The organism is Microcystis aeruginosa NIES-843 (assembly GCF_000010625.1).
In the GTDB taxonomy this organism is placed as follows: Bacteria; Cyanobacteriota; Cyanobacteriia; order Cyanobacteriales; family Microcystaceae; genus Microcystis; species Microcystis aeruginosa.
This window is the reverse complement of record NC_010296.1, coordinates 4,808,850-4,865,165: the sequence shown is the minus strand read 5'-3', so window position 1 is coordinate 4,865,165 and position 56,316 is coordinate 4,808,850. Positions and strand designations below refer to the sequence as shown.

At 43.2% G+C, this 56,316-nt stretch carries 63 protein-coding genes, 1 tRNA gene and 1 pseudogene (2 of these 65 running past the window's edge); 27 read left to right on the top strand and 38 right to left on the bottom strand.

From position 1 onward, the window contains the following. The 5 genes from MAE_RS23080 to MAE_RS36220 all read right to left on the bottom strand — a co-directional run. Positions 1-241 carry the 5' portion of a DUF3782 domain-containing protein gene (locus MAE_RS23080; protein WP_012267663.1) on the bottom strand. Its footprint begins 410 nt before the window's first position, so 241 of the gene's 651 nt are visible here — the first part of the coding sequence; it begins with the start codon at positions 239-241; the stop codon falls past the left edge of the window. Positions 242-354: 113 nt separating this feature from the next. Next, positions 355-984 (bottom strand): DUF3782 domain-containing protein, encoded by a 630-nt coding sequence (locus MAE_RS23075; protein ID WP_012267662.1) that lies wholly within the window; start codon positions 982-984, stop codon positions 355-357. A gap of 113 nt (positions 985-1,097) precedes the next feature. After that, a complete protein-coding gene (gene purU / locus MAE_RS23070; protein ID WP_002759669.1) occupies positions 1,098-1,952 on the bottom strand; it encodes a formyltetrahydrofolate deformylase in 855 nt (284 codons plus the stop codon). 121 nt (positions 1,953-2,073) lie between these two features. After that, entirely contained in the window at positions 2,074-2,649 is a 576-nt protein-coding gene (locus MAE_RS23065) for a (2Fe-2S) ferredoxin domain-containing protein (protein ID WP_002796080.1), read from the bottom strand. 68 nt (positions 2,650-2,717) lie between these two features. Further along, complete coding sequence (locus MAE_RS36220) at positions 2,718-2,936, bottom strand: Asr1405/Asl0597 family protein (protein WP_012267660.1); 219 nt, start codon at positions 2,934-2,936, stop codon at positions 2,718-2,720. Positions 2,937-3,167: 231 nt separating this feature from the next. Between MAE_RS36220 and MAE_RS23060 the strand changes: the two genes are divergently transcribed. After that, positions 3,168-4,007, top strand: coding sequence for an ACT domain-containing protein (locus MAE_RS23060; RefSeq protein ID WP_012267659.1), 840 nt, complete (start codon positions 3,168-3,170; stop codon positions 4,005-4,007). 259 nt (positions 4,008-4,266) lie between these two features. Here the strand turns inward: MAE_RS23060 and MAE_RS23055 are convergent, their stop codons facing one another. The 4 genes from MAE_RS23055 to hisF all read right to left on the bottom strand — a co-directional run bounded on the left by MAE_RS23055 (position 4,267) and on the right by hisF (position 7,144). Next, positions 4,267-5,364, bottom strand: a complete 1,098-nt coding sequence (locus MAE_RS23055) for an AI-2E family transporter (RefSeq protein WP_012267658.1) — start codon at positions 5,362-5,364, stop codon at positions 4,267-4,269. A 308-nt stretch (positions 5,365-5,672) separates the two neighbouring features. Then, positions 5,673-5,745: transfer RNA gene (locus tag MAE_RS23050), tRNA-Ala, on the bottom strand. Between the two features lie 119 nt (positions 5,746-5,864). Then, positions 5,865-6,065: a hypothetical protein gene (locus tag MAE_RS23045; RefSeq protein ID WP_002796074.1), complete on the bottom strand. Its 201-nt coding sequence runs from the start codon at positions 6,063-6,065 to the stop codon at positions 5,865-5,867. A gap of 314 nt (positions 6,066-6,379) precedes the next feature. Beyond that, entirely contained in the window at positions 6,380-7,144 is a 765-nt protein-coding gene (gene hisF / locus MAE_RS23040) for an imidazole glycerol phosphate synthase subunit HisF (protein WP_012267656.1), read from the bottom strand. Positions 7,145-7,167: 23 nt separating this feature from the next. On the opposite strand from hisF, the gene ruvB reads away from it, so the two are divergent. Next, positions 7,168-8,244, top strand: a complete 1,077-nt coding sequence (ruvB, locus tag MAE_RS23035) for a Holliday junction branch migration DNA helicase RuvB (protein WP_012267655.1) — start codon at positions 7,168-7,170, stop codon at positions 8,242-8,244. A gap of 348 nt (positions 8,245-8,592) precedes the next feature. Then, positions 8,593-9,369 carry an RNA polymerase sigma factor SigF gene (locus tag MAE_RS23030; protein ID WP_012267654.1) on the top strand — a complete coding sequence of 259 codons (777 nt, stop codon included), beginning with the start codon at positions 8,593-8,595 and terminating at the stop codon, positions 9,367-9,369. A 257-nt stretch (positions 9,370-9,626) separates the two neighbouring features. On the opposite strand, the gene MAE_RS23025 is transcribed toward MAE_RS23030, so the two are convergent. The 3 genes from MAE_RS23025 to MAE_RS23020 all read right to left on the bottom strand — a co-directional run bounded on the left by MAE_RS23025 (position 9,627) and on the right by MAE_RS23020 (position 12,397). Further along, on the bottom strand, positions 9,627-10,787 hold the full coding sequence (locus tag MAE_RS23025) for an aminotransferase class V-fold PLP-dependent enzyme (RefSeq protein ID WP_012267653.1): 1,161 nt from the start codon (positions 10,785-10,787) through the stop codon (positions 9,627-9,629). A gap of 234 nt (positions 10,788-11,021) precedes the next feature. After that, entirely contained in the window at positions 11,022-11,147 is a 126-nt protein-coding gene (locus MAE_RS35910) for a hypothetical protein (protein WP_002759678.1), read from the bottom strand. Positions 11,148-11,263: 116 nt separating this feature from the next. Then, positions 11,264-12,397: an RNA polymerase sigma factor, RpoD/SigA family gene (locus MAE_RS23020; RefSeq protein WP_012267652.1), complete on the bottom strand. Its 1,134-nt coding sequence runs from the start codon at positions 12,395-12,397 to the stop codon at positions 11,264-11,266. Positions 12,398-12,749: 352 nt separating this feature from the next. Between MAE_RS23020 and MAE_RS35905 the strand changes: the two genes are divergently transcribed. Further along, on the top strand, positions 12,750-12,884 hold the full coding sequence (locus MAE_RS35905; protein WP_269453944.1) for a hypothetical protein: 135 nt from the start codon (positions 12,750-12,752) through the stop codon (positions 12,882-12,884). Between the two features lie 303 nt (positions 12,885-13,187). Further along, the gene (priA, locus tag MAE_RS23015) at positions 13,188-15,677 is read left to right on the top strand and encodes a primosomal protein N' (protein WP_012267651.1); all 2,490 of its coding nucleotides are present in this window, start codon (positions 13,188-13,190) and stop codon (positions 15,675-15,677) included. 53 nt (positions 15,678-15,730) lie between these two features. Here priA and MAE_RS35410 read toward each other — a convergent pair whose 3' ends face one another. Beyond that, on the bottom strand, positions 15,731-16,225 hold the full coding sequence (locus MAE_RS35410; RefSeq protein ID WP_231859666.1) for a DUF4351 domain-containing protein: 495 nt from the start codon (positions 16,223-16,225) through the stop codon (positions 15,731-15,733). 57 nt (positions 16,226-16,282) lie between these two features. Between MAE_RS35410 and pgeF the strand changes: the two genes are divergently transcribed. Together pgeF and fmt are read left to right on the top strand one after the other, a co-directional pair. Further along, entirely contained in the window at positions 16,283-17,077 is a 795-nt protein-coding gene (gene pgeF, locus MAE_RS23005; protein ID WP_041804315.1) for a peptidoglycan editing factor PgeF, read from the top strand. 60 nt (positions 17,078-17,137) lie between these two features. Beyond that, positions 17,138-18,115, top strand: coding sequence for a methionyl-tRNA formyltransferase (gene fmt, locus MAE_RS23000; protein WP_012267648.1), 978 nt, complete (start codon positions 17,138-17,140; stop codon positions 18,113-18,115). 29 nt (positions 18,116-18,144) lie between these two features. Here the strand turns inward: fmt and MAE_RS22995 are convergent, their stop codons facing one another. The 3 genes and pseudogenes from MAE_RS22995 to MAE_RS22985 all read right to left on the bottom strand — a co-directional run bounded on the left by MAE_RS22995 (position 18,145) and on the right by MAE_RS22985 (position 19,689). After that, a complete protein-coding gene (locus tag MAE_RS22995) occupies positions 18,145-18,525 on the bottom strand; it encodes a cyclic nucleotide-binding domain-containing protein (protein ID WP_002759683.1) in 381 nt (126 codons plus the stop codon). A 75-nt stretch (positions 18,526-18,600) separates the two neighbouring features. Continuing rightward, positions 18,601-18,700: pseudogene (locus tag MAE_RS36560) on the bottom strand (type II restriction endonuclease); the annotation flags it as partial. 182 nt (positions 18,701-18,882) lie between these two features. After that, entirely contained in the window at positions 18,883-19,689 is an 807-nt protein-coding gene (locus tag MAE_RS22985) for a TlyA family RNA methyltransferase (RefSeq protein WP_041804311.1), read from the bottom strand. Positions 19,690-19,828: 139 nt separating this feature from the next. Here MAE_RS22985 and MAE_RS22980 point away from each other — a divergent pair, with 139 nt between their 5' ends. Beyond that, positions 19,829-20,050: a hypothetical protein gene (locus MAE_RS22980; protein WP_002796056.1), complete on the top strand. Its 222-nt coding sequence runs from the start codon at positions 19,829-19,831 to the stop codon at positions 20,048-20,050. A gap of 117 nt (positions 20,051-20,167) precedes the next feature. Here the strand turns inward: MAE_RS22980 and MAE_RS22975 are convergent, their stop codons facing one another. The 13 genes from MAE_RS22975 to MAE_RS22915 all read right to left on the bottom strand — a co-directional run bounded on the left by MAE_RS22975 (position 20,168) and on the right by MAE_RS22915 (position 33,714). Next, on the bottom strand, positions 20,168-20,998 hold the full coding sequence (locus MAE_RS22975; RefSeq protein ID WP_012267645.1) for a metal ABC transporter permease: 831 nt from the start codon (positions 20,996-20,998) through the stop codon (positions 20,168-20,170). Between the two features lie 102 nt (positions 20,999-21,100). Further along, entirely contained in the window at positions 21,101-22,459 is a 1,359-nt protein-coding gene (gene trxB, locus MAE_RS22970) for a thioredoxin-disulfide reductase (RefSeq protein ID WP_002759688.1), read from the bottom strand. Between the two features lie 438 nt (positions 22,460-22,897). Further along, on the bottom strand, positions 22,898-23,293 hold the full coding sequence (locus MAE_RS22965) for a hypothetical protein (RefSeq protein WP_041804309.1): 396 nt from the start codon (positions 23,291-23,293) through the stop codon (positions 22,898-22,900). Further along, positions 23,265-23,852: a Panacea domain-containing protein gene (locus tag MAE_RS22960; protein WP_002759690.1), complete on the bottom strand. Its 588-nt coding sequence runs from the start codon at positions 23,850-23,852 to the stop codon at positions 23,265-23,267. Before MAE_RS22960 ends, MAE_RS22965 begins: the two co-directional genes overlap by 29 nt. 125 nt (positions 23,853-23,977) lie before the next feature. Next, positions 23,978-24,757: an HAD family hydrolase gene (locus MAE_RS22955; RefSeq protein WP_012267643.1), complete on the bottom strand. Its 780-nt coding sequence runs from the start codon at positions 24,755-24,757 to the stop codon at positions 23,978-23,980. A 42-nt stretch (positions 24,758-24,799) separates the two neighbouring features. Then, positions 24,800-25,993 (bottom strand): hypothetical protein, encoded by a 1,194-nt coding sequence (locus tag MAE_RS22950; protein WP_002759692.1) that lies wholly within the window; start codon positions 25,991-25,993, stop codon positions 24,800-24,802. Between the two features lie 351 nt (positions 25,994-26,344). Then, positions 26,345-26,638, bottom strand: a complete 294-nt coding sequence (locus MAE_RS22945) for a hypothetical protein (protein ID WP_002759693.1) — start codon at positions 26,636-26,638, stop codon at positions 26,345-26,347. A 61-nt stretch (positions 26,639-26,699) separates the two neighbouring features. Continuing rightward, the gene (locus MAE_RS22940; RefSeq protein ID WP_041804308.1) at positions 26,700-27,068 is read right to left on the bottom strand and encodes an STAS/SEC14 domain-containing protein; all 369 of its coding nucleotides are present in this window, start codon (positions 27,066-27,068) and stop codon (positions 26,700-26,702) included. Positions 27,069-27,317: 249 nt separating this feature from the next. Next, on the bottom strand, positions 27,318-28,316 hold the full coding sequence (locus MAE_RS22935; RefSeq protein WP_002759695.1) for a type II restriction endonuclease: 999 nt from the start codon (positions 28,314-28,316) through the stop codon (positions 27,318-27,320). Beyond that, positions 28,289-29,701, bottom strand: a complete 1,413-nt coding sequence (locus MAE_RS22930; protein WP_002759697.1) for a DNA methyltransferase — start codon at positions 29,699-29,701, stop codon at positions 28,289-28,291. Before MAE_RS22930 ends, MAE_RS22935 begins: the two co-directional genes overlap by 28 nt. A gap of 130 nt (positions 29,702-29,831) precedes the next feature. Continuing rightward, positions 29,832-30,914: an ATP-dependent 6-phosphofructokinase gene (locus MAE_RS22925; RefSeq protein ID WP_012267640.1), complete on the bottom strand. Its 1,083-nt coding sequence runs from the start codon at positions 30,912-30,914 to the stop codon at positions 29,832-29,834. 678 nt (positions 30,915-31,592) lie between these two features. Then, positions 31,593-33,035 (bottom strand): glutamate--tRNA ligase, encoded by a 1,443-nt coding sequence (gene gltX, locus MAE_RS22920; protein WP_012267638.1) that lies wholly within the window; start codon positions 33,033-33,035, stop codon positions 31,593-31,595. 202 nt (positions 33,036-33,237) lie between these two features. Continuing rightward, positions 33,238-33,714 carry an NAD(P)H-quinone oxidoreductase subunit N gene (locus MAE_RS22915; RefSeq protein ID WP_002747620.1) on the bottom strand — a complete coding sequence of 159 codons (477 nt, stop codon included), beginning with the start codon at positions 33,712-33,714 and terminating at the stop codon, positions 33,238-33,240. A gap of 314 nt (positions 33,715-34,028) precedes the next feature. On the opposite strand from MAE_RS22915, the gene MAE_RS22905 reads away from it, so the two are divergent. After that, positions 34,029-34,898: an ABC transporter permease gene (locus MAE_RS22905; protein ID WP_012267637.1), complete on the top strand. Its 870-nt coding sequence runs from the start codon at positions 34,029-34,031 to the stop codon at positions 34,896-34,898. Positions 34,899-34,946: 48 nt separating this feature from the next. Here the strand turns inward: MAE_RS22905 and phoU are convergent, their stop codons facing one another. From phoU to MAE_RS22890, 3 genes are all read right to left on the bottom strand, one after another. Continuing rightward, positions 34,947-35,615: a phosphate signaling complex protein PhoU gene (phoU, locus tag MAE_RS22900; RefSeq protein WP_012267636.1), complete on the bottom strand. Its 669-nt coding sequence runs from the start codon at positions 35,613-35,615 to the stop codon at positions 34,947-34,949. Positions 35,616-35,734: 119 nt separating this feature from the next. After that, positions 35,735-37,036, bottom strand: coding sequence for a sensor histidine kinase (locus tag MAE_RS22895; RefSeq protein ID WP_012267635.1), 1,302 nt, complete (start codon positions 37,034-37,036; stop codon positions 35,735-35,737). A 47-nt stretch (positions 37,037-37,083) separates the two neighbouring features. Beyond that, on the bottom strand, positions 37,084-37,836 hold the full coding sequence (locus MAE_RS22890; RefSeq protein ID WP_012267634.1) for a response regulator transcription factor: 753 nt from the start codon (positions 37,834-37,836) through the stop codon (positions 37,084-37,086). A gap of 74 nt (positions 37,837-37,910) precedes the next feature. Between MAE_RS22890 and MAE_RS22885 the strand changes: the two genes are divergently transcribed. From MAE_RS22885 to MAE_RS22875, 3 genes are all read left to right on the top strand, one after another. Next, the gene (locus tag MAE_RS22885) at positions 37,911-38,678 is read left to right on the top strand and encodes a creatininase family protein (RefSeq protein WP_002796024.1); all 768 of its coding nucleotides are present in this window, start codon (positions 37,911-37,913) and stop codon (positions 38,676-38,678) included. 217 nt (positions 38,679-38,895) lie between these two features. After that, complete coding sequence (locus tag MAE_RS22880) at positions 38,896-40,305, top strand: IS4 family transposase (RefSeq protein ID WP_012263965.1); 1,410 nt, start codon at positions 38,896-38,898, stop codon at positions 40,303-40,305. Between the two features lie 170 nt (positions 40,306-40,475). Beyond that, complete coding sequence (locus tag MAE_RS22875; RefSeq protein WP_012267633.1) at positions 40,476-41,240, top strand: hypothetical protein; 765 nt, start codon at positions 40,476-40,478, stop codon at positions 41,238-41,240. 29 nt (positions 41,241-41,269) lie between these two features. On the opposite strand, the gene glcD is transcribed toward MAE_RS22875, so the two are convergent. Both glcD and MAE_RS22865 read right to left on the bottom strand, forming a co-directional pair. Then, complete coding sequence (gene glcD, locus MAE_RS22870; protein WP_002796022.1) at positions 41,270-42,736, bottom strand: glycolate oxidase subunit GlcD; 1,467 nt, start codon at positions 42,734-42,736, stop codon at positions 41,270-41,272. A 146-nt stretch (positions 42,737-42,882) separates the two neighbouring features. Then, on the bottom strand, positions 42,883-43,434 hold the full coding sequence (locus MAE_RS22865) for a 2'-5' RNA ligase family protein (protein WP_002796021.1): 552 nt from the start codon (positions 43,432-43,434) through the stop codon (positions 42,883-42,885). Between the two features lie 159 nt (positions 43,435-43,593). Here MAE_RS22865 and MAE_RS22860 point away from each other — a divergent pair, with 159 nt between their 5' ends. The 12 genes from MAE_RS22860 to MAE_RS22810 all read left to right on the top strand — a co-directional run bounded on the left by MAE_RS22860 (position 43,594) and on the right by MAE_RS22810 (position 49,636). Continuing rightward, a complete protein-coding gene (locus MAE_RS22860) occupies positions 43,594-43,860 on the top strand; it encodes a YciI family protein (RefSeq protein ID WP_012267632.1) in 267 nt (88 codons plus the stop codon). Between the two features lie 441 nt (positions 43,861-44,301). Continuing rightward, positions 44,302-44,532: a translation initiation factor IF-1 gene (gene infA / locus MAE_RS22855; RefSeq protein ID WP_002737109.1), complete on the top strand. Its 231-nt coding sequence runs from the start codon at positions 44,302-44,304 to the stop codon at positions 44,530-44,532. Positions 44,533-44,659: 127 nt separating this feature from the next. Beyond that, positions 44,660-44,773, top strand: coding sequence for a 50S ribosomal protein L36 (gene rpmJ / locus MAE_RS30815; RefSeq protein WP_012593611.1), 114 nt, complete (start codon positions 44,660-44,662; stop codon positions 44,771-44,773). A 93-nt stretch (positions 44,774-44,866) separates the two neighbouring features. Next, a complete protein-coding gene (rpsM, locus tag MAE_RS22850) occupies positions 44,867-45,250 on the top strand; it encodes a 30S ribosomal protein S13 (RefSeq protein ID WP_002735415.1) in 384 nt (127 codons plus the stop codon). 39 nt (positions 45,251-45,289) lie between these two features. After that, positions 45,290-45,682: a 30S ribosomal protein S11 gene (gene rpsK / locus MAE_RS22845; protein ID WP_002735413.1), complete on the top strand. Its 393-nt coding sequence runs from the start codon at positions 45,290-45,292 to the stop codon at positions 45,680-45,682. Between the two features lie 193 nt (positions 45,683-45,875). After that, positions 45,876-46,817 carry a DNA-directed RNA polymerase subunit alpha gene (locus MAE_RS22840; RefSeq protein ID WP_002796019.1) on the top strand — a complete coding sequence of 314 codons (942 nt, stop codon included), beginning with the start codon at positions 45,876-45,878 and terminating at the stop codon, positions 46,815-46,817. Positions 46,818-46,838: 21 nt separating this feature from the next. After that, positions 46,839-47,189, top strand: coding sequence for a 50S ribosomal protein L17 (rplQ, locus tag MAE_RS22835; protein WP_002760055.1), 351 nt, complete (start codon positions 46,839-46,841; stop codon positions 47,187-47,189). Between the two features lie 2 nt (positions 47,190-47,191). Next, positions 47,192-48,022 (top strand): tRNA pseudouridine(38-40) synthase TruA, encoded by an 831-nt coding sequence (gene truA, locus MAE_RS22830; protein WP_012267630.1) that lies wholly within the window; start codon positions 47,192-47,194, stop codon positions 48,020-48,022. Positions 48,023-48,145: 123 nt separating this feature from the next. Beyond that, on the top strand, positions 48,146-48,601 hold the full coding sequence (gene rplM, locus MAE_RS22825) for a 50S ribosomal protein L13 (RefSeq protein ID WP_002735375.1): 456 nt from the start codon (positions 48,146-48,148) through the stop codon (positions 48,599-48,601). A gap of 4 nt (positions 48,602-48,605) precedes the next feature. Next, positions 48,606-49,019, top strand: coding sequence for a 30S ribosomal protein S9 (gene rpsI, locus MAE_RS22820; RefSeq protein WP_002760057.1), 414 nt, complete (start codon positions 48,606-48,608; stop codon positions 49,017-49,019). Positions 49,020-49,038: 19 nt separating this feature from the next. Then, on the top strand, positions 49,039-49,272 hold the full coding sequence (rpmE, locus tag MAE_RS22815; protein ID WP_002760058.1) for a 50S ribosomal protein L31: 234 nt from the start codon (positions 49,039-49,041) through the stop codon (positions 49,270-49,272). A 160-nt stretch (positions 49,273-49,432) separates the two neighbouring features. Next, positions 49,433-49,636: a hypothetical protein gene (locus tag MAE_RS22810; protein WP_012267629.1), complete on the top strand. Its 204-nt coding sequence runs from the start codon at positions 49,433-49,435 to the stop codon at positions 49,634-49,636. 87 nt (positions 49,637-49,723) lie between these two features. On the opposite strand, the gene MAE_RS22805 is transcribed toward MAE_RS22810, so the two are convergent. Both MAE_RS22805 and MAE_RS22800 read right to left on the bottom strand, forming a co-directional pair. Then, positions 49,724-51,877 carry a tetratricopeptide repeat protein gene (locus MAE_RS22805; RefSeq protein ID WP_050766317.1) on the bottom strand — a complete coding sequence of 718 codons (2,154 nt, stop codon included), beginning with the start codon at positions 51,875-51,877 and terminating at the stop codon, positions 49,724-49,726. A 23-nt stretch (positions 51,878-51,900) separates the two neighbouring features. Further along, positions 51,901-52,401: a hypothetical protein gene (locus tag MAE_RS22800; RefSeq protein WP_012267627.1), complete on the bottom strand. Its 501-nt coding sequence runs from the start codon at positions 52,399-52,401 to the stop codon at positions 51,901-51,903. Between the two features lie 200 nt (positions 52,402-52,601). Here MAE_RS22800 and clpS point away from each other — a divergent pair, with 200 nt between their 5' ends. The 3 genes from clpS to MAE_RS30810 are packed head-to-tail and all read left to right on the top strand — an operon-like array spanning position 52,602 to position 54,238. Next, positions 52,602-52,889, top strand: coding sequence for an ATP-dependent Clp protease adapter ClpS (gene clpS, locus MAE_RS22795; protein ID WP_002738526.1), 288 nt, complete (start codon positions 52,602-52,604; stop codon positions 52,887-52,889). After that, entirely contained in the window at positions 52,882-53,712 is an 831-nt protein-coding gene (locus MAE_RS22790) for a CPBP family intramembrane glutamic endopeptidase (protein ID WP_012267625.1), read from the top strand. The genes clpS and MAE_RS22790 overlap by 8 nt, the downstream gene beginning before the upstream one ends. Positions 53,713-53,764: 52 nt before the next feature. Then, positions 53,765-54,238 carry a hypothetical protein gene (locus tag MAE_RS30810; protein ID WP_080507048.1) on the top strand — a complete coding sequence of 158 codons (474 nt, stop codon included), beginning with the start codon at positions 53,765-53,767 and terminating at the stop codon, positions 54,236-54,238. On the opposite strand, the gene MAE_RS22780 is transcribed toward MAE_RS30810, so the two are convergent. Both MAE_RS22780 and MAE_RS22775 read right to left on the bottom strand, forming a co-directional pair. Further along, positions 54,169-55,290, bottom strand: a complete 1,122-nt coding sequence (locus MAE_RS22780; protein ID WP_012267623.1) for an AAA-like domain-containing protein — start codon at positions 55,288-55,290, stop codon at positions 54,169-54,171. The two genes, MAE_RS30810 and MAE_RS22780, sit on opposite strands and share 70 nt — an antisense overlap. A gap of 176 nt (positions 55,291-55,466) precedes the next feature. Beyond that, on the bottom strand, positions 55,467-56,316 hold the 3' portion of the coding sequence (locus MAE_RS22775; protein ID WP_012267622.1) for an AAA-like domain-containing protein. Its footprint extends 407 nt past the window's final position; the window shows 850 of its 1,257 coding nt (coding positions 408-1,257); its start codon lies beyond the right edge, outside the window; its stop codon occupies positions 55,467-55,469.

Sequence of the window (56,316 nt, the reverse complement as noted above, 5' to 3'; positions counted from 1 at the left end):
TGGCACCGAGTCCCCCAATTTGCTGTCCTAATTCTTTGAGTTGTTTGTCAGTTTTCTTCTGTTGTTGCGCGTTTTCCTTCTGTTGCTGACTAACTTCCTTCAATAGTAGGTCAGTCTCCTTCTGTTGTTGACTAACTTCCTTAAGTTGTCGGTCAGTTTCCTTGAGTTGTCGGTCAGTTTCTTTTTGAGCGGCAGTTAATTCGGCTAAGAGTCGCCATACGTCTTCGGATGTAGTTGCCATAGATGATTTTTTCTCTCTGATTTGGTCTATTACTATTTTACTAAATTTTGCCGATTCATGAAGAAGAGAGTGTTTCTGCCTTTGGGGAAGATATAGCGATCACATCGAAATTTTTAATAGGTTTGAGGTTGAAAATTATCGGGAATATCTAATTCAAATACTTGGTCATGAATCCGAGCCACATAAAGCCCTTCTTGCAAAATTTTTTCCCGTAATTCCGGGGATAAATCAACCGCCGCTAATATGCCATAGAGTTTTTTATCTTTGTGTTCAGGAAAAAAGCGGCGAAACCGTTGCAAAATACTTTTTAATTGAGTAATATCTTCCTGTCTAACATGACTTTTAACCTCAACGATATAGGCAATATTTAGCTCACCATTGGTATAGGCAAGAACATCAATTTCTAGGTGTTGTCCTTCTTTACTGACTCGCACACTGGGACTGATAACTTCCATACCAAAGCGTTGTCTGAGAATCGTTTCCATTGAGGGAAGGGCAAGTCCTTCGGTAAAGCTGCCGAATTTGGCACCAAGTCCCCCAATTTGTTTGCCCAGTTCTTTGAGTTGTTTGTCAGTTTTCTTCTGTTGTTGGGCGTTTTCCTTCTGTTGTTGACTAACTTCCTTCAATAGTAGTTCAGTCTCCTTCTGTTGTTGACTGACTTCCTTGAGTTGTTTGTCAGTTTCTTTTTGAGCGGCAGTTAATTCGGCTAAGAGTCGCCATACGTCTTCGGATGTGGTTGCCATAGATAATTTTTTCCTTCTGATCTGGTCTATTGCTATTTTAGTCAATCGCGCCGATACTTCCTAATTTTTAAGCTTCAATGCTCTCTTTTTTGTCAAGTACATCTTATCCCATTTTAAGCGAACACTACCGTGCGATTAGCGTAAACCAAAACGCGATTTTGCAAGTGTAAACGTACCGCTCGCGCTAACACCACCCTTTCTAAATCCTTACCTTGACGAATTAAATCTCCTACGGTATCGCGATGGCTAACTCTGACCACATCCTGCTCGATAATTGGCCCCTGATCGAGATCGGCAGTGATATAATGGGCGGTGGCTCCAATAATTTTTACCCCTCGATCGTAAGCCCGTTGATAGGGATTAGCTCCGGCAAAAGCCGGTAAAAAAGAATGATGAATATTGATAATATTGGGGAAAAAGTTAATAAAATCTGGAGTGAGAACCTGCATATATTTAGCTAAAATCACTAAATCTATCCGGTATTCCCGCAGTAACTCTAATTGTCTGGCTTCCTGTTCAATCTTGGTTTCGGCGGTAATGGGAATATGATGAAACTCAATACCGAATTGATTGGCAACTGAGTGTAATTCTGGATGATTGCTAATAATTAAAGGAATTTCTGCCCTAATTTCTCCCCCGTGTTGTCGCCATAATAAATCGAGGAGACAATGATCCTGTTTTGTCACCCAAATAGCTAGACGCGGGACAGTATCGGAAAAATGTAAGGACCAACTAGCCTGCAAAGGTTTGGCAATAGCGGCGAAAGCTGGTTCGATCATCCCACGGGGTAAATTAAACCCTTCTAATTGCCATTCTATCCGCATCAGGAACAATCCCGCCGAAAAATCCGTGTGTTGGTCGGCGTGGATAATATTGCCGCCATTAGCGTAGATAAAATTAGCGATTTTCGCCACCAGACCAATCTGGTCGGGACAAGAAATTAACAAGGTTGCAGTGGTACCAGTCATAAATTATCGGTGGCAAGAATTGACTTTTCTATCCCCTAATTGATTACAATTTCAGGCACTTCGTCCCTTTGATGCACAAAAAAGAGCATTTGTCAAGAGCGATCGCCGATTAAATTTCCGGTTAAACTGATACAGTATTCTCTTGCTCAGAAGTGGCAAAATGCCGCTCGATCAGGGAGGGGACATCTTGGGGAGCTACCTGATTATAATGCTTTTTATCGGGCATAACCACCAGATTCGGCCCTTTTTTGCACTGTTTTAAACAGCCAGTTAATTTAATATTCACCGCTTCTCCCAGTCCTTTTTCCTCTAAACCACTCTCTAACCTTTGGCAGACTCTCGCACCGCCATTTTTCCAACAATCGGACTTCTGACAGATTAAGACGGTGGCTTTTTTAGCTTTTGCCGGGGCGACTTCTGGGGTTTTTTCGCCAGATAAATGCTCAATCCCTAGTACCCTCAGTTTTAATTTTCCCTTTTTTGAACAAAGACTACTTTCTCCCGTCACTTTTAGCCATGAGTGGAGAGCAATATTGAGAGGTATGTGGTCTCGCAGTGTTTTTTCGGGCTTAAACCAATATTCTCGTTTATCAACACTAATTCTCAGGTATTTTACCTTATATCCGTCCTTGAGGACAAAACCGAGGAATTGACCGACCGCTTGAAAGGGAACCATGGTAGTTGTAGATTTTGACATACTTTCTCACTTTTTACTCTCAGATTGCTAATTTTTCTCAAGGATTATGCCTGCCAACAGGTTTCCAGTCAACGGATTAAACAGCCTCGGGAAGCCTCTACCTGTCGCAGGACAATCCACAGCTGTAAAAGTTGAGCGGGGCTATCGATGCGAACCGGCAAAAGCTGATGGAGCGAGCATTTATCTTCAATGTCCAGGGCCTGCAGCCGGTGGTAGAGCTGCCAGCGCTCCCAAGCACTAAGATTGAAGATTTTCTCACCTTTCGATGGCCATTTGTCTATACTCATGGGGCTTTTAATTGAGAACTATTAGCAATATAACTCTAGGCTGATGTTCTCAGTATAACCAACAACTGCAAATTATTATCAATAACTTGCAGAAAAAAAGTTATCCGGTAGCGGCGATCGGCTAAAATCTTGCTATTGTTGCCTTGTCCGCTTTGCCGATCCCAGAATCGCTACCGCCTAGAATTGTCAAAGAGATAAAAATGGAGATAACAAGATTTATTGACGAAAATTATGCATAAAAAAGCTCAAAAAACCGATAATTCAGCAATTCTCTATTTTGATGGTGGTTCTCGCGGCAATCCGGGGAGAGCAGCCGGTGCAGCGGTAATAGTTTTAGCCGAGGGTAATTCCTTGACCACGACTAGATATATGGAGAGAGCCACTAATAACGAGGCCGAATACACGGGATTGATTATTGGATTGGAAAAAGCCCAAGAATTAGGCTTAAAAAGCCTAGAAATTCGCGGAGACAGTCAATTAGTCATCAATCAAGTTAAGGGAGACTGGAAGGTAAAAAGCGATAGTTTACGTCCCTTTTATCAGCGTGCTTGTCAATTAGTTGCCCGATTCGATCGCATTAGCTGGCGCTGGATTGAACGATCTAAAAATAGTTTGGCTGACGCTGCTGCCAATCATTGTATGGATGCGGCGAAAAAATCGCCAGAAAAACCAAAGGAAGGCGAAACTAATCTCGATATTCTGCTCCAATCCCTGAAACCAGTCCTAAATCCCGAAGAATTCGTTTTTTCTTCCCTAACAGCAACAGGACTAGAACAGCTACAATTAACTCCTATCTGCCAATTTCAGGAAGAGGAAGGCATAACGGTGATTATTCCCCGTCAGCAAGCCGATCGCAAGAATTTACAGTACAAATATATTTATAGACAAATTACTCTTTCTGTGCATTCTAGTTTAGCGGCGGTGGGATTTTTAGCGGTAATTAGCGAGAAACTGGCCGAAGCAGCAATTAGCGTCAATGTCATTTCTGGTTATTATCACGATCATTTATTTATCCCTAGGGATAGGGTGACAGAAGCGATGGCTATTCTCGAAGAAATTAGCCGCTCATAACAGTTATCAGTTATCAGTTATCAGTTATCAGATGTGGCTCTCTTATTCTTTGTGTGATCAGTTTAACTTACTATAGAAGCGATCAATCTTTGTGTCCTCTGTGTCTGGAGTGGTTCCTTCCACTCCCTCGCCAGCAAGACTGTATCTTAGAATACATTTTACCCACCAAACCTAAGAGAACCCAGATGTGAGTTTTCAATTCACTGATTACTGATTACTGATTACTGTTCACTGTTCACTGAAAAAACAGGATTTATTATTATTTGCCCTCCTCTGAGGAATTTTTCACCGTTTCTTCTAGGAAAACTACTGGTTCTTTTTCCCGCTGCTGGGAGCGGATGATATCGATGGTACTTTTCAGCACACTAGCGATGGGAACTGCTATCAATAAACCGAGAATTCCTGCCACTTTACCCCCGATAAAAAGAGATAGGATAATCCAGACGGGATTAAGTCCGATCATGCCTCCCATTAACCGAGGGGCGATGACATTATCATTAATTTGACCGACAATAATGGTCAGGGTCAAAACTTTTAACCCTAACCAAAAATCTTGAAACATCAGTAGAGTACTAATCCCAATAATGGCAAAGGCACTGGCAAAAGGAATTAATGTAGTTAGACCGATCGCCACCCCGAATAATAGGGCATAATCAACCTTGAGAATCACAAAAACAAAAATTTGAGCAAGGCTGAGAATTCCCGCTAAAATGGTTTGACCGGCAAAATAGGTTTCAAAAGTTTGACGAATAATCGTTCTTAATTTGAGATTCCAGGGAGCAGGAATCCAGCTAAAAATTCCCTCCCAAATTTGTTCGCCATAGAGAACAAGAAAGACGGTTAGAACCAGAACAAATAGAATGTTTAGGATACTGTTGATAGTTCCCAGCACAAAGCTCAGTAATTGAGTGCTAAGAGTTTGTAAAACATTGGTTAGTCGTTCCGATAACTGGGTGATTGATTGCTCGATATAAATCGCATATTTCTGAGTTTTATCCCACTTTTCTAAATTTTGTATCTGTTCGGTTCCCGACTCGATCCACTGGGGCAAACTATTGATTAAACTGCTTAATTGTTCGACAATCTGGGGAATTAAAATTAAACCTAAAACAATCAAAATTAATAGGGCAATTAAAAAGACAATAGCGATCGAACCACTGCGATTAACCCCGCGTCTTTGCAGCAGTTTGATGGGAACATCTAAGACAAAAGCTAGTAAACTAGCAGTGACAAAAATACTGACTAAGGGTTCTAGATAGCTAAATAATTGGAATAATAACCAACCATTGAGAAATAAGAGCGGAAAAACTAGACTTAGCCGCAACCAACGAGGTAGTTGCTTAAAAAGCTCTATCATTAGACCTCTTGTAAAAATCAAAAATTGTTGTTAGGGTTAGGAGTCGGGAGTCAGGAGTCAGTAGTCAGGAGAATTAAGAATGAATAATAATCAATTAAACGGTCTATTTACAGATTTTATGTAATTTAATCCTTGTTTTTGCCTTTTTTGAACCCTCAAAAATTAATTATGCAAGAGGTTCATTAATTTTGTCCTGAGAGAGTATCGAGGTAAAAAGAGACTTTTCTAACCAGAAATCCTCTTTCAATCTAGCATCTCCTCGTTACTTTTCTGGTCCAAGCAACCCTGAAACTCTTATCCTAACTGTATGGAGCTAAGCGGATTCGAACCGCTGACCCCCTCAATGCCATTGAGGTGCTCTACCAACTGAGCTATAACCCCGCGAAGACCATTTTTGAATATAGCTTAAATAGAATTATTTTGTCAAGGGGTGACGAGAAAAAAATTTGTCACTGCCAAGGCGATCGCTGATAAGACAATGGTGAAACAATCGCCCCCATTTAGACAGGAGCCGGAATTTGGGTTAAATAGGTTAAACAGTGACCCATGAGGAAATAAACTACTAACATAGCTGCTGCCGCTGCTGCCACCAAGGTTCCCGCCAGCATCAAGGAAAACTCTTGCTTGTCGAACGCTTGCTGCATCAGATGCAATGACCAAGCCACAAGACCGAGGTCAAAGATGAGAATCGGAACTAACATATTTTAAATTTTGTTAACTTTCATCTATTCTAATACATAATTTTCCCCAGGGATAATCGGACTGAAGTTAAAAACAGGGATTTTTGCCGGTTTCTCGATCGGGGCATTCATCCGACATTTTAGGTAATAAACTGCCCGGGAATTTAAATTGCTTGTTGAGATTAGGCAAGAGGCAACAGTAAGGGGTTAAAATGTGTCTTAGCTTAGGTCTAAACCTTGCTCTTCTTGGGTTGCAGCCTGAAGAAATCCTTTTCCAGGAAAACCGACTCAATCACTAGATTAAGTTCTGCAAATCTTGCTCTCATTTTCCCTGGCTAACGCACGGGTACTTGTTGATTTTGCAGATAATTTTTGACCTCAGCGATGGTTAATTGACCATAATGGAGCAAAGAAGCCAATAAAGCCGCTTCCGCCCGCCCTTCCGTCAATGCTTCGTAGATATGCTGACAATTACCCGCTCCTCCCGAAGCAATCACAGGAATCTCCACCCTTTCAGCGATCGCTTTTGTCAAGGCCAGATCGTAACCCGCTTGCGTGCCGTCAGCATCCATACTGGTAACTAACAACTCACCCGCCCCGCGTTTTTCCACTTCTTGCGCCCATAATAAAGCATCAATACCCGTATTTTTGCGTCCACCCCGAACATAAACCTCCCAACCGGGGTTATGCTCATCCTTACGTCGTCTAGCATCGATCGCCACCACAATGCACTGTTTACCAAAGCGATCGCTGGCTCGATCGAGCAATTCCGGCTCGCGCACGGCAGCCGAGTTAATGCTGACTTTATCGGCCCCGGCTCTTAACAAATTTTTAATATTTTCTAAGGATTGGATACCGCCACCCACTGTCAGAGGAATAAAAACCTGTTCCGCCGTACGATAGACTACATCAATAATCGTGTCGCGATCTTCATGGGTAGCAGTAATATCGAGAAAAACCAACTCATCAGCCCCTGCCTGATTATACAAGCGGGCTAACTCCACGGGGTCGCCAGCATCCTGAAGATTGACAAAATTAACCCCCTTGACTACCCGACCTTTATTGACATCCAAACAAGGCAAAATCCGCTTCGCTAACATATCCTAGACTCTTGATTGTAACAATGGCCATCAAACGATCGCACAATTCCCCCCCGGCTACCGAGGAAAATCTGCTCACTCCCAATCCCACTATAGAAGAAACGGAAAAAGCAGCAGCGGAGATTCGTCCGCAATCCCTAGAGGATTATATCGGTCAACAGGACTTAAAGGCTAATCTAAAAGTCACCATCGCCGCGGCCAAAGCTAGACAAGAAGCGATCGATCATTTACTCTTCTACGGACCGCCGGGGTTAGGAAAAACCACCATGGCTTTAATTTTAGCGGCCGAGATGGGAGTAAATTGCCGCATTACCGCCGCCCCCGCTTTAGAGCGTCCCCGGGATATTACCGGCATCCTGATCAATCTTCAACCCCGGGATATTCTTTTTATCGACGAAATTCATCGACTGAATCGGGTGACGGAGGAGTTATTATACCCAGCGATGGAGGATTATCGCCTGGATGTGACGATTGGCAAGGGTCAAGCGGCGAAAATTCGCAGTATTTCTTTACCTCCCTTTACTTTAATCGGTGCTACTACCAAAGTTGGCTCTTTAACTTCCCCTTTACGCGATCGTTTTGGACTGATTCAACGTCTGCGTTTCTATGCAGTTGAGGAATTGACGGCAATTATTCTCAGAAGTGCTACTATTTTTAATATTCCCATTACTGAAGCGGGTGCGATCGAAATTGCCCGTCGCAGTCGGGGAACTCCACGCATTGCCAATCGTTTATTAAAACGAGTACGCGACTATGTGCAGGTGAAGGGAGAAACTATTATTAGCCCCCAGTTAGCCGCTGAGGGATTAAATCAATTAAATGTGGATTCTATGGGTTTAGATTGGACCGATCGATTAGTATTAAAGACGATGATCCAACAGTTTCAAGGTAAACCCGTGGGATTGGAAGCGGTAGCGGCAGCCACGGGAGAAGATGCCAAGACGATCGAGGAGGTGTATGAGCCTTATTTATTACAAATAGGTTATCTTAATCGTACTCCCCGGGGTCGCGTAGTAACGTCAGCCGCCTACGAACATTTAGGTTTACTGGCGAAATTGCCGAAAAATAAGGATCGGAGTTTACCTTTGTTTGAGTTCTAGTTTTCTAGATAGGGCTGGCTGAATAAATCTGAAAACCTTGTTGGATTAAGACTTTTTCCGGGGGAAAATTCACACCCCACACCCCACACCCCACACCCTGTCTCTAGAAACAACCTGTTCAGCCAACCCTAATTACCTGGGTTTCAGCTTATCTGTGTCTTTAAATACTTGGTCGACCGCGTCAAATCACACAAGTCCATATATAAAAGCTGTATCATCATAATCTGGGTAAATTACATTGTTGCCATTGCTTGCCGCTTCTCATCTAGACTATGTTGGGATTGGTCAAAGCTAATTGCACAATAGTGATTTTTTATAGTCAATATTTTTTAAGTCTGTTAGCGCCCTATGTCTGTCCTAAATAAAGAAAGTCTTAAACTGGAAACTCTCACCCTATTTCAAAAATACCAAAAAACAGCAGATAATAAGTTACGGGATCAAATTATGGAGTTAAACCTAGGATTAGTCAGAAGGGAAGCTCATCATTGGGTTAATCAATGTCATGAAAATTACGAAGATTTAGTGCAGGTTGGCTCTATGGGACTAATTCGGGCGATCGAGCGTTTTGATAGCAGCAAAGGTCATGCTTTTAGCTCCTTCGCTATTCCCTATATTCGCGGCGAAATTCAACACCATCTGCGCGATAAAAGTTATACAGTTCGTATTCCTCGTCGTTGGTTAGATTTAGGCAGACAAGCGACAAATGTGCGTCGGGATTTCCAGACTATCCACAATCGTCAACCCAATGATACGGAAATCTCCCGCGCTTTAAATATTTCGAGCGAAGAATGGCAAGAGGTAAAACTGGCTTTCCAAAACCGTGAACCCCTCAGTCTCGATGTGACGGTTAATAACGATGAAGATAATAATACTTGTTTAAAAGACCTCGTTCCCGATCCCCGTTATCGCAGCTTTCAACTTTGTCAAGAGGATCGCATTCGTTTACAACAGGCACTGGCTCAATTAGAAGAAAAAACCCGTCATATTATCGAATTTGTCTTCCTTAAGGATCTTACTCAACGGGAAACCGCCGAACAATTAGGCATTAGTGTCGTTACCGTCTCCCGTCGGGTGAAAAAGGGTTTAGAAATGATCAAGGAAACTATGGTCAAGGAAGCATTTTAGCAAAATTATCGGTTCTCATCAGTAGTCGTGGAAAATTAATTTCCTGGTTGAGACTCCGAGACTCCGAGACTCCGAGACAGCTATCAGGGATCGGATTTGAGTTTTCATGCCAAATCCGTTTTTAATAGCATCATTAACTCCCAATCGAACTTTAAAAACTCGGTTATGGATTGTTTCTCCCCGCTCCCCGCAACGCCGATAATACCATACCTCGACTCTAGCCAGAACTGTCCGTGCGGCTCTGAAATACTCCCAGCTTATCTTTGCTCCAATAGCAAGTAATTTAAAACCCCAGCTAAATATTCATACTGCTCGATCGAATTATAGTAGTGAGCAGAAATCCTCACAATTAATGATGCTTCTCCCCAAGGAATTATCGGCACTTCAATCTGATATTTTTCCCACAGTTGTCTAGATAAATCTTCTGCTGCCCAAGCATAACTAGGAATTAGAATTGAAGACATCGATCCGATCATTGATTCTGGACAGGGATAATTGACCTCTAAGGCATGACAAAGCAAATTTCTGGCTTTTAAAACCAAATTACGATTCCTCGCCATCAGACCCAGTAAACCATCAATAGAGAGAGAATTTAAAAACTCGATCGCTTTTGGCACTGATAAATAAGCGGTGGGATCATCGGTTCCCATCCAAGCAAATTCTAACTGAAAACGGGAGCGATCTTGTCGAGGGGAATTCGCTCCATGGCTAATAGTTAAAGGTCGAATTATTGCCTGTTTATCCCCGCGCACATAGAGAAAAGCAGCCCCCTTGGGACTACATAACCACTTATGACAATTAGCAGTATAATAGGTGGGATTAATTGCCCCGATATTAAGGGGTAAAAAACCTAAAGCATGAGCGCCATCGATGAGAGTATCAATGCCCCGATTATTTAATTCTCGCACAATTTCTGCGATTGGCCAAATTAAGGCCGTGGGACTGGTGACATGATCTAAAACTACTAATTTTGTCCGGGGAGAAACTGATGCTAAAATTGCTTGACTAATTTCTAAAGGGGACTGCACGGGAAAGGGAATTTTAGCGATAATTACCTTTAAACCCCATCTTTTAGCTATATGTTTAACTGCATTAGCACAAGCATTATAGGTCTGATCGGTGATCAGAATTTCCTCATTTTCCTGAAAAGTTAAGGAATTTAACACCGCATTCACTGCTGTGGTTGCATTGGGAACAAAGACTAAATCATCGCTATTTACTCCCACTAAATCCGCTAACTTTTGCCTAGCAATATCTAATAAACCCTCTAATTCTCTCCCCAAAAATGCTAAAGGTTGCCTTTCCATTCGTTGCCGCAATTGTTGCTGATAATCCAAGACTATTCTAGGGGTTGCACCATAGGAACCATGGTTGAGAAAATAGATATTATCGGGAATTAACCAAGAGTTTTTGGACATATTGAATTAATTTAAAATTATTCAGAACTAGAAAAAATAGCTGAAAAATTGCCTATTGTATTCAGCTTCTGACTAGCTAGTATATTTATTTATGATAAGCGGGTGGGTGGAATTAAATACAAGATGAACGTAGGTTGGGTTGAAGCATGAAACCCAACACCCGCTCATGTTACGCTACCGCTAACCCATCCTACCAATAATTGTGCCTCCCTACTTATAACGACCCATTTTATATTAATCTCCCATGGTTTGAAAACGATGGATAATTTCAGTGACAAAAGTTTCTCCATCTATGAGAGGATGATTTTCTGGAGATTGATATTTTCCCGTTTTCACTTTCCGTTGGAGATGTCGGTTCATAGGTATTATGACTATCTACTGAGAAAATCAGCTTGATCTTAATTTTAAGCTAAATATCGACAAAAAAAAGCTCTCCGGGAAAAAGGAGAGGGGAGAGAACGAGTTAGAAAAAGTTATTAATGTAACCATCCTTTCAGACGACGTGCGACTTGAGGACGACGTAATTTTCGCATCGCTTTAGTTTGAATTTGACGTACTCGTTCCCGAGATAAATTGAACATTCCCCCCACTTCCTCTAGGGTATAGGGTTGACTGGTAGCTAAACCATAACGGAGGGAGATAACATCTTTTTCCCGTTCCGTAAGAACATCACTTAAAACTGCGAAAATTTCTTGACGCATCATCATCTCATTCATTTTATCTTCGGGAAGTTGTAGATCATCATCTTCCAACAGATCCACTAATTCCGTATCTTCTCCTTTCCCTACACGATGATTTAAAGAGAGAGATTGACGACGCAATTGTAATAATTGCCGCAATTGTTCGGGAGTCATTTCCAACGCTTCTGCGAGTTCCCGTTCATTGGGATTGCGCTGTAAATCTTGCTTGAGAATGCGCTGCGCTTTTTTGAGTTTATTGAGTTTTTCGACAATGTGAATCGGTAAACGAATTGTCCGCGCATCGTTAGCAATGGTGCGGGTGATTGCTTGTCGAATCCACCAATAAGCATAGGTAGAGAATTTATAACCTTTATTGGGATCGAATTTTTCGGCCGCACGGTTGAGTCCGATCGCACCTTCTTGAATTAAATCTAAGAAAGGAACTCCGCGATTTAAATAGCGTTTAGCGATAGAAACCACCAAGCGCAAATTAGAACGAATCATTTTCCGTTTAGCTGTTCGTCCGCGATAAAGACGGTTTTCCAGTTGACGTTCATTATCTAATTGTAAAGCGCTTGCCCATTCCGTTTTCGTCGGGGGACGATGTAAATTTTCTTGTAGTTTTTGGCGCACTTCTTCCGCTTCCATCAGAAACTTAACCGAGTAGGCTAATTCAATTTCTTCTTCCGCACTAAGTAGAGGATAACGAGCCATTTCTTTAAAAAATGCGCCAACAGTATCTTCATTGCTGCCTTTATCATATCCCGTTCCACTACTCCCACGGGTGTTTTTTAGGGTTTCTGGTAAGTGTTCAGTCAGCTCTTCGTCAGTTCTTTCAGCAAAATCCACGCTGTCTAGTTCTAAAGGATTTGTCTCCAGGGCAATGATTTGATTAAAATTATCATCAGCGGCTAGTTTAGAGATTTTCATAAGCAGTTATGGATGGAGTGGGATTATAATAGCAGGGAGAAACTCAATTTCTCCCAATGGGCTGATTGTTACATTGAATTTTCGGGGAGCAGATTTTTTAAACGTTTTCTTAATTAATGGCGGCCATTTCTGGGATATAATTGCGCGATTCTGTGTCGATGGTTACAAATCGCCGAACCAGACAATAAGATTTTCTGGTAAATAGGGGAGACTTTCAGGGTTTCCACTTATACAATCTAACTAAGGTTTTTGGTATTTGACTAGGTAAAGATCACGCTTCTTAACAATCAAGATAGCAGTCAGCTTTTTATTACTATTCTTCGCTTTTTCTATTGAGAACCATTCTCACCTTTTGACTAACTACGGTTTGCGGCAAAAAGTTTTTCCTGGGGGTAGGGTGTGGGGTGTGGGGTGTGGGGTGTGGGGTGTGGGGTTTTACCCATTTTCAGGTGGTCAATTACCTAAGTTTCAGGGAAAAAGTGCCTAATTCTCCCCCCCGATCCCTCCAAAGGCTGCCACTTTTTGATTTCAAAAAAGCCTAAAGATATTATCCAACAAGGTTTTTAGATTTATTAATCAAACCCTAACTAGGGTGCGATTTAATAGCTAATAGACAATAATTATCATTTGGAAAGATTTCACGGGCTAAAAATCAAAATTTGCGGGCAAAAAAGCAATATTTAAAGTGTTTTTAGAGAAAATTAGCTATTTTTATTCCCCTCAAGCTTTAAACTATAATTTAAATACCCTATTCACCCCATCACCCCATCACCCCATCACCCCACTGACTATGCTCGATCGCTGTGCTACTCTAACTGTAGCGGAACCTCGCACACCTTACCAATTAACCACAACTGGACAATCGTGGTTAGAGGTTTTGGTCGATCGCCCTTATCCTAGAGATAGTCAAGAGGATCAGCAAATATTAACCTATAGTATCCCCCGGGATTTAACGGTAGAAATTGGCGATATTTTAAGCGTTCCTTTCGGTTCTCAGGTAATAGGGGGAATTGCTCTTAGATTTCTCGAAAATTTGCCCGCAGGACTAGAAGAAAATCAAATTCGTCCCGTGGAAGATGTGATTGCTAAGGGCTTTTTCCCCGATAATTATTGGCAGTTATTGACGAAAATCGCCCAATACTACGCGACGGATTTAATCACCGTTGTTCGCGTCGCTTTACCTAAGGGTTTACTGCGAAGTTCCCAACGTCGCATCAGATTAAAACCAGAAGCGATTCCCCCCGGTGGGGAAGTTTTTTGTACTCCCCTCTCCCGTCAGATTTTATCCCTGCTCAAAAATCAAAAAGAAGGCGATTATTCGGCGAAATACCTGCAAGAAAAAGTCAAAAATGCTAATTACGGTATTCGAGACTTAGTTAAGCGCGGTTGGGTGGAAAGTTATCTAGAAGCACCCAAAAGTCCTAATATTAAGCTAAAAAAAGCCATTACCCTGCTAATAACCGACTTTCCTGCTGATTTAACCGAAAATCAGCGCAAAATTGTCGAAATTCTCCGTCATCAGGGAGGAGAAATGTGGCTGCCAGAATTGGCACAACTCGCGGGGACAAAACATTTTAAACCACTAATTGACAAGGGTTATGTGGTGATTGAGGACCGGGAATTTCTGCGCTTATCCTCGGCGATTATGAGCAGGGATCAACCAAAAACACTCACTTCTAGTCAAAAACAAGCACTAGAAGCCATTCAAACCCTGAAAGGTGGTGAAAGCGTCCTCTTACACGGAGTGACGGGATCGGGTAAAACAGAAGTCTATCTACAGGCGATCGCACCTGTCTTAGCAGCGGGTAAATCTGCCTTGGTTTTAGTCCCCGAAATTGGATTAACACCGCAACTAACCGATCGCTTTGTGGCCCGTTTTGGCGATCGAGTCTATGTTTATCATAGCGCCCTCTCGGAAGGAGAAAGATACGATACCTGGCGACAGATGTTGACAGGAACCCCGCAAGTCATTATCGGGACGCGATCGGCGATTTTTGCCCCTTTACCCCATCTAGGCATGATTATCCTCGATGAAGAACACGATAGCAGCTTTAAACAAACCCAATTACTCCCCACCTATCACGCGCGTACCGTGGCTAAATGGCGCGCTCAATTAAACCATTGTCCCGTAATTTTAGGCTCGGCCACACCATCCCTAGAAACATGGCTAGAATCCCAAGTTAATCCCAGTCTTTACCTATCTTTGCCCGATCGCATCCAAAATCGCCCCTTACCGCAGGTGGAAATTGTCGATATGCGACGGGAATTGCAACGAGGCAATCGTTCTCTTTTCAGTCAATCCCTGCGTTCATCTCTGGACACTCTGCGCGACAAGGGAGAACAGGCAATTTTATTCGTCAGTCGCCGCGGACATAGTACCTTTGTATCTTGCCGAAGTTGCGGTTATGTGCTGGAGTGTCCCCACTGTGATGTCTCTCTCTCCTACCACCACACCGAACCGGGAGCGCAAGAATTACTACGCTGTCACTACTGCAACTATGGTCGCATCCATCCGAAACAATGTCCTGAATGTGGTTCTCCCTATCTAAAATTTTTCGGTACTGGCACTCAGCGCGTCACCCAAGAATTAACCAAAGAATTTCCTGATTTGCGCTGCTTGCGTTTTGATAGTGATACCACCCGCAACAAAAATGCTCCCCGGGAACTATTAAAACTATTTACTGATGGTGAATTCGATGTCTTAGTCGGAACCCAAATGCTCACCAAAGGATTAGATATCGATCGAGTTACCCTAGTGGGAATTATGGCTGCCGATGGTTTACTTTATCACTCCGATTATCGCGCCTCCGAACGCGCTTTTCAAACCCTAACTCAAGTAGCAGGGAGAGCAGGAAGGGGAGAAAGAGAAGGAAAGGTAATTATCCAAACCTATACCCCCGAACATCCCGTGATTAGAGCAGTGCAAACCCACGATTATGAGGGTTTTGTCGAGACGGAATTAATGCAGAGAGAGGGTTTAAATTATCCTCCCTACGGCAGTTTAGTCTTAATTCGCTTTAGTGGTTTAGATGGAGAAGCAGTTCAGAAAAGTGCCGAAAATGTCGCGGAGGAATGTGTTAATAATTTCGGTTCCGATTGGGATATTTTAGGACCTGCACCAGCAACAATTATGCGCGTGGCTAACCGTTATCGCTGGCAAATTCTGTTAAAATTATCGGAAGAAAAGGCTGATAGCGGTCGTCTTTTTATTCCTCTGAAAAGCTTAGTTTTGCCCAAGGTAAGTATGGCGATCGATGTGGACCCCTTAACTATAGAATAATCAAGGATGGATAATGCGCTCGCAACGCGCTCGCTACGCGAGATCGCCATTGTTCACGGATGCAACCAGTTATCTAAATCCGTCAAAGTGTTAAAGTCTAATAAAGCGAGTCCTAAGTCTTCTAACCGCTCCACAGGAAGGTTACGGATGTTTTCTTGTAGATTCTGGGGTATTTCTCCGAAACGTCGCTGAAGTTGACGGAGGAGTAAATACGCTTCTCCCTGTTGTCTTCCTTGTTGTACACCCTCTTGAATCGCTTGTTCCCTATCCTGTTGGTAAAGTGGAGCTAAACGCATAATAAACTCCCTATCCTCCTGTGTTTTTTTTGATAACGCTTCTAGATTTTTACTCAAATTAGACAATAAGTTTAAGGAAGCCGATTTTAGGGGATTATTCGGCAATAATCTGGCTAATTCATCGATGGCTCTCTCTTGTTCCTCCTCTACTATTTTTCTGATCGGAGAGTACTGGCTACTGACTCCTAACCCTAACAACAATTTTTGATTTTTACCGGAGATATAAATAATCTTCCGGTTGCCGTTTGCCAAGCTCAGAACTAGGATAGGAAAGAACGAGGTATTAATGCAGCAAGAGAGGTTTAGACTGTGACCAATGTAGCGATCGATGTCCGATTAACCGGGACTTCTCTGTGGCAATGGCAAATATGGCAAGGATTGCCCTATCTTACCTGTAATCTCCTAGAGGACTGGTCCCACGGCTTTTTTACCCGTCATTATTACCCCCAAACCCCGGAAGCTTTTACGGCTGCTCTGGGGGCAAATGTACCGGTTTATCGGGTCAAACAGGTACATGGCGATCGCCTATTAAATCCCCAAGGGATTACTAACCCAGAAATTGTCGAAGCGGATGGAATTATCACCGATGCTTCCGGTCAAGGGATTTGGGTGGCCAGTGCTGATTGTACTCCTGTACTAATAGGCGATCACTCTACTGGTGTTGGGGTGGCGATTCATTCTGGATGGAGAGGGACGGCCAAAAGGATAGTTCCCAAAGCAGTAAAGCAGTTATTAAACTCAGGTAGTTGTTTAGATAACTTAGTGCTGGCCCTGGGGCCGGCAATTGCCGGGGAAGTGTATCAAGTAGAGGCAGAAGTTGCCGTAGAAGTGGGTTTAAGTTTATTCCCCCAAGAAACCAATCCCGACCAAATTCTGGCGAATTTATTGAACCTGTCCCCCTCCCCCTTATTTGCTGACGAGGAAAAAGGGAAAGTGCGCTTAGACGTGCGACGGGTGATTTATCATCAACTACAACAGTTAGGAATTCGGGATGAACAAATTGCGATCGCTCCTTTTTGTACCTATCAACAAGAGGATCATTTTTTCTCCTATCGTCGGGAAAAAGCCAAAAAAATTCAATGGTCTGGCATAGTTAGCCGTTAATAACTCGGTGGACATTCACTGATTACTGCTCACTGATAACTGAAAAATCCCCTCTCTCCCATGCGTATTGTTTTTTTCGGAACCCCGACTTTTGCTGTTCCCACCCTAAAAAAATTATTAGCCAATCCCGATATAGAAATAATCACCGTCGTTACCCAACCGGACAAGCGCCGGGGAAGGGGCAATCAATTAATCCCCTCACCGGTGAAACAAATAGCCATAGAACAGCAAATACCGGTTTTGCAGCCCAAAAGTGTCAAAAAAAACGCTCGAACCTTAGATTTTCTCAGACAATCGCGAGCGGACGCTTTTGTAGTCGTTGCCTACGGACAAATTCTCTCCCCAGAAATCCTAGAGATGCCGAGATTAGGCTGTATTAACGTTCATGGCTCAATTTTGCCGAAATATCGGGGAGCAGCCCCCGTGCAGTGGTGCATCGCTAGGGGAGAAAAAGAAACCGGCATTACCACCATGTTAATGGATGCGGGCATGGACACCGGACCGATGCTACTGAAAGCCTACACCCCGATCGCTCTTTTTGACAATGCCGAACAGGTGGGAGCAACCCTAGGACAAATGGGGGCGGATTTGCTCCTAGAAACCCTCTCTAAGCTCGATCGAGCAGAAATTACCCCAATTCCTCAAAATAACGACGATGCCACCTATGCCCCTTTAATTCAAAAATCTGACTATCTAATCCACTGGCAAGATTCGGGCCGGAGAATTCACGATCGAGTCCGGGGTTTTTATCCTCATGCGCTGACCACTTTCCGGGGACAACCCCTAAAAGTGATGGCGACTATTCCCCTAGAGGATCTCGGTCAACTTCCTCCAGAATTACAGACAAAAGACCTTTCTCATCTAAGCGGAGAAGTGGGATCGATCGTGGCTCTCTGGAAAAATTTCGGGCCGGTAGTGCAGACGGGTGAGGGTTTATTATTATTAAAAGAAGTGCAATTATCGGGAAAATCACCGCGTTCTGGTGGGGATTTGGTCAATGGTTCCCGTTTAACTATCGGTGAGATTTTCGTTCAATAGTTTTCAGGGGATGGCTTTCCTTTGCTCCTCTATGCTTCACCGGTGAAGATTTTTTTCAACTTGCGAAAGCGATCGGAATAACTTCTTAACACTTCGATCGCAAACATGGGAGTTTCCTGCACGGCAAATAAAAACTGCGGTTGATTGAGATAGGCTAATTTACAATCAGTTTTGGCAATAGCTGTGGATTCTCGCAGTTTATCCCCATGCAGGAGCGCTCCTGCTCCGAATACATCCCCTTTTTCTAGAGTTTCTATCAATTGTCCCTTGATATACATCTCCACTTCTCCGCTAAGAATACCGTACATTAACTCGCCCTCCGTGCCATCGGCAAAAATAACTTCACCAGCTGGAAAAGTGCGATCGGGATGATTTTCGAGAATTTTAATCGTTTCTACGGGACTTAACATGATTTAACAATAATTTTTTTGGGTTATCTCTCCCATTTTCCAATACATTGAACTCCCCGATCATCGTTTTTGTATCTAAGAATACTTGAAACTTCTCTACCTGAAAAAGATTCGGTTTGACTTTCAGAAATGCTTTGTTTAATCCTTGTCGGGGAGAGAAAATTTTCGTCTTCATACCTTTATCCTCTTCCTACCCATCCCGATTTTTGAGGCTATTTTTTTCTCTCTTATCTTCCTTCAAAAACCTTATATATATTTGCGCACGGATTCCCATTATACATAAAGTCTAAAGCAAGTCTCGCCATTTGTCAAGGGTTTTTCTGAAAATCTCCCCACTTCCTTGACAAAACACCGGGGTTAAAACTGTTCGATCGCTTCTTGGGTGATTTCTGCGATCGCTGATAAACTGGGACTGACTTGGCCGATATCGGTGGATAACCAGAGAAGATACTCCACATTACCCGCAGGTCCGGTAATGGGAGACCAAGTTAAACCCCGATAGAACCATCCTAGGGCTTCGGCGGCCTGTAAAACCTGAAAAATCGCCCCCGCTTGGTCTTGGTGGTCGCGAACTACCCCTTTTTTGCCGACTTTTTCCCGTCCCACCTCGAATTGGGGTTTGACTAATAAAATCGCTTCTCGCGGTGGATTTAATAGCGTCCACAGGGTCGGTAAAACTTTGGTCAAAGAAATAAAGGACAGATCCATAACTGCTAAATCGGCGGGTTTTTCCTGTCCGTATAACTTTTCCGGGGTTAAATAGCGAAAATTAGTTCTTTCTAGTAAAATAACCCGTTCATCCTGCCGTAAACTCCACGCCACTTGTCCATAACCCACATCAACCCCATAAACCCGTTTTGCCCCTTTTTGCAAGAGACAATCGGTAAATCCCCCCGTGGAAATGCCTCCATCTAAACAAATGCGCTCGCGGACATCGATGGCAAACAATTCTAAGGCCTTAGCTAATTTTTCGCCCCCCCTTGACAAATAGGGCAGTTTCTGCTTAACCTCGATCGCCGCTTCTGGATCGATTTCTGTGGCAGGTTTATCGATGATTTGATGATTGACTTTCACCTCTCCAGCGCGAATTAATCGCTGTGCCTGTTGACGGGAATCACAGAGATTTTTGGCTACTAATAATAAATCTAATCTTTGTTTCGACAAGGAAGGCCTCCCAATAATCAGCGCCTAATTCTAAAAAATACCTTATTTTTCCGCAAGCAATCCCAGAAGGAAGATTATAAGTAAAGATAGGGACAAACGGAACCCATCAGCTAAATTTTCGCTGCCATCCCGATATTTTATGGATAAAGAGACTCGATTCGCCATTTTAGTTATTGGCATCCCCTTTCTAGGACTAGCTTACTGTGGCTTGATTTTTGCCGTGATGATCTATTGGGTGTGGGCCCGGGAACATCCCGTGACCATGGCCACTTTTTTCGTCCTTGCTCCTTCTTTGATTTCCGGCTCTATCTGGCTGTTAGCCTCCTATAAAGCCCGCCAAAAGCAGCGTTTGGGGTTATAATTGGCAAGACTATCCCATTGGCCTCTAGAGAACAACTAATGTGGGGCAATATGGAGGTGAATTGCCTTCATCCTCCCCTAGATAACTTTTTCTGATCACCATAACTAGGGGAGGGCCTTAAAGATGAGATATTTTTCTGGTGATAGTGAGCATAAAAGGTTTCCAAGCAAGACTGATTAAATAACCCAATCCTGCCACTAAAATAATTGTCGCCCCTGAGGTGAGATTTAAACTATAGGATAACCACAAACCCACTAAAGTAAAGACAATTCCTAAAATAATCGCTAGGATCATCATTCCCTTCATATTTTTAACAAATTGTCCACTGATAGCGGCGGGAATAGTTAACAAAGCAATTACCATAATTAATCCTACCACCTGCATTACTGCGACAATAGTTAAAGCGGTTATTCCCATTAAACCTAAATAAATTATCTCCACGGGAATATTGCGAATAATCGCAAAGGTTTCATCAAAAGATATGGCTAATAACTCTTTATAAAAGATACTAACTAAGGTGATAATTAATATATCTATGCCCGCCATTATCCATAAATCATCCCTCGGTACAGTTAAAATACTACCGAAAAGATAACTCATTAAATCAGCTTTATAACCAGGGGTTAAATCAATAAAAATTACCCCAATCGCCATACCAATCGCCCACATAACCCCGATTAAAGTATCGGCTCTCTCCCGGATGCGACGCTGTAAAAAACCCATGCCTAAAGCCGAAAAAAAGGTAAAAAATATCGCCCCCACCAGGGGATTAATCCCAAAAAAATAACCGATTCCTATCCCTCCATAGGCAGCGTGAGCGATTCCACCACTGATAAAAACCACGCGATTAACTACTACCAAAGTACCGACAATCCCACAGGCAATACTAACTAATATTCCTGCGGCAATCGCATGGCGCATAAAATCAAATTGTAGGGCCTCTAGCATAGGGTGTTGGGAAGTGGGGGAGTGGGGTGTGGGGAGCTTTTTCAGTAAACAGTAAACTCAAAACTCACATCTGATAACTGATAACTGATAACTGATAACTGATTATTGATAACTCTCAATTACTTGACGAAAATCGCTTTTTTGTTTGACTCCGCGCATTTCCTTGACTAATTCCCGGTCCTTAAAGAATTGTACCGTGGGAGTCCCGGTTACTTGACCCATTTTGGCAATTTCTGGGTCAGCTTCGATGTCAATTTCCACAAAATAAATTTTGCCATCGTACTCATCGACTACTTTATCTAAAATCGGTTTCAGGGTTTTACAGGGGCCACAGGTGGGAGAAACATATTTTACCATCAACAAGCGATCGCCGTCGTGGAATAATTTCCGCAAAGCATAACCCCCAACGTGACGGGTTTTGTGAATATCAAAAGTCTCCTCCGTATCGGCCGGGGTTTCGCTAACGGTTTTTGTCTCGTAATGTTCAGAAGTGGCTGATTGACGGTATTCTTGGATTAAATTATGCTCCGATAACCATCTTTCTGCCAATAACGCCGCCATACACCCCGTACCTGCGGCGGTGATTGCCTGACGGTATTCGTGGTCCTGCACATCTCCGGCGGCAAAAACCCCCTCGACGCTGGTAGCAACAGTCCCCGGTTTGACTTTCACATAACCCACCTCGTCTAATTCTAGTTGTCCTTGGAATAGGGAAGTATTGGGAGTGTGACCGACGGCATAAAATAACCCTCTAACGGCTAATTCACTGATTTCTCCCGTTTGCGAGTTTTTAATGCGTAATCCTGCCATTTTACTGCCTGTACCGAACACATCCACCGCTTGGGTGTGAAAATGAACGGTAACTTTCGGATTATTTAACACCCGGTCCTGCATTGCTTTCGAGGCGCGCATCGCTTCCCCGCGAATTAATAAATGGACGTGGGAGCCGTATTTAGTTAAATATACGGCTTCTTCTGCCGCCGAGTCACCGCCACCAATCACAGCGAGGTTTTCCTCTCTAAATATCGGTGTAGCACCGTCACAGATAGCACAAGCAGAAATCCCGTTACTCCAGAATTGGGCCTCGCTGGGTAATCCTAAGCGTTTGGCAGTGGCTCCCGTGGCGATAATAATACTATTGGCCTTAACTTCCCGGTCGGTGGAACGAATGGTAAAAGGACGCTGACTTAAATCCACCGAGATAACATCTTCGGTATAGCATTGGGTCCCCCATCTTTCGGCCTGTTCCTTCATTCTTTCCATGAGCTTGGGACCGGTGATTCCTTCGGGAAAACCGGGGAAATTTTCTACTTCTGTGGTGGTCATCAATTGTCCCCCCGGAATGCCTCCCGCTTGGAAACCCTCAAACATCAAGGGTTTTAAGTTCGCACGCGCCGCATAAATCGCCGCCGTATATCCCGCCGGTCCCGAACCAATAATGACTAAATTCTCGACAGTCATAACCGTAAATGCAACTCATAACGACTACGCTTTTTAGTATAGCAGATAATGTCGGGTGGGTTAGACGACGATAAGTTAGATAAGCTGTTCGTAATTTAAATTGCTTGTTGAGACGAGGCAAGAGGCACTCTTGCAAAAGGCAACAGTAAAGGGATTGGGGGAGGTTCGGCTAATCTAAGAATAAGCGGTTTAAATGCGTCTTAGCTTAGTTTACCCATCAGTTTAATATGCGTCCTAACCCAGCAAGAAGTAGATTTCTGCCTAAAAATCCAGAATATCTCGGATAATAGCGGCTCTTCGTTACTTGTTATGGTTCGATAGGGTGGCATAAATAAACTAAATCCTTATCTGGCAAGAGATTTAATTGATTAGTTCGCTCTAGATCAAAAACAATTGACAAAAATCGCTAAACGTCTTTCTCTATAAGGATTCCATCCCTTATAAACCCCGTCCATTGCATAACACAAACCGAAGACCCATAATAGCTTTTAAATCGGCATCAGCAGGACGTTTGACAAACTGCTCATGGCTGTAAATCCAAACCAGTTTAATTGTGTAGGTAGTCGCGCTCACCAAATACATTAATCTAATTTGCCCCGCAGCACCTTTTGAAACCCGGATATCGAGCTTGTGAAAAGTCCAGCCTTCCGGCAACTGAATTTTCCCCGGTAGAGGTTCCTGACGGGAGTTATGGGGATATTGGTCGTCGATTAAATCCTCTAAAGTTTTGGTAATAAGTTCAACAAAGCTATTTTTGTGAACTTTTGCCAGTTTTTTGAAAGAGCGCTCGAAGTTGTCAGAAGATTCAATCGAGAAGGGAATTGAGCCAGTCATGCACTTCTCCTTTCCCAATAGGATGAGAAGATTCCGTCGCCAATGCTTCCTTCAAAACTTCAGACATGGCTGCTTTGTAGGCCGGATGTTCCTGTTCTATCAAATCAAGCTTTTGATAACCTAATGCTTTCATATCATCAAGGAGAATTGGCTCTGTGGAACTTTCTTCTGGTGGCAGACCTTTACGAGCCTTTTTCCAAGGAAATTCCGCGTGAGTCATGTCACTCAACCGATAGGCGTGGTAGTTACCGAAATATTGCCAAATTTCTGCTAAAAGTTCTTTTTTCTCCGATGGCAGCCCAGACAGGCATTCTTGGCGAGGAATTGGTAATTGTTCAGCCTCAAAATCACTGTAGAACTTATAAGCAGCAGGACAAACCGGACCGTAACGCCATGCTTGAATTTCCTCCTTAAACAATGGTTCATCGTATAGGGCCAAATGCAAGCTCTGTGCATAATATAAAAGCTTTTGGACTTTCATATTAGTCATTTCAGCGTCCATACCATCCTCGTAAGCTCTGATAATAAAGTAGCGAGCCACAGTCAGGCAGTCAATCATAGATCCACAAAATTTCTAAAATATCGACCTATGACCATTGTAGAAGAAATTGACAATTAGTACAAGTGTATAAAGAAAGCTTAACAATGCTCATGGGGTAATGGGCGAAGTTTTAATATTTTTCGTCACCGACTCTGCCAGTGGGTAAAGTCTGCCGCAAATTGAGCTAGGGATAACAGCTTAATACGGGTATCTTGAGCAACTTTTTGGCGCATTTGAGCCGTATTATATCCCCAATCGGCTAAATATAAGCCCACATCGTTTAAATCGGCTTGTTGCTGCACTAATTCCAACGCATCGAGACGATCCTCGACAAACCACAAATTAGCGGGGGATTCCGGTAAATCAGCCAGTATTTGCTGAATAGTCAGGTATTTCGGCTGTTTAATTTCCTTGCCAATTAATCTCGCTGCCGGAAAATTAATTGCTACTTTTTGTAACAATTGCTTGACAAAACGGCTTTCTTTTGTAGTGATAATATAAACCAAAAAATCCGAGTCTAAAAGAGAGGCCAGGCGATCGATTGCGGGTTGATAAAATTGATGTAAGGCTAACCAAGACTCTAGATCCGACTCAATCCATCGATCCCTAAGACCATCGAGGGCATTTGAGAGAACTTTTTTCGCTATTTTCTCCCTTTCTAGTAGATTTTGCCGAATTGACGGCCAATTATTTAAAGCTTCCCCGTCGGGAATACCGAGAACAAGCGATCGCAACAGTAAAGGCATTTCCCAACCGGTTTCGATAACGGGACGAAGTTGCGAAAAACTAGGGAAAAAATCCTCGGGAATTATTTCCGGCCAAAGGGTTTCATAGGTGCGTTTGCTAATCTGAAAATACTCGATCATGCCATCACAAAGAACACCATCAAAATCCAGTGCTAGAATGCGGGGGGATTGACTCATAAATGCTGGTTTAATCTCAATAATGGCAGTATAGCGCAGCTATTAGCTATTCTTTGCTTCATCGTTGACATAACATAGCTGTCTGATGATTTCGGTGACAGAATTTTTCAATCCCTCTACATGAATCCAGCCCACATATACAGCATATACGATATTTTGGTGATTGTCCTGTATATAAACATGATGAACACGATATAAATCTGAGCTTAAATAAATATAACCACTGGCATCTTTAAATTTACCTTCTAGTAATATTTTTTCTTTTAGAGGTTTCATTTTTACCAGATCTTTAGTCACTCCAGATATTTTAGCTATTCTTTCTATGGCAAGATCAACACAAGTGTTATGACTGTAACTATCGCCATGATTATAATCCTGCTGATTAAAATAAATTGTCTCTACGATATTTTTGGCCACTTTATCTGATGCTAGGTAATAGGTATGAGCATTAAGGGAATTCAAGACTACGGCAGCAATTTCTACAGAATCAAAAATATTGCCAGTCGCTTCTAGATAATAATCGCTCATTAAAATCTTGGATACATCGGTTATAGAATCAAAAAGAGGACGAATTGGATAAGCGATAATATCGGAGGAATTGATCAGATTATTCCAGAGCAAACGCTGGCCTTGATGCTGGGTAATAAATTTTTCAATTTGATTAGTATCAATGCCTAGAGTTAGATTTAAAAATGGGATCGGTGAACCCATTGTTGTTACAGTAGATAGGGAAAGTTTGCCCCGTTCTTTACCGATAAGATCACGAATTTTGTGAGCGGGATCCTGAGGGTCAAAACGCTCGGAAAATAACAGATCCCAAAGGATTACAGTACCCAAAGAATGGGCAACTATATGTAATTCGGTTTCCTGGGGATAAGCTTGAACAAGATCGATTAATTGGTCGGCAATAATGCGGCGAATTTGGTTTCCTCGATCGCTGCCTAAATAGCTAAATGCGTCACCAATAAAATAAGATAAATACTCTTTTCTAAAATTTTGATAGCGAAAGGATTGCTCGGGGTTAAAATTAATATTTTTCTGTTTTTGTGTCTGTAATTCTTGCTCGATATCTCGCCATAATTTTTCGGTTCCCTTGAGAACATTTCCCCAAAATCCTGCATAACAGTAGGGAATCGCCAGATTTTTGCGTTTACATTCTTCTTCAATTAGTTTGATTAATTTATTGGCATAACTAGCATCTCTTGTGGCCACTCCATGAATAAAGTAAATCAGCATAATAGATTTATCTCAATAGGCGTTGATCGGAATCTCTCACCTTCTTAATATACCCTTCTAGCTTCAGAAAAATATCAGGATGGAGCGAGATATAGTAATGCACAATTAAGGTCATTTGTCAAGAGATGGTGGAGTGATTATTTAGGTTCTCTCTCCACTGACCAATCCTCTGAGGATAATCCCATAGTTTCTACTACTTTTACACAAAAATAGTAGATATCTTTGGAAGATTTACCGATTATTCCTAGTATTTATCACTCTAACACAGCAATTTGGCACTGCCCAGAATCATGGCGGTGGGTTACGCATTGCTAACTCACTCTCAGGGTCCACTTCATCTCCCCGATGAAGTTAAATAAAGTTACCTGCCACCAGATTATTACTATTAACCAATCTCAAAAGAACCGAGGAAGCGTTGCTTGAAAAAGCAGCCTCAGCACCTTGAATAATCAGTGCATCTAAGCTACTACCATCGGTGCTGATGGTGAAGACATTACCACTGTAGCTACCAGAAAGGTAGTAGTTTGTACCAGAAACCAGACTAGAAGTTAAAACCCCAATCCCGGATATTGCAGAACTCGAAGAATCCAGATCAAGTATATCTCCTAGGGGACCAGCGGTTCGGTCTAACCGTGTATTAGACACCTCCAAAATTCAGGCTAGATTGAGGTTAATTGCTGGAAATGTCTATTGTACTGCAAGGGAATCAGGAGCCGCCCAAGATCCATTGGTTCGCCACCTCAGTTTCCCCCCATGGGAACTGCCTGACTTCAGCGGCGACAAAGTGGGAAGCCAGACTTTCAATCAGTTTAACCAGAGTGGAATCAGTCACCACTGCAACCTTACTGACGTACTTGTGATGGTCGCGTATCAGCCGGAAATGAGCAACCAAGGCACCAAAACTCTCCCAACCAGTGAACGTGGGAACTTCGATGATTACGCCAGCAAGGCCACCAGTGGCTTCAATGTGGGGGTCCACTGCCTCCGCAATCTTGATGAAATCTTCCGCCGCAAGTGCAGATGTAGGTTGCATATACAGAATGCTATGCGCCGCGTCTAAATTATAATCTATCATAGTTTGCCTCTCCCAAATGGTCGAAGTATAACTATATACTATCACAAATAGTGGGACAAAGATTGAGGCAAAATCAATAAGCGATCGCAGAAAATAACCACAAAGACACAAAGACACAAAGACACAAAGACACAAAGATTAGGCTGGTTAATTCTTCTTGCCATCTAATCAGAATTGGGTGGTTTATGCGTTGCTAACCAACCCAACTGGACTTTATTTGACTGGTAATTTTCTAGATATTAATTAAGCTTAAAGATGGCATAGCCAACGCATAATTGAAACCAGTTGATTATCATTGGTTAAGTTAGCGGCATTGGTGAGTTTTTTCGTCTCTAATTGCTGATAAATTTCCCTAGCCATTTTTGTTTCAATAGCAGCGCCGATAAAAAAAGTATAAGGATGCTTAGAGATTTTTCTAAAAGCATCATCAATTCTCTGCAAAGCAGTACGAGCAGTTTTCCAATGTTCATCTGCTCCTGCGGGATCAATCCCACCTTTCAATTCTCCCAAAGCAATGTATAAATCAGCAGATTGTAAGGTTTGTTTTTTGATTTTTTGATTAGCTAATTGCGTCGAATCACATTTTAAAAGGCACAAATCAATATTGTTGTTATTAACAATGGGAACATTGACATTATAAATTATTGTTCTTGGTTGGCTGTTATTTAACCAGCTAACACCTCTAACCAAGATTTCTAGATTAGGTGTCATTTCTTCAGCTTCTCTCCATTGATTATTACTAGAATTGAGCCAATCATAAGCAATCCCTGCTACTCTTAAAGTTGCTAATAGAGAACGAGTAAATTTACTTTGAGCTAAGGAGCCACCCGCGTTTCTCATGATTCCTCCTAAAGTGTCACCCCGAATCAATAGAAATCTATAGACTAACTCCTCGACAAAATTAGTCCCCGCAGGTTCCAGAAAATTGACAATTAATTCTTGAATTGCTTCTACCTTGTCTTGGGAATGTAAATAATTTTTAGCCTTATCAGAAATTCCCGATGCAGTTAATAAAGCCGCTTGAATATCTGGGATGTTTAGTAAATCTCTAGGATTGTTTACGGTTTGTGCAATAATTTTTAAGGTTCTTGCTTCTGCAATTAAAGGAGTAGCTCTCTGATTTTTTTCTAAGGCTAGAGCAATAAATCCTGAACGGATAGCTTCATAGGTAGTCTCCAAATCACAACTTTGGTTTAAATGCAAGAGATAGGGTTTTTCCATTAAGGCTTTCTCCACACATAAATACATTTTCTTAAAGATTCTCTACCATGACATCCCATTTGCTGACTACTATTACCTTTTCCCTGAGGAACTACTAAAATATTTTCTACTTTAAATCCAATTTCTTCGGCAATTTTTGACAAAATTAAATCTACAGAAATACTAGCTCCCGCATAGCGCACGTTATCATTAATCATACAGAAAATACCCGAGGATTTCATAACCCGAAAGCATTCATAAATTAGACAAGACATTTCCAGAAAATACCCTCTAATCATCCGAGGAATACCATGGTTATTTAAGGCCTTGCTTGATTTTAATTCCTCTAAATAACCCAGGATACTCTCTAATAATTTTTGACGATCAGTTATGGCAATGGCTGGCGACCAATGTTCATTTATTTTTAGTAACTCTTTGGGTTTATTTTCAACAGTGCAACTAAGCATTTGTTGACGTAATTGTTTTAATTGTAGTTGATCTATTCCCAATAGAGCCAATTCTAAAGCGTAGATACGAGTATAATCATAGCGATTACAATAAGGAGGAGAAGTAATAATAGAATCGTATTTTTCTGAGGAAATCTCTGGCAAAATCTCAAGACAAGAACCTTGATATAGTTGAATTTTTCCCCGAGGATAATCTCTAGAAAAAAGTTCCAATTGTTGCTGACTAGGCTCTAAATCTGCGAGAATTTCTCGTAACTTGCTATGTAGGGCAATTTTAAAGTCTAAAATTTTTCCTTTGTCAAATATATTTTTGCCCTGTTGTTTACCAGAACGATAATCCCAACGGAGGTATTGACCATCTTTTCTAGTATAGCTAATTGATTCGAGAATAGAAAGTAAGGCAAATTTTAAGATCGATTGCACTCGCTCATTCTCTTGGGCAATCAACCCTAAGTAACTTTCTATACAAGCCTGATTTTCTTGGGGATATGCTCCTTGAGTAATTGGTAATTCTAATAACTTAACTTTGTCATCTACCTGTTGCCAAAGGCTATGGTTAGACCAATACTCTAGACGATGTATATCATCACTATTTAAGCCATTTTCTAAAATTTGTCTAGTAATAATTAATTCCTGTCCAATCGGCAATAATTCTATTCCATCTGCTGATAAACCCCTGGCCGCCGCCGCAAATAAAGTTGTTCCGCTCCCGGCGAAAGGGTCTAGTATTTTTCCTTGTTTGATACCATATTTTTCTAGAAGATAAACTATCAGATCAACGGAAAAACCCTCTTTATATTTATACCAGCGATAAACTGGTTGGTTCTTATTACCTTGAAAACTCACTAGGGTACGAGATAATTGCTCAGAATCAAGTAATTTGTCTTGAAAATAATTAAATAATTCTCGATCGAGATTGTTGATTTCTAACAATCTTTCTGCTACATTAACTGAACTATTAATCATTTAGGTTTACTGGCGAAATTGCCGAAAAATAATTATCAGAGTTTATCTTTATTTGAGGGGTAATTTTAATCGGTGGGGAAAGGGCGATACTTAAGGATTAATTCTCGCACCGATTCCCCTAGATTTAATCTCAATCCCCTAGACAAATACCCAAACCCCTGGCGGTTTTGACTAAAGTTTCTTCGGGATCGACGACGCGATAGGTTTTAATCGCCTCCTCGATGGGAACACTGACCACTTGCCGATTTTGCCAGGCCACCATGCGATCGAATTCTCCCCTGGCGATCAGAGCCACGGCCGCCACGCCAAAAGCCGCCCCCAGTAAGCGATCCATCGGAGAAGGAATACCCCCCCGTTGAATGTGGCCCAGGAAAGTCACTCTCGTTTCGGCCCCGGTTTCCCTGGCAACTTCTTCGGCTAAATAGCGACCGATACCCCCGAGACGATCTTCTCCTAGGGCTTCCTTTTGCACTAGGCGATTGCCAGTTTCGGTACGCACAGCCTCGGAGACAATAATCAGAGAAAACTGTTTATCCAGACGCTGCCGTTGCCGGATCTTCTCGCAGATCTTCTCTAATCGGTAGGGAATTTCGGGAATGAGAATGATATGGGCCCCCCCCGCAATACCGGCAGCTAGGGCGATATGGCCGGCATCTCTACCCATAACTTCTAGAATCATCACCCGGTTATGACTAGCGGCGGTAAAATGGAGGCGATCGAGGGCTTCTGTGGCGATATTAGTAGCTGTATCGAAGCCGATGGAGACTTCTGTAGCTCCCACATCATTATCGATGGTTTTGGGGATACCAATCAGATTAATGCCTCCCTGTTGGGCAATACGGCGCAAAATCGCCAGACTACCATCGCCACCGATGCCGATCAGGGCATCCAGTCCCAGACTATGATAGCCGTCAATGATTTCCTGAGAGCGATCGATCAGGGTTCCATCCGGCATCGGGAAAGCGAAGGGATCCCCTTTATTGGTAGTACCGAGAATTGTTCCTCCCATCACCAACAGGCGATCGACTCCTTCAATATCAAAGATAGTGGTTTTGGGGGGACGGCTAATTAATCCGTTCGTTGCTTCTCGAATACCCACCACTTCCCAGCCATAATTGCCACTGGCATGGTGGACAACGGCACGAATGGCGGCATTTAAACCCGCACAGTCACCACCACTGGTGAGAATTCCAATTCGTTTTTTTTCACCCATAGGTTTTTGTCAGGAGATCAACAAATCTATATTTAGGGAAAAGTTGCGGATAATGCCTGAAAATTAAGAAAGTTTCTAGATCGTCCCTGACAGCTAGGGGAAAAATCGGGATATTCTGGTTTCTGTGTGGAAACGAGTTTTATACTGATAGTCTCTTCCGCAAAATAGTCCTAATACTAAATCCGTTGAATATAGGCTACATATCAGGAGAGGCACTCCACTTGCGGGAGTGACTCTTAAATGATTACAGATGTGTCAGCAGCTGCGTGTAAGCATCCCACCGAAAAACTAATGCACGGGGGGTTTGGGGGGTTCTACCCCCCAAAAGCTTGGATTGAGTGATCAAGTCGGAAGTAATACTAAATCCGTTGGGTATAGGCTAAATATCAGGAGAGGCACTCATGCAAAACGGAGAATAAATAATCAGTTTTTAATAACCAGATTTAGTATAAAAGTTCTGCCCGATAAGCACTTCAGGATTCCATAAGCAAAAATTATCACACAAAGTCGAGAAGAGCCACAACCGAAAAATCCGCCCCCATTTCCTCAGTAATCGATCACGAGCAGGGTATGCAGGGCGACACGGATTCCCATTATACTAGAAAGTATATAGCAATATTAGGGCATTTGTCAACCCCAATGTACGAGAAATTTTCTGATAACTGATAGCCGATCAATTTAACTATTTACTGCTTGCTGAAGACGGGATATATCCCAACCTTTTTGATTGAGAAGTAGCCAAGACTGCATTAAATCTGGACCGTGTAACTCCCCCATCAAAGCGGCGCGTAGAGACTTCATCACCAGACCCTTTTTAACCCGATGGGCTTTAGTTGTTGTCTCCACAATACCCTTAGCAACTTCTCCAGTCAAATCGGGAGTAATAGCGGCAAGAATATCCTTGATAATATCCTTAACTCCCTCTAATTGTAATTGACTCAAAGCCTCCTGATTATAATTCGCCAGAGGGGTTAAAAGTAAGCGACTTTCAGCGACAGCATCGCTTAAACGAGTTAAACTCGGACCGATGAGAGTAGCCAAACCGATCAACCAAGCTCGATCGGTTTCAGCAGCAAAATTATACCCTGCTTCTTGCCAGTAGGGGAGAAGTAAAGGCACTAATTCCTCACCGGTTAACCGATGGAGATATTGACTATTAATCCAATCCAGTTTAGTCCAGTCAAATTTTGCCCCCGCTTTATTTACCCGTTCTAAACTAAACACTTCAGCAGCCGCTTCAAGGGTAAAAATTTCTTCAGTGGAATCGGGAGGAGTCCACCCGAGTAGAGTCATGTAATTAACCAAAGCTTGCGGCAGAAAACCCAGTTTTCGGAAATCATCGATCGAAGTGACTCCATCCCGTTTAGATAACTTACGACCCTCCTGATTTAAGATCAAAGGACTGTGGGCAAACTCAGGCACTTTTGCCCCCAAAGCTTCGTATAAAAGAATTTGTTTAGCCGTATTAGCGATGTGATCTTCCCCACGAATAACATGGGTAATTTCCATATCGATATCATCAACAACTACCGCTAAATTATAGAGAGGCTGACCGAAGTTTTCTTCCCCATTTTCCGAGGTACGAGCGATCACCATATCCCCCCCTAAATCACTACCTTTCCAGATGACTTTTTCCCGGATTAAATCCTGCCAAATAATTTCTTGATCGTCATCAATAATAAAACGAATTACTGCTTTTCTCCCCGCTTGCTCGAATTGCGCTTGTTGTTCGGGGGTGAGATAACGATGACGATTATCATAACGGGGGGCAAGATTGCGGGCTTTTTGTTCTTCCCGCATTTTTTCCAATTCTTCTGGGGTACAATAACAACGATAGGCTAAACCTCGATCGAGCAGGGTTTGAATAGCTTGACGATAATAATTAAGGCGTTGAGTTTGAAAAAAAGGACCTTCATCCCAATTCAGTCCTAACCATTGTAGGCCCGCTTGAATATTTTCGGTATATTCTGGTCGAGAACGTTCTAAATCTGTATCTTCCACGCGCAAGATAAATTTCCCTCGGTGATGACGGGCAAAAAGCCAGTTAAACACGGCTGTGCGCGCTGTTCCAATGTGTAAATTTCCCGTGGGACTGGGGGCAATACGAACTCTCACTGTCACGATTTAACTCCTAGGTTTTTTGCGGCAACGATATCCCATATTATGGCAAATTCCCCTAGGCCAACTCGCGAAATTAAGAAAATTAAATGAATAGCTACCAAAAGGTGAGGGAGGAACAACAAACTCTCAAGAATTGAAGTTTCCCTCTCCGGGGAGAGGGGTTGAGGGGGAGATATTTCAATAACCGTGTTATTTCGGTAATTTAGGCAGCGATTAAAGATTTGCTCAAAGGTTGCCAACGGAAATATCTTTCCCCACCCAATTCGAGGACAAATTTTAACCGGGGTTCCTGTTGACTAAGATTAATTAAGTATTGTTTTTCTTCCGAGGATAAAACAAAACTTTCAATAATCCAAATCACTAAACCTTTAGATTTGGGGGGTAAATTTTCCAATTGATAGGTAGCAATGGGAGGAATAAAATAAACCGGTCCGACGGCTGCTTCCCGACCAATATTTTTTTTACCTAAATGGGGGGGACGGACTCCATGAATGCCGGTAAGATAGGCACTTAAATCCCCTAGACCTCTAGCGGTGATATGCAGGACATTGTAACCGGTGGCCCGTAAACGTCTTTGATAGCGTCCCTCGTAACCCCCTTCTAAGGGTGCGTAAACCCCTAAAGCACCGTATTGTTCCAGATCGCGAATAAATGGTTTTCCCGTGGTCAGTAGTGCCATAGCTAGTGAAAAAATCTTTTTCCCTATAATCGCACGTTTTGTTAAGTTGTGCGTCACCTGAACAAAGAAAGACTTAAGATCAAAGATAGAGAGGGACAATCGCTACTCTCTACCGAGGAGGTAATATGTTTCACGATCTCCTTTATCCCAACGGACTGCTTTATATCCTCATTAAACTAACTGTTTTAGCTTTAGCAGTCTTGCTCTGGTTTATGGTCGTTTCGGCCCCAGCTGTCTGAAAAAAACACTGCTCTTGTCTCAGGTTAGCCTTGTCTTCTACAATTAGCGTTCTATGCAATGGCTAAATTTTGTCGATGACTCCTGTTAAATTGCCGATCGATCCTTTTCTGAAACCCAACCTAACCACTAAACTCCTAGGGGTTGGGTTGGTATTGACAATTATTTTTATCCTGATTGCCCTGTTTTCGCCCCTTCTGCAAGCGATCAGCCTGATTCAGGATCCAACCGACATTTTAAGCAATTATCCCCTACAAGCCCCCAGTTCTGCCCATTGGTTCGGGACGAATGTGCGCGGTTATGATGTCTTTTCCCGCACCCTATTCGGGGCCCGGGCGGCCTTGTCCGTGGTATTTTTGGCCACAGGATTATCTTTAGTCATCGGGGTTCCTTTAGGGTTAATTAGCGGTTATTTGGGGGGTAAGATCGATCGCGTTCTCCTCTTTCTCATGGATACCCTCTACACCTTGCCGGGGTTATTATTATCGGTGGCTCTGGCTTTCGTTTTGGGTCGTGGTATCGTCAATGTAGCGATCGCTGTTAGCATTGCCTATATTCCCCAATATTTTCGCGTGGTCAGAAATCAAACCGCCAGCGTTAAAAATGAGTTATTTATCGAAGCGGCACGAGCGATCGGTGCTAGTCCAGGCCGGATACTATCAAAATATCTTTTCTTTAATGTCGTCCAGAGTGTCCCGGTTCTTTTTACCCTCAACGCGGCGGATGCGATCCTTGTTTTAGGCGGTTTAGGCTTTTTAGGCTTAGGATTACCAGAAGAAGTGCCGGAATGGGGTCATGATCTCAAGGAAGCTTTGGCGGATTTATCTACAGGTATCTGGTGGACTACTTTATTTCCCGGATTAGCGATGACCACGATGGTGGTGGGTTTATCTCTCTTGGGAGAGGGGTTAAGTGAAATTTTTAACCCCCTGAGTCGTAAACGCTAAAAGCGCGGGCCAGAGTTCGAGGGAAATCAACTCAGGACACCCGCACCCTCAGCCTCTCTGTCCAGTAACGATGTAGGATACCCTTTGGGCGATATTGGTGGCGTGATCGGCCATACGTTCCAGATGACGGATTAGTAAAGCCATCAGCAGGATTGGTTCCACCACACCCTTAATATCTCTTTGATGGGCGAGAGTGTGATAAAGATAGTCATAGGCTTGATCGACCGTATTATCTAGTTCTTTGACCTTTGGACCGGCTTCCTGATCGAGGTCAGCCAGAGCAACCAGACTCGTGGCTAACATATACTGAGCATGGTGGGACATGGCCTCGATCTCACTCATACAATCGTGGGGAGTATAGGCGAATAACTTGAGTGCTATTTCGGCTAAATCCTTAGCATAATCGCCGATACGTTCCAAATCGCGCACTAATTGCATAAAAGCACTTAAAAGCCGCAAATCTTGGGCTACGGGAGCCTGTAGAGTCATGAGAGTGGCGCAATCTAACTCGATTTGACGGTAGTAGCGATCGATTTCCTTGTCAAGGGGGGCGATTTTTTTCGCCATTTCCAAATCCCTAGCAAAAAGGGATTGATGGCTAAGACGAAAGGATTCTTCGACCAAGGTTCCCATTCTCAGCACATCCTGTTCCAATCGCTGGAGAGAACGAGCGAAATAGGTGCGATCGGGATGATTGGTTTCTTTGGATAGGCTCACGGTCGGATTCGCTTAACATAAAACTACTCTTTCTCTACAGTGATAACAAGAAAATTTTCGATTTTGTACAGTTGTCCAGAGAACTTGACAGATTTTTTTCTCCCCACACCCCACACCCATCACCTCATCTCCTTTTTTTGACGGGGGAGAGTGACTTGTAGGCGAGCGCCGCCGGTGTTAGGATCATTTTGAGCGACGATCGAACCGCCATGGGCTTGAATAATCTCTTTGGCAATCGATAAACCTAAACCGGTACTATAATCCTTTGTGCCTTGTTTTTGACGGGTGCGGGAAGGATCACCGCGAAAGAGGCGATCAAAAACGTAGGGTAGATCCGCTTCGTTAAATCCCTTCCCGTTGTCGATAACGTCAATTTTTAGCCATTTTTCCCCGATAGTATCGGATATTTCTCGAATTTCTAGGCGAATTTTCCCTCGATCGGGACTATACTTGATGGCATTATCAAAGAGATTCAGGAAAACTTGCAGCAGACGAGAATGATCCACTTCCAGCGTCCAATCCACCGGAGAGGAATAATCTAAGCTAATCTGTTTTTGGGCGGCTATTGGGGTGACAGTCTGCCAAGCGGCGCGGATTAGATCCTGTAGATTAATCATCTGGTATTGTAAAGATCGCCCCGCATCCGCTTGTAATTCACTGATTTCTAGCCAATCGCAGACTAATTGACTCAAACGCTCCACTTCTTTCCCCATTTGTTCTAACCAGCGTCTTTCGGGAGCTTGGAGGCGTTTTTGTAAAGCTTCGGTAAGGAGAGAAATGGAGGTTAAGGGAGTGCGTAACTCGTGAGTTAAGTCAGAGAAAGCTCGCTCGCGATTTTGCGATAATTCCACTAAAGGCTGTCTATTTTCGATAAATACAGCGATTTGACCTTCTGGCAAGGGATAACCGTAACCTTTCAAGGCAATCGATTTAGGAGCAATCACTTGGCGATCGCTAATGGGGGTGACAGGATAATTAGTCGGGTAAAAAGTCCAAGTTTGCACCTGTGGACTCTGTTTTTGACGAGTTTCTTGAATTAATTGATCTAATTCGTAGGAGCGCACTAATTCCAGCAGCAGACGTACCTGATCTGGCTGCCAGCGATCGAGTTTTAAGAGGGTAATTGCCTGTTGATTACACCAGAGCAGTTGATTATCGGCATCTATATGAAGATAGGCGATCGGCGCTCGTTCTAGCAAGGATTTCTGAATTTCTAAGCTCTTTTCTCGCTCTTGCAGACTTTGGGAGAGAAACTGTAATTCTCGACGCACCAGGGAGGTAACGGGAAAAGAAGCCGACAAATCCGCCGAATCCGAGAGAGCGCTCAGGGTTCGCTTTAACTCTCTATTTAAGCGTGAGACTTGCCAGTAACAAATACTCAAACCTAAAACTACTCCGAAAATAAAAGCGAAAATAGTCATTGTCTGCGCGAGCGGCGATCGCTAATCGGGAAAATATAATCGCTCACCTAGCCAAAACGATAACCGAAACCGCGTACAGTAATCAGGTATTCCGGTTGACTGGGATCGATTTCTAGTTTTTCCCGTAACCAGCGAATGTGAACATCGACGGTTTTGGTGTCTCCTAAAAAATCTGGCCCCCAAATTTGTTCAATTAATTGCTCTCTTGACCAAACTCGGCGCGGATAACTCATAAATAGGTCTAGGAGACGGAATTCTTTAGGAGAAAGGTTAATTTCTTCATCTCGCACCGTCACCCGACATTCCTGGGGATAGAGAAGAACATCGCGGAATTTTCGCACGGGAGCGGCAGCTAGGGAAGTAAATCCTTGACGACGAATGAGAGCGCGACAACGAGCGACTAATTCTCGCATACTAAAGGGTTTAGTCAGATAATCATCGGCACCTACTTCTAAACCCAAAACTCGATCGGTTTCGCTGGCCTTAGCACTTAAAATTAAAATCGGGATAATATTGCCGTGATAGCGCAACAGACGACAGATATCAAGACCGTTGATTTGGGGTAACATTAAATCCAAAACGACCAAATCAAAACGAGACTCACCGTGATTAGATTCTTGACTTTGCAGTAATTCTAGGGCAACGCGACCATCACTAACACCGAGAGCCTCGTAACCTTCTTCTTCCAAAGCCAAAATAATCATATCCCGAATCACTTCTTCATCTTCAACGATTAAAATCCGATGATTGGGAACGAAATCCGCACTCGCCGACAAGGGGGGGGTGTCAAGGGTTAACATAAAAATACTTGATTATTCGTCCTAATTTTATCTCAATTTGTCAACCTGCACTCGTTTTGGAAGGCTAGAGCCGAATGTTATTACAGTTATCTACATGGTTAGAGGTGGAATCCTATCTAGAACAATCTCAGGGAATTATTATTCCCATTGGTTCCACGGAACAACACGGGCCGACGGGACTGATTGGTACAGATGCTCTATGTGCGGAGGCGATCGCTAAAGGAGTGGGGAAACAGGTACGAGCAATGGTAGCACCCACCTTAAATGTCGGTATGGCCCTACATCACACGGCTTTCCCTGGTACAATTAGCCTTCGTCCTAGCACTTTGATTCAAGTCATCCTCGACTATGTGACTTGTTTAGCTAGAGCCGGTTTTCGTCAATTTTTCTTTATTAATGGTCACGGGGGCAATATTGCCACCCTAAAGGCCGCTTTTGCGGAAACCTATTATCATTTGGATTCCCTCAATTTACCTAACACAAACGAGGTTAAATGTCAAGTGGCCAATTGGTTTATGGTGCGAGAAGTTTATCTTTTAGCCAAAGAATTGTATGGAGATCAGGAGGGTTCCCACGCTACACCGAGCGAAGTGGCGTTAACTCAGTATCTTTACCCTGAGAGCCTTAAAAACGCCTTTTTATCCGAAAAAGTGGCTTCTGGTCATGGTATTTACGGTGCGGCTAATTTTCGCCAAAACTACCCCGATGGTCGTATGGGTTCCAATCCTGCTTTAGCCACTCCCGAACACGGTCAGAGGTTCTATGAATTAGCCGTGAAAGAATTGAGTAATAATTATTTAGAATGGCTCTCTTGTCCTGTGTCTGAGTTGATTAGTGACTAGGCCACCGAGACCCAGAATAATTTAACTGTAACCCTAAGTTAGTGGTTTCAATTAAATTGAAGATAGATTTTGTCTTTGATCCCCCCTTAATCCCCCCTTAATAAGCTATCCATTAGTCGGATCTTTCTTAACAAAAAGAGAAGAAACTTAAAAAAAGGGGAAACGATTGATAGGTATAGTTTTGAAAGAAGGAATTAAGGTGGAGGTAAGCAAAAAAATGGAGAAATGGGCAGCCCAAGAATTACAGTATGCAGACCTAGGGGACACCAGAAGAAAGAAAAGGTTAATCAGTATCGTGGAAAACTTGGCCAGTCAACCTAGTACAAGTGTGCCACAAGCTTCAGGAAATCTAGCCGCAGCGAGTGCCACCTACGACTTTTGGAATTCCCCCTATTTTCACCCCTCAGATATAATTGCCGCCCAGGCCAAAAGTACAGTAGAAAGAATCAAAGAACATCCAATAGTTTTGGCAGTGCAAGACACAACAAGTTTAGACTTTACGACGCAAAAAGCCAAAAAAGGCATGGGTTATCTAGATTATAAAAAATCCTTTGGTCTCAAAGTTCATACCACCTTAGGAGTGTCCCCAGTCGGAATACCTTTAGGACTGATTAATCAATATGTCTGGGCAAGAGAAGAAAAGAATTTAGGGATTGCCAAGCAACGCAAAAAAAGAGAAACCCAAGAAAAAGAAAGTCAAAGATGGTTAGATTCTTTGTCAGAAACACAACAACAGATACCCGAAGATATTCAAGTAGTAACAATCGGAGATTGTGAGGCAGACATATTTGATTTATTTGCCCAATCAAGAAGTCCTAACTCTCATTTATTAATTCGAGGAACTCATAACCGAAAAGTTAACTATCTCGAAGACAAGCAAAGGTCAGGGCATTCAGAGCCTAAATATTTACATCAATCCATCAGAGAAATAAAAGCCTGTGGGACCTTAGATGTGCAAGTAAAACGCAATCCTAATCACGAGGCTAGACTAGCTAAACTAACAGTTAGATTTGCCAGTTTTGAAATACAAGTACCTAGCCATCACTCCAAGGCGACCCCTCGTCAACCGGTCAAATTACAGGTAATTTTAGCTGAAGAAGAAAATCCGCATAGCGGAGTTAATCCTATCAGTTGGCTGCTCTTAACTAGCCTAGACATTAGTAGCTTTGAATCAGCGATAACCTGTGTGCGCTGGTATAGTTATCGCTGGTTAATAGAACGCTATCATTTTGTTTTAAAAAGTGGTTGTGGATTAGAAAAACTGCAATTAGAAACGGGTAGGAGAATTGAGATGGCCTTAGCTACCTATTCAATTGTAGCTTGGAGATTACTTTGGTTAACCTATCAAGCACGCTTACACGGAGAGGAGAGTTGTGAAAGTTTTTTGGAAGAACATGAATGGCAATCTTTGTGTGCCACTATTCATAAAAAGAGTCCGCCACCTGAAAAGCCGCCCTCCTTTCGAGAAGCGGTCAGAATGATTGCTTCTCTTGGGGGGTTTTTAGGTAGAAAAGGTGACGGTGAACCTGGTGTTAAAACTATTTGGTTGGGACTGCGAAGGTTACATGATATCAGCCAGACTTGGAAACTATCTCATCAAATTAGTCCCCCTATAGAACCCCCTTGAGCCATCTGGCACACTTTTCTCTTTTTGTCAAATTTTATGTTAAGAAAGATGTGACTAATGGATAGCTTAATAAGGGGGGTGCCGCTCCCGGCTTAATAAGGGGCGGATCTGAACAATTTTTAACCCCCACCCACTTAGAAAGAAAACATAAATATCCACGGAGAAAATTGATGATTACCACCACTGACAATAACTCCAATCAACCTCTGGCTAGTTTGGGGGAAATACAAGAACTTTCCATCGCAATTACAGCCAAAAGCCTCAATCCCGCCATGCTAACGGTTGATTTCCTCAAATATTCGGGAATAGTTCCCCCCGACTGGGAATTAAATGGCCAGCCGGTACTCAATCCTAATTACGCTCAAGTTAATTTTCAAAATGGTATCAGCATCGTCGCCCAACCCCGGACAATTACCTTTGTGGAGATAATTAACTCTCCCGATAGCCTGAAACTGAAACTGCCAGAAATTGTTGGTTTATATCTAGATAAACTCCCTTTAGCCGAATATCAAGCCCTGAGTATCGCCCCGAAAAGCATTGTTCCTCTCCCTAGTAGCCCCGATGCCGCTAAAAAATATATCACCGAAACTCTTCTGGCCCCCGGTCCCTGGCTCAATTTCGGTACAGCCCCCCTACAAGCCGGCATCAATCTACTTTATCAGTTAGAAACCTCTCAGTTATCTGTGGGGATTAACGAGGTAAAATTGCAATTACCCGATGGCAAAACCCTAGCGGCGCTATTATTTGCCGGCAACTTTAACTATAATCTGGCCGAGGGTAGCGATCGATTAAATCTGCTCAAACAATATCTGGGACAATGGCAAAAAGACCTAGAGATTTTCCGAGAATTAGTCACTCAACGCTTTCTAGAAAGACAAGTCCCAGTTTTCCCCTCTAATATCAATCTGCCCCTAGGACCCCAAGGTGGACTGTAATCAGTAATCAGTCAATACTTGCCGATAACCTAAAACACATCCACCCCCGCAAACCCTTGTATTTTGGCATTAGCGGCTTCCCCACAGCTGCGCGGGGTGGGGAATAATTTCCCCGGGTTAGCTAAACCTTTGGGATTAAAACAGTCCCGCACATAGCCCATAGTTTCTAAGTCAATCTCGTTGAACATGGCGGGCATATAACAATTTTTATCGATGCCGATACCGTGTTCCCCCGATAAACTGCCGCCAACCCGCACACAAAGCTTGAGAATTTCACCGCCTAATTCTTCCACTTCTTCCCAGGCCCCCTCCACCTTATTATCGTAGAGAATCAACGGGTGTAAATTACCATCACCGGCGTGGAAAACATTGGCGATTTTATAGCCGTATTTTTCACTTAAAGCCTTAATTTCCTGAAGAACATAGACCAATTGAGTGCGGGGAATCACCCCATCTTGCACAAAATAATTAGGGCTAATTTTCCCCGCCGCCGCAAAAGCCGCTTTTCTGCCCTTCCAGAGTTTCAAGCGGGTTTCGGCATCATTAGCCGTGGTGATATTTCTCGCCCCATTTTGACGGCAAATCTCGGCAACCCGATGTTTATTCCTGGTTACTTCTACCCCTAAACCATCCAATTCCACTAACAAAACTGACTCGGCATCCCGGGGATAACAGCCGGTAGCCACCACATCTTCCACGGCGTTGATACTGAGATTATCCATAATCTCCATCCCCGCCGGAATCATTCCCGATTTAATAATATCCGCCACCGCTTGGCCCGCCGCCTCGATACTGGTAAAATCGGCCAGTAAAACACAGATAGATTCCGGAGTTTTCAGGATTCTTAGGGTGATTTCCGTGGCGATGCCTAAAGTTCCCTCGGAACCCACAAATAAACCGGTTAAATCATAGCCCGGTTGTTCCGGTACCGCACCCCCCACATCGATAATTGAACCGTCGGGAAGGACGATTTTTAAGCCCATAACGTGATTGGTAGTCACGCCGTATTTTAAACAGTGAACCCCGCCGGAATTTTCCGCCACATTACCGCCGATCGAGCAGATAATTTGACTAGAGGGATCCGGTGCATAATAAAATCCCGCCCCGCTTACTGCTTGCGTCACCCAATTATTAATCACCCCGGGCTGTACCACCACCCTTTGATTATCTAAATCAACCCTGAGAATCTGATTCATCCGCGCCGTGACGATGAGAATCCCCTCTTCTAAGGGTAACGCCCCTCCCGATAAGCCCGTTCCTGCACCCCTCGCTACCCAGGCAATCTCGTTATCGTGACAGAGTTTCACCACCGCCGCAATTTCTGCGGTGCTGCGAGGCAGTACCACAAGAGCGGGTCTTTGTCTGTATCCTGTGATACCATCGCACTCGTAGGTTAATAATTCATCTTTGCGACGGATGACTCCATCTTTGCCAAGGATCGCTTCTAACTGTTTGATCAGATTGGGGGAGATTTTCGGGGGATTTTTGAGTAACATAGGTTTCAGGGCGGCGGAGTCGCAGTAAAATGGCTCTCTGGGTTAAAATATCGGAAAAAAGCCAGAAATGAAGCTTTAAAAGCTGCTCTCTCCTATTTTAGCACTATAACCCCTTCCTCTGTAGATAGAAACCCCAAGGGTCCAGATTATAGAGAAAATTGCCGATAAATTTCCCAGTGCTTACCGTTATGGATTAGGAGGGTAATTTGATCGATCATCACCTCAAAAAATAGCTCTTGATTAGCATATTTTGACCAAGCTTTCCAGAAATTATCTTTAGTTAAATCTCGGAAGCCAACGGTTAAATGGGGCGCAAAAGCTCGGCTTTTTGAGGCATTATCAATGATATTCAAGGAAGATTCTAGCTGCTGTAAAAGCCGTTTTTGTAGGGTTAATAATTCTGGGGTTTTCTGGACATTAATATAAATGACTCGCGGTTTAAAGGCGGCAAAATTCTGGAGAATTAGGGGAATAGGAGCGTGCCAGCGGGCAAATTCCTCTAAACATCTTTCTAAATCGGGTAATTGTTCTAAATTCCACCGGAAAGGGGGTTGGAGAGTGACGTGGGGAGGCGATTTCAGGGCGGCGCGACTATTGTAAATTTCTGCAAACTCTACCTTGATTTTTGTGGCAATTTCCTGTACTTCTGGCGGCGGCAAAAGCGCAATAAAAAATAGAGATCCCTGGGGTTGATTCATGGAGACAAGCAAGGTAGAGAAATGAAGATATTATCTCGATTCTAGCAATCTTCAACAACTCTAGCCAATTGTATAGCTCTGTTACATTGCACCATTGACGGCCAAGATTAATCGGTATAATTATAGGGTTGTTAATCAGTCCTAGCCTACTGAGAATTTATGCCCTGGTTTGTCAAGATAGAAAAAGGCATTGTTGATAAAACTACCTTCGATCGCTATGTCAGCGCCCATAAGGACTATGTGCGTGATTTAATTAGCCAAGGACGAGCAGCAAAAACTGGTTATTGGGCAGAAAGGGGCGGCGGAATGTTATTATTTCAGGCCGATTCTCTTGAGGAGGCTCAAGCAATTATAGCTCGCGATCCTTTAATCGAGAATGGTTGTGTGGAATACGAACTCCATGAATGGCGAATTGTCGTCGAGTAATCTAGCTTTTCAGGGAACATTGAACCGTAATCATACTAAATCTGGTTATTAAAGACTGATTATTTATTCACACTTTTGCCTCTTGCCTCTTGCATGAGTGCCTGTCCTGATATGTAGCCTAGACTCAACGGATTTAGTATCAGTAATCAGTGAAAACACAGCAAGGTTAAGCTGTTGATTATCTAAATATTACTCGTTAATACTGCCTGGGAGTGGGGAGATGGGGGTGGGGAGTGGGGAGTCGGGAGACCACTTCGTGCGCGTTGCGGGGGGAGAGGGAAGATGGGGAGCTTTTTTGCTGTGGACTGAAAACTCACATCTGATTACTGATTACTGATCACTGATAACTGATAAGCTATACTGGGGGAATTGTGCTAAAAGCACGGTTGATGCTGCCGATCATTAAATTAAATTGTCTCTAGTGAAATTGAGGAATTAACTTTGTCTAAACAAGATCTCATCGAAATGGAAGGAACCGTCACCGAATCCTTGCCCAACGCCATGTTTAGGGTGGATTTAGATAACGGTTTCAACGTCTTGGCCCATATATCTGGCAAAATCCGCCGTAATTATATCAAAATCCTCCCCGGCGATCGAGTCAAAGTGGAACTGACCCCCTACGACCTAACCAAAGGCAGAATTACCTATCGCCTGAAAAATCAAAAAAAATAGCGATAAATAGGGGCAGAGAAGCCAAAAAGCCTAATAAGCGGCCAAATTTATTTAAAAAAAATAGGTGACACGGGTAAAAGAAATCTGATATAATAGTAAGCTTGCAGTGTTGCCAGAATAGTTAGGCATGAAAGTTAGAGCGTCTGTCAAAAAAATGTGCGAAAAGTGCCGCGTCATCCGTCGGCGCGGTCGAGTCATGGTAATTTGTTCTAACCCCAAACACAAGCAGAGACAAGGTTAACCCACCAAAGTCACTGTCTTGGGGCAGAGAATCGTTACCGTTAATTGTAGTCGTTTTTGGAAAAAAAATCGTTCATAGGGAGAAAGAAAAAGCGTGGCAAGGATAGCTGGTGTAGACCTACCTCGCGATAAGCGTGTGGAAATCGCCCTGACCTACCTCTACGGAGTGGGTCTATCGCGTTCCCAAGAAGTCTTATCTGCGACGGGTGTTAACCCTGACACTCGGGTCAAGGATCTCAGCGATGAAGACGTGGCGGCGCTACGGACTTATATCGAAACAAATTATCAAATCGAGGGGGATTTGAGACGCTGGGAGGCGATGAACATCAAACGCCTCGCCGATATCGGCACCTATCGAGGTCGTCGGCATCGGCTAGGATTACCCGTGCGCGGGCAACGGACGCGAACCAATGCGCGGACCCGTCGCGGTCGTCGGGTGACAGTGGCAGGGAAGAAAAAAGCCCCCTCCAAGAAATAATTTTTTATTCATTGCGATATCCCCCAATCAAGAAAAACTATGGCGCGACCAACCAAAAAAACCGGACCCAAAAAACAGAAGAAAAATATTCCTACCGGAGTCGCTCACATTCAATCGACCTTCAACAATACCATTGTCACGATCGCCGATACCAAAGGCGATGTGATCTCTTGGGCATCGGCGGGATCGAGTGGTTTTAAAGGAGCCAAAAAAGGAACCCCCTTCGCCGCCCAAACCGCCGCCGATAACGCCGCCCGCCGAGCGATCGAACAGGGAATGCGTCAACTAGAGGTGATGGTTAGCGGCCCTGGGGCAGGACGGGAAACCGCAATCCGGGCCCTGCAAGGAGCAGGATTAGAAATCACCCTGATCCGGGACGTGACCCCCATCCCCCACAATGGCTGTCGTCCTCCCAAACGCCGGAGAGTGTAAACAGTGAACAGCTTTTTCAGGTGACAGGGATCTTGAGGCCGGCAGCCGTTAGCTTTTCGCACATCAGCAGGAGAATCGGGTCGTCAAAGACCATCTGATCAAAAAACTGAACGCTGAACGTTAAATGCTGAACGCTAGAGAAAACTGATAACTGATAACTGATAACTGATAACTGAACAAGGGAGGTCAATCGGTGGCGCAATTTCAAATCGAGTGTGTAGAAGCAAAAACTTACAAGAATCAGAGTCAGTACAGTAAATTTGTACTAGAGCCTCTGGAAAGAGGCCAGGGTACGACCGTAGGTAATGCCCTGAGACGGATTCTCATTTCCAATCTGGAAGGGGCGGCCGTGACGGCCCTGCGGATCGCGGGAGTCAATCACGAATTTGCCACCGTCCAGGGAGTACGCGAGGACGTGATGGAACTCATGCTCAACATGAAAGAAATCATCCTGAAAAGCTACACCAATCAAACCCAGATCGGGCGTTTAGTGGCAACTGGACCGGCGACGGTAGTGGCGGCACAATTCGATTTACCCTCAGAAGTCGAGATAGTCGATCGCAATCAGTACGTCGCTACCCTAGCCGAAGGGGCCAAGCTAGAGATGGAATTTCGCGTGGAAAAAGGCAAAGGCTATCGGGCGATCGATCGCAGTAAAGACGAAGCCACTTCGCTAGACTTTCTGCAAATCGACTCGATTTTTATGCCCGTAACCAAAGTCAACTACAGCGTCGAAGATATCCGTTCCGAAAGCGGTCAAGCTAGAGATCGTCTGCTCTTAGAAATTTGGACAAACGGGAGCATTAACCCCAAAGAAGCCCTTTCCCAAGCGGCCGATATGCTAGTTAATCTCTTTAACCCGCTCAAGGATCTCAACGCCCTCGAATCCTCCAGTAACTTTGACGACCAAGAGATCAACCAAGAAAACCAAATTCCGATCGAGGAACTACAATTATCCGTGCGCGCCTACAATTGCCTGAAGCGAGCGCAGATCAACACCGTAGCCGACCTCCTCGATTACAGCCAAGAAGATCTCTTAGAAATCAAAAACTTTGGGCAGAAATCGGCGGAAGAAGTCATTGAAGCCCTACAAAAACGGTTAGGCATCACCCTACCCCAAGAAAAAAGCAAGTAAACCCAATTCCAGGAAAATACCATGAGACATCGATGTAAAGTGCCTCAATTGGGTCTGCCGGCTGACCAAAGAAAGGCACTGCTGCGCAGCTTGGCCACCCAGCTAATTCTACATGGTCAGATCACCACCACCCTAGCGAAAGCGAAAGCGGTGCGAGCAGAGGTAGACCACATTATCACCCTAGCTAAAGACGGTTCCCTGAGCGCCCGTCGCCAAGCTATGGGCTACATCTACGATAAACAACTGGTTCATGCCCTCTTTGAAGGAGCCCAGGCCCGTTATGGCAACCGTAACGGCGGTTATACCAGGGTAGTGCGTACCCTGCGCCGTCGCGGGGACAATGCCCCCATGGCGATTATCGAACTGATGTAAAGATGACAGCTTGCCACCAGTCGCGGATCGCCCTAGTTATCCAGTATGTGGGAACTAATTTCCACGGCTGGCAACGGCAACCCGATCACAGGAGCGTGCAGGAAGAAATCGAGAAGGCTCTGGCCGATATTCTCGGTCATGACGTCACTCTGCACGGGGCCGGACGTACCGATAGCGGTGTTCACGCCGCCGCCCAAGTTGCCCATTTCGAGCAGCAGAGTCCGATCCCACCTTCCCATTGGGCCAAGGTTCTCAATGCTCGGCTAGATGACGATATCGTCATCCGGGCCTCGGGCCGGGTTCCCGATCGCTGGCACGCCCGTTTCTCGGCCCTCTGGCGACGTTATCGTTACACCCTCTATACCGACCCCATCCCCAATCTCTTTGTTAGCCCCTTTAGTTGGCACTACTACCATCGTCCCCTCGATGCCGATGTGATGGCCAGGGCCTTAAAGCCTCTATTGGGTAAGCACCATCTGGCCGCCTTTCACCGTGCTAACTCTAGTCGTGACCATTCCTGGGTAGAAGTACAAGGGGTGGAATGCTACCGTCAAGGGCCGTTTGTACAGATGGAAATTCAAGCCAATGGCTTTTTGTACGGGATGGTGCGCCTATTGGTGGGAATGTTGGTGGAGGTGGGAACTGGTGAGCGATCGCTAGAAAACTTTACCGACATCTGGGTCAATCAGCGCCGAGAATTGGTCAAATACGCCGCACCAGCTAAAGGACTATGTTTACTGCGGGTGGGTTACGCCGATTTTCCCTTTGCCGATAGCGTCTGGTTCGAGACTCAGCCTCTTTATTATTTCCGAGCAGAGGGGATAGGGGAATAGGGTAATGGGGGAATAGGGGAATTTCAACTAAAACCCAACACCCCAACACCCTAACACCCCAACACCCCAACACCCAGGTCGGCAATAAAAAAAATTATTTTTGTAAACCAAGGCAAACTCACCATGAACAAAACACCTCTACCAAATTTAGAGACTCTAGAGCAGAAATGGTACGTCATTGATGCGGCCGATCAGCGTCTAGGTCGTCTGGCCACCGAGATCGCTATGATTCTACGGGGCAAAAATAAAGCCACTTTCACCCCCCATCTGGATACGGGGGATTTTGTCATTGTTATTAACGCTGAAAAAGTGACGGTGACGGGCAAAAAACGCCAACAGAAAGTTTATCGCCGCGACTCCGGCAGACCGGGTGGTATGAAGGTAGAAAGCTTCGATAAACTGCAAAAACGCATTCCCGAACGGATTATCGAACACGCTGTTAAGGGAATGCTCCCGAAAAATAGCTTAGGTCGGAAATTGTTCACGAAACTGAAAGTTTATGCCGGTGCGGAACATCCCCATCAGGCACAACAACCGGAAGTTTTAGCGATTAATACGATTCCCGCAGGAGGAAATTAAGTCAATGCAAGCCACGGACAGTAAAAATAAGGTAGTTTATTGGGGAACGGGACGACGCAAATCGGCGGTCGCTGCCGTGCGTCTCGTGCCGGGGACGGGGGCAATTACCGTTAACGGTCGCGATGGAGAAACCCATTTTAACCGCATTCCCACCTATATCCAGACGATCAAGGCTCCTCTGGAGACTTTGGGACTGGAAAACGAGTATGATATCATCGTTAAGGCCGAGGGCGGTGGTTTGACCGGCCAAGCGGACGCGGTGAAATTGGGTGTCGCTAGAGCTTTATGTCAATTAGCGCCGGAAAATCGTCCTCCCCTCAAGAGTGAAGGTTATCTGACTCGGGATCCCCGGGCGAAGGAACGGAAAAAATACGGTCTTCACAAAGCGCGCAAAGCGCCTCAATACTCGAAACGTTAGGTTAATAGAGAGGTTTATTATGCCGAAAAAAATTCATCCTACTTGGTATCCGGAAGCTAAGGTGATCTGTAATGGTGAACTGGTGATGACGGTGGGTTCGACAAAACCAGAAATTCATGTGGAGGTTTGGTCGGGTAATCATCCTTTTTATACGGGAACCCAGAAGATGATCGATACGGAGGGCCGGGTCGATCGCTTCTTGCGTAAGTACAAAATGGGCGATAAGTCAAGCAAAAAGGCCGATCAGAAATAATTCTTTACTTTTGCCTTTTTGACCCGGTGGGGAGATTTTCCCACCGGGTTTTTTGCTATTTTTAGGCTGCTAGGGTCATACTAAATCCGGTTATTAAAAACTGATTATTTATTCTCCCTTTTGCATCAGTGCCTGTCTTCATACTGCTTTTCTCATAAATATGAAGTATAATCTGATGCGGTATTGGCGATCGCATACCGTTGCCTACACCCTATTTTTAGACTCGCTCCCAGATTTATTAGCACAAGTTGCTCAAAAAGTCAAGCAAATAAAAGATACAGAGCAAAGACAAAATTTTGCCAGTTGTACGGGACTTTTTTGCGCGTATTTAAAGGAAGGCAGCAGCTTTATTCGATTTTTTTGAACTAGAAGATTGAGAAGCTTGGTTAGGATCTCCCGGAAACTGAGCGCTCCCCAGTAAAACCGGGGAAGGAGATATATATTTTTTTACCTACCTGATACTTTTTAAGAGATTAACTATCTCATCGGGGAATCTTTGCTGTAATTCTTCATCGGATAATCGCGACAACAGAATCATAAAATTTTGCCTTACTTTTTGGGTATGGGGATGATTTTCTCCTAATCTTTCTTGATAAATAGCAATAGCTCTCACATACAACGGTTCCGCTTCTGCGTATCTGCCTTGGGATTCGTATAATACCGCTAAATTATTGAGACTTTTAGCAACACTAGGATGGTTTTCTCCTAATCGCTGTTCCCGCAGAGAAAGGGAGCGCTTATACAACAGTTCCGCTTCTGCGTATTTGCCTTGGCATTGGTACAAAAAAGCTAAATTATTGAGACTTTGTGCAACATCGGGATGGTTTTCTCCTAATAGCTGTTCTTTCAGAGAAAGGCATCTCTTAGACAAGGGTTCCGCTTCTGCGTATCTGCCTTGGAAGCGGTATAATTCCGCTAAATTATTGAGAATGGTAGCAAAATAGAGATTGTTTTCTCCTAATAGCTGTTCTATCAGAGAAAGGCATCTCTTACATAAGGGTTCCGCTTCTGCGTATCTGCCTTGGTATTCGTATAGCACTACTAAATTATTGAGACTTTGTGCAACATCGAGATGGTTTTCTCCTAATAGTTGTTCCCTTAGAGAAAGGGAGTGCTTATACAACGATTCTGCTTCTGTGTATCTGCCTTGGCATTGATATAAGAGTGCTAAATTATTGACACTGGTAGCAACACTAGGATGGTTTTCTCCTAATAGCTGTTTTATCAGAGAAAGGGAGCGCTTATACAAGGGTTCCGCTTCTGCGTATCTGCCTTGGGGTTTGTATAATAGTGCTAAATTATTGAGACTGCTAGCAAAATAGAGATTGTTTTCTCCTAAGCGAGATTGGATTTCTTCACAACATTTTGTTAAGGGAACTGCTGCTAAATCATATTCTCCCTGTCCCTTATAAAACAAAGCTACCCCAAGAAACACCTGAATTAAATTATCTTCCAGGTTGGGAATATCATCTAACATGGTTTGACTGACAAGTTGCAGATGGGGAATTGCGGGAGTTACTGCTGCAATAATCTCCCTTGTGGGGGTTTGCGGGATATTTTCGGCAATGGTTAACAAAGTTTCCACAAAAGCGCATCGATAAAGAGAATTTATCTTAGGAATTTCCTGTAATTGCTGTTGAAAAAATTCTCTCACGAGGGGATGAATCCGATAAAAAGAATAGTCCTCATCCACGGGTTGCATCAGATGAGAATTATCCAATTGTCCCCGCGCTTCTTCTAGTTCGCTTTCGGTAATTTCCGTGGATTTTGCCGTATCTTCTAGCAACGTCCAAGCAATAGCCACTGGTGCGAATAAACTCAACAGTATTGCCACTTTTTGAACAGCAGAACTTAAATCATCCCAACTGATTTTAATTGCGGCTGCTACCCCTAAATGTCCATAATCTCTGTGGTTTCTTTCCTTGGTTAAAGCAGTATGAGCTAAATTTAATTTATCGCGTAAATGGCTAAACTTTAAATGACGATTTTTCGCTAAATATTCCCCCACTAACTCCACTGCTAAGGTTAAGCGTCCTAAAATTTCGTGACAGATCTGTTCTACTAAAGCTTTTTCTTGCTCAACTTTAGCAGTACCAACAATTTTGGTTAATAATTCCACACATTTATCTAAGGGTAAAACATCTAAAGCTATAGACTCAAATTCCGTACTAAGACACCTTTCCCTAGTGGTGACTAATATCTTAATCCTAGAATCTTTTGGTAACATTCGATCGGGAATTCTGTCGATATTGGGGACATCATCGAGAATTAATAATAATTTTCCCTGCTGAGGTAGCCAATTTTGCCAATACCAGTACACTTGTTTTTCTAAAGATTCTTTTTTCAATATTTCTGGTAAAGATAGATAGGGAGCGGCTAATTTAACTATTTCTTCTGCTAAACCCGATAGTCGCAAGGATAACCAATATTGTGCCGCGTATTCCTGTTGGTATCGTTTCGCATATTCCAAAGCTAAAGCGGTTTTTCCTATTCCCCCTAACCCTTCCACCGCGCAAACAATCACCCCTTGTTCTGTTTGCAATTTCTGATGAATTAAGGTTAACTCATCTTCCCTCCCGACAAAATTAACCGTACTTTTGCCCACATTACTAGGGATAGAGGGAATACTTACTTTTTTAGACGATTTTTCACTCCTGCGATCGCACGATTAAATGTGGGAAAATAACGCTTAAAAGTTGACTCAGTATCTAATTCCGCTTCGTAGGTCAGGGAAACAAAAGGGGGTATAGTAGATATGGCCGCTTTTAATTTGGCTGCTGCCGATCGCTCTGGTTGATTGAGTTTAGCCAGAATTTGATTTAATAATTCTAAGATTTGTGCAGAAGCAAGTTCTGAGGGTGGTTCTTTGGTAATTGCCGTCAATTCTGTGACAATTTCTGCTACCATTACCTCGGCATCAGGAAAAGATGCTTCTTGACTCTCGCTGGCGATTAAATCCCATTTTTCTCGTTCCAATTCTTTAATTTCTATGCGCTTATCGTTTATGCGTTGCTGCAAAAGAACTTTATCTTCTGGACGCGCACCTGTCCACGCATCGCGGATTCCCGCTAATTGTTGTTTTAAGCGTTGAATATTGTCTTCGAGGTTTTGTAATTCGTCAGTAGCCATGGAAAAATAAGCTTAAATTAGCCAATTAATTCAATTATGATCTATCTATCTAGAAATGTCATTCCTTTGGCTGTCCCCCACTCCCCAACACCCAACCCCCTCACGGATCACAGAAAAAGCCTAGCTCAATCTGGAAATTTTGATTATGATCATTAAGTAATTGACCTGTATTTGCGATATAGATTCAAAGGAGAGAAACGGTGTCCACAGAAGTGATCGAAAAGCGTTCCACAGCGACAATCCGTAAACCAGCGCCGCGTTATCGCGTTTTACTCCACAATGACGACTTTAACTCGATGGAGTATGTGGTTCAGAGTTTAATGCAAACGATCGCCGGTATGACGCAACCCCAAGCAGTTGATATCATGATGGAAGCGCACACTAATGGTACGGCCTTGGTGATTACCTGCATCCAAGAACACGCGGAATTTTACTGTGAAACCTTGAAAAATAAAGGTTTAACCAGCAGCATCGAACCCGATGAATAAAAGATTGCGGGTAATTGCCACTTACCCAGTCCCCCTGCGACTGGGAATTTTTATTTTGCTCTTACTTTTTCTCTGGTTGCCGATCGCACTTCCCCTCTATCACTTTTTTGCCACTAATGCTAATCTTGTCTCAATTTTGACCCTTTCTGTTCTCTATCTGGAATTTTTGGGGTTATCCCATTGGTGGGGACGGACAATTTATGGCGATGAGGGATTAGCCGATTATGGGTTGATTTGGCGAAGAAAAACGCCGATCGAGTTAATTAACGGGTTAGCGATCGGTCTATTTTTCACTTTCTCGCTTTTTCTGTCCCAAGCGTTCCTAGGTTGGTTAAATTTCTTACCCGCAAATCCCCAAATCGGCAAAATCATCCTGGAGGGGTTTTTAGTCGCTTTAGCGGTGGGTTTCGCCGAAGAATTGCTATTTCGGGGCTGGTTACTGGGAGAATTAGAAAAGGATTATCGTCCCGCTATCGCTCTAGTGATTAGTGCCTTAATTTTCGCTCTTGCTCACTTTATTAAACCTTTAGCCGAAATTATCCGCACTTTTCCCCAATTTCCTGCCTTAGTCTTGCTAGGATTGATTCTCGGTTGGGCAAAACGCGCCTGTGGTGGTAATTTGGGTAAAAGCATCGGTCTGCACGCGGGTTTAATCTGGGCATACTATATATTAAATGTGGGTCAGTTAATTAAATACACTGGTACTGTTCCCGATTGGTTAACTGGAATCGATAAAAATCCTTTAGCGGGAGTGATGGGTTTACTTTTCCTGACAATTCTCGCTATCTGGATCAGAAAAAAAGCAGTTTTGAGTGAACGATAGGGGATTAAATCAATTACTATAAAGGGGAAATTGCCCATGAGAGTTATAGCCGATGAATCGATTATTATCTTTTCTAGAATATCGCCCGCGTTTGCGTAATATCCTATCTTTTTGTTTCTCTCTTATTGTCATGCTGTTGATCGGTGTAGGCAAAGTCACAGCACAAGATTTAAATAATTCTACTCTGGATTTAGTTGCTAATCTCTGGATGTTAATAGCCGGCTCGTTAGTATTCTTTATGAATGCGGGTTTTGCCATGCTGGAAACGGGTTTTTGTCGTACTAATAACGCCACTAATGTCTTAGCTAAAAACCTAATTGTCTTCTGTGTTTCTGCCTTGGCTTATTGGATGTTTGGTTTCGGTTTAATGTTTGGTAATACATCAGAACTAGGGAATAGTTTCTCTGGTGGTACAGGATTTTTCTTGGAAATTTTAACCCCCAATAATCAATACAGTCAATTCCAAAAATTGTGGCCAGGTCGTTCATCGGTTGTCACCCAAGTTTCATTAAAAACATTTCTATAAATCTTATTATAAACTTTTAACTTTTGTCGGTCTTCAACTACCAATCCCGTTAAGCGTAATTCTATTTGATCAAGACTACCATCATCGGTAATTTCACCATTTCTTAAAATTTCTAGGTAAAGCTTCAGCATTCTTCTACCCGTGACACGCTTATTTAATAAACGATTCCGAATAGTTTTTAGGTGTTCTGGACTATCTTGAGATACCCAGTTACTAATTACTTGCGACTGGATAAAATCGCCGACATTAATCGGGTTTGCTGGGGATTCCTTGCCAAATTCAGGGCGAGATGTGGAGATTAAACGACAAATTTTTTGAGTTAAAAATGGTTGTCCACCTGTCCAGTCTATAACCTCCTCTAAAACCCCTTGTGGATTGGGAACTTTGTCCTGCAATCCCTCGGCAAGTTTTCTGGCATCCCTTATAGTAAATCCAGATAATCGAATATCTTGACCAATATTAAAAGGACTACGATTATTATCTAGAATAAAGTTATAAACTGCCGCTACCCCCAACATACAAAAGGTTAGACGTTGGTAATCCCTATTATGAGGACGTTTTTCATGACAGCTACGCAGCCAAGCAAAGAAATCATCTGTGGAAAATTTTAAACTCAGAACGCTATCAATTTCATCAAAACAGATAACAATAGGTCGGGATACCTCCTTTAAGAGAATGTCCTCAACAAATTGATCAAGACGATTAATAGCTGATTTATAGGCTCGTTCATCCCACCAAGTTTGCTCTTTTCCCCGAATAGAAAGATCAAATCGTTTAACCAGTTGCTCAAATAATACTCGATACCAAATATCTTCGGAGATGTTTTTTCCTATACCACTCAAATCAATGGTAGCACAATCAATATTATCCTCTTGCAGTCGTTTTTGTGTCTGTACCCACAAACTTGATTTTCCCATCTGACGGGAATTTAACACATAGCAATACTGTCCATTTTTTAGATAGTCATAAAATATATCATCTGCTTCCCGCTTGATATAACTAGGTGCATTTAGGGGGACGCTGCCTCCAATATGATAAAAATTGGTCGCCATAGCATTAAAATTAGCAATTTGTCTGATTGGTTAAGTTCGATGAATAATTTAATCAAAGGTTATCTGTGCCTAAGCTAGTCCGCATTTAAAGTTCTGGATTCGATGAGGGAACGGGGAACAGGTGAAAACGAATATTAGATTTAGATGTACAACAGTTTAACTCAATATATTGGATTTTAGGAGGATAGGCGATACCTAAAATAGTCGCTGTATAGTGGATAACGGGGTTGAACAGCATTCTGCACAAAGGTTACTAATCCTAAACTATGAAGTTGCCAATTAATTGCTGCACCTAAATCAACGGGAGAAGAGGACTCTACAACCTTTTTCATTCCTGCTGCTAGGTTTGGATGTTCTTGTAAGTTTAGCAAATGTCCTCGCAAATGATCCCCATAAATCCCCGCTTCCGTGGCTGCTGTCTCTAAAAAATCTGCTAAAGACAGTTGTTTTTGGCTAATCCCATAAATCGCCTTTTGGATTAAATAGGGATGTCCCCCGACAAGATTAATTATTCTTTGCAGTTCATCTTTTCCCAAGTTAGCCTGATATTTATTAGCTAGAGTCAAGACCTGTTCTAGAGTAAAATCAGGTAACAGGATTTCTGTTCCTACATTGAAAGGAGATTTATTCAGGTCAGCAGGAACATAATTTTCTGTGGAATAGGTGATAATTAAGTGTAACTTTTGCCAAGTATTATTATTTTTTGCCTCCTCGTGCCAAAGACGAAATAAACTAAGGAAATCGTCGGCAACGCTGGTATAGGCAAAGAGACTATCTATCTCCTCTAAAACTAAAATTAGGGGTTTATCCAGCTTTTTGAGCAAATGGTCTTCAAAATAGGCAGTACAGCTATAAAGTCCTAATCCTTCTTGCCATTTTTCCTGAAAGAGAGCTGCTAATCCTAATTTCTTGGAAATAATCAAAGCAAACCAAGAGAGCAATCGGTCTAAATCGCCGAGAATTCCTTTACTTGCTTGTAAAAAACTGAAACTGACGGTTTTATACTCTCTTTTGTCAACTTGACTC

Excerpts from the sequence above, each read along its gene's own strand:
- MAE_RS22965 (WP_041804309.1), bottom strand. The coding sequence starts at position 23,293 with ATGACTGGCTCAATTCCCTTCTCGATTGAATCTTCTGACAACTTCGAG.
- MAE_RS23030 (WP_012267654.1), top strand. The coding sequence starts at position 8,593 with ATGTCTGTCCTAAATAAAGAAAGTCTTAAACTGGAAACTCTCACCCTA.
- MAE_RS22780 (WP_012267623.1), bottom strand. The coding sequence starts at position 55,290 with ATGGCGACCAATTTTTATCATATTGGAGGCAGCGTCCCCCTAAATGCA.
- rplM (WP_002735375.1), top strand. The coding sequence starts at position 48,146 with ATGAACAAAACACCTCTACCAAATTTAGAGACTCTAGAGCAGAAATGG.
- rpsI (WP_002760057.1), top strand. The coding sequence starts at position 48,606 with ATGCAAGCCACGGACAGTAAAAATAAGGTAGTTTATTGGGGAACGGGA.
- MAE_RS22860 (WP_012267632.1), top strand. The coding sequence starts at position 43,594 with ATGCCCTGGTTTGTCAAGATAGAAAAAGGCATTGTTGATAAAACTACC.
- MAE_RS22955 (WP_012267643.1), bottom strand. The coding sequence starts at position 24,757 with ATGAGTCAATCCCCCCGCATTCTAGCACTGGATTTTGATGGTGTTCTT.
- ruvB (WP_012267655.1), top strand. The coding sequence starts at position 7,168 with ATGGCCATCAAACGATCGCACAATTCCCCCCCGGCTACCGAGGAAAAT.
- truA (WP_012267630.1), top strand. The coding sequence starts at position 47,192 with ATGACAGCTTGCCACCAGTCGCGGATCGCCCTAGTTATCCAGTATGTG.
- MAE_RS22885 (WP_002796024.1), top strand. The coding sequence starts at position 37,911 with ATGTTATTACAGTTATCTACATGGTTAGAGGTGGAATCCTATCTAGAA.
- MAE_RS22905 (WP_012267637.1), top strand. The coding sequence starts at position 34,029 with ATGACTCCTGTTAAATTGCCGATCGATCCTTTTCTGAAACCCAACCTA.
- MAE_RS22790 (WP_012267625.1), top strand. The coding sequence starts at position 52,882 with ATGAATAAAAGATTGCGGGTAATTGCCACTTACCCAGTCCCCCTGCGA.
- MAE_RS22960 (WP_002759690.1), bottom strand. The coding sequence starts at position 23,852 with ATGATTGACTGCCTGACTGTGGCTCGCTACTTTATTATCAGAGCTTAC.
- MAE_RS30810 (WP_080507048.1), top strand. The coding sequence starts at position 53,765 with ATGAATCGATTATTATCTTTTCTAGAATATCGCCCGCGTTTGCGTAAT.
- MAE_RS23060 (WP_012267659.1), top strand. The coding sequence starts at position 3,168 with ATGCATAAAAAAGCTCAAAAAACCGATAATTCAGCAATTCTCTATTTT.
- rpmJ (WP_012593611.1), top strand. The coding sequence starts at position 44,660 with ATGAAAGTTAGAGCGTCTGTCAAAAAAATGTGCGAAAAGTGCCGCGTC.
- rpmE (WP_002760058.1), top strand. The coding sequence starts at position 49,039 with ATGCCGAAAAAAATTCATCCTACTTGGTATCCGGAAGCTAAGGTGATC.
- MAE_RS22940 (WP_041804308.1), bottom strand. The coding sequence starts at position 27,068 with ATGATAGATTATAATTTAGACGCGGCGCATAGCATTCTGTATATGCAA.
- MAE_RS22800 (WP_012267627.1), bottom strand. The coding sequence starts at position 52,401 with ATGGCTACTGACGAATTACAAAACCTCGAAGACAATATTCAACGCTTA.
- MAE_RS22995 (WP_002759683.1), bottom strand. The coding sequence starts at position 18,525 with ATGTTAAGTCCCGTAGAAACGATTAAAATTCTCGAAAATCATCCCGAT.
- MAE_RS22875 (WP_012267633.1), top strand. The coding sequence starts at position 40,476 with ATGATTACCACCACTGACAATAACTCCAATCAACCTCTGGCTAGTTTG.
- MAE_RS35910 (WP_002759678.1), bottom strand. The coding sequence starts at position 11,147 with ATGAACCGACATCTCCAACGGAAAGTGAAAACGGGAAAATATCAATCT.
- rpsK (WP_002735413.1), top strand. The coding sequence starts at position 45,290 with ATGGCGCGACCAACCAAAAAAACCGGACCCAAAAAACAGAAGAAAAAT.
- MAE_RS22925 (WP_012267640.1), bottom strand. The coding sequence starts at position 30,914 with ATGGGTGAAAAAAAACGAATTGGAATTCTCACCAGTGGTGGTGACTGT.
- rplQ (WP_002760055.1), top strand. The coding sequence starts at position 46,839 with ATGAGACATCGATGTAAAGTGCCTCAATTGGGTCTGCCGGCTGACCAA.
- MAE_RS22880 (WP_012263965.1), top strand. The coding sequence starts at position 38,896 with ATGGAGAAATGGGCAGCCCAAGAATTACAGTATGCAGACCTAGGGGAC.
- MAE_RS23065 (WP_002796080.1), bottom strand. The coding sequence starts at position 2,649 with ATGTCAAAATCTACAACTACCATGGTTCCCTTTCAAGCGGTCGGTCAA.
- hisF (WP_012267656.1), bottom strand. The coding sequence starts at position 7,144 with ATGTTAGCGAAGCGGATTTTGCCTTGTTTGGATGTCAATAAAGGTCGG.
- purU (WP_002759669.1), bottom strand. The coding sequence starts at position 1,952 with ATGACTGGTACCACTGCAACCTTGTTAATTTCTTGTCCCGACCAGATT.
- fmt (WP_012267648.1), top strand. The coding sequence starts at position 17,138 with ATGCGTATTGTTTTTTTCGGAACCCCGACTTTTGCTGTTCCCACCCTA.
- MAE_RS22975 (WP_012267645.1), bottom strand. The coding sequence starts at position 20,998 with ATGCTAGAGGCCCTACAATTTGATTTTATGCGCCATGCGATTGCCGCA.
- MAE_RS23075 (WP_012267662.1), bottom strand. The coding sequence starts at position 984 with ATGGCAACCACATCCGAAGACGTATGGCGACTCTTAGCCGAATTAACT.
- MAE_RS23020 (WP_012267652.1), bottom strand. The coding sequence starts at position 12,397 with ATGAAAATCTCTAAACTAGCCGCTGATGATAATTTTAATCAAATCATT.
- MAE_RS22950 (WP_002759692.1), bottom strand. The coding sequence starts at position 25,993 with ATGCTGATTTACTTTATTCATGGAGTGGCCACAAGAGATGCTAGTTAT.
- MAE_RS22890 (WP_012267634.1), bottom strand. The coding sequence starts at position 37,836 with ATGTTAACCCTTGACACCCCCCCCTTGTCGGCGAGTGCGGATTTCGTT.
- MAE_RS22895 (WP_012267635.1), bottom strand. The coding sequence starts at position 37,036 with ATGACTATTTTCGCTTTTATTTTCGGAGTAGTTTTAGGTTTGAGTATT.
- priA (WP_012267651.1), top strand. The coding sequence starts at position 13,188 with ATGCTCGATCGCTGTGCTACTCTAACTGTAGCGGAACCTCGCACACCT.
- MAE_RS22915 (WP_002747620.1), bottom strand. The coding sequence starts at position 33,714 with ATGGCACTACTGACCACGGGAAAACCATTTATTCGCGATCTGGAACAA.
- MAE_RS23045 (WP_002796074.1), bottom strand. The coding sequence starts at position 6,065 with ATGTTAGTTCCGATTCTCATCTTTGACCTCGGTCTTGTGGCTTGGTCA.
- MAE_RS22865 (WP_002796021.1), bottom strand. The coding sequence starts at position 43,434 with ATGAATCAACCCCAGGGATCTCTATTTTTTATTGCGCTTTTGCCGCCG.
- MAE_RS36220 (WP_012267660.1), bottom strand. The coding sequence starts at position 2,936 with ATGAGTATAGACAAATGGCCATCGAAAGGTGAGAAAATCTTCAATCTT.
- MAE_RS22930 (WP_002759697.1), bottom strand. The coding sequence starts at position 29,701 with ATGATTAATAGTTCAGTTAATGTAGCAGAAAGATTGTTAGAAATCAAC.
- glcD (WP_002796022.1), bottom strand. The coding sequence starts at position 42,736 with ATGTTACTCAAAAATCCCCCGAAAATCTCCCCCAATCTGATCAAACAG.
- MAE_RS22980 (WP_002796056.1), top strand. The coding sequence starts at position 19,829 with ATGGATAAAGAGACTCGATTCGCCATTTTAGTTATTGGCATCCCCTTT.
- MAE_RS22935 (WP_002759695.1), bottom strand. The coding sequence starts at position 28,316 with ATGTATTTATGTGTGGAGAAAGCCTTAATGGAAAAACCCTATCTCTTG.
- MAE_RS23025 (WP_012267653.1), bottom strand. The coding sequence starts at position 10,787 with ATGTCCAAAAACTCTTGGTTAATTCCCGATAATATCTATTTTCTCAAC.
- MAE_RS23055 (WP_012267658.1), bottom strand. The coding sequence starts at position 5,364 with ATGATAGAGCTTTTTAAGCAACTACCTCGTTGGTTGCGGCTAAGTCTA.
- MAE_RS22810 (WP_012267629.1), top strand. The coding sequence starts at position 49,433 with ATGAAGTATAATCTGATGCGGTATTGGCGATCGCATACCGTTGCCTAC.
- trxB (WP_002759688.1), bottom strand. The coding sequence starts at position 22,459 with ATGACTGTCGAGAATTTAGTCATTATTGGTTCGGGACCGGCGGGATAT.